The 57,671-nt window shown below is 38.9% G+C and carries 54 protein-coding genes (1 of these 54 only partly in view); 25 read left to right on the top strand and 29 right to left on the bottom strand.

Annotated features, from left to right (window positions below; genetic code table 11):
• The first annotated feature begins 37 nt into the window (after positions 1 to 37).
• On the top strand, positions 38 to 751 hold the full coding sequence (locus GM920_RS20860) for an SDR family NAD(P)-dependent oxidoreductase (RefSeq protein WP_182961123.1): 714 nt from the start codon (positions 38 to 40) through the stop codon (positions 749 to 751).
• On the opposite strand, the gene GM920_RS20855 is transcribed toward GM920_RS20860, so the two are convergent.
• The 4 genes from GM920_RS20855 to GM920_RS23885 all read right to left on the bottom strand — a co-directional run bounded on the left by GM920_RS20855 (position 748) and on the right by GM920_RS23885 (position 4,040).
• Complete coding sequence (locus GM920_RS20855) at positions 748 to 1,410, bottom strand: Pr6Pr family membrane protein (protein ID WP_182961121.1); 663 nt, start codon at positions 1,408 to 1,410, stop codon at positions 748 to 750. The genes GM920_RS20860 and GM920_RS20855 overlap by 4 nt on opposite strands.
• A gap of 92 nt (positions 1,411 to 1,502) precedes the next feature.
• Positions 1,503 to 2,168: a response regulator gene (locus tag GM920_RS20850; protein WP_182961120.1), complete on the bottom strand. Its 666-nt coding sequence runs from the start codon at positions 2,166 to 2,168 to the stop codon at positions 1,503 to 1,505.
• A gap of 10 nt (positions 2,169 to 2,178) precedes the next feature.
• Entirely contained in the window at positions 2,179 to 3,846 is a 1,668-nt protein-coding gene (locus GM920_RS20845) for a tetratricopeptide repeat-containing sensor histidine kinase (RefSeq protein ID WP_202986157.1), read from the bottom strand.
• A 65-nt stretch (positions 3,847 to 3,911) separates the two neighbouring features.
• Positions 3,912 to 4,040 (bottom strand): hypothetical protein, encoded by a 129-nt coding sequence (locus GM920_RS23885; protein ID WP_262891084.1) that lies wholly within the window; start codon positions 4,038 to 4,040, stop codon positions 3,912 to 3,914.
• Between the two features lie 389 nt (positions 4,041 to 4,429).
• On the opposite strand from GM920_RS23885, the gene GM920_RS20840 reads away from it, so the two are divergent.
• Positions 4,430 to 5,188 carry a hypothetical protein gene (locus GM920_RS20840; RefSeq protein ID WP_182961118.1) on the top strand — a complete coding sequence of 253 codons (759 nt, stop codon included), beginning with the start codon at positions 4,430 to 4,432 and terminating at the stop codon, positions 5,186 to 5,188.
• Between the two features lie 58 nt (positions 5,189 to 5,246).
• Here the strand turns inward: GM920_RS20840 and GM920_RS20835 are convergent, their stop codons facing one another.
• The 5 genes from GM920_RS20835 to GM920_RS20815 all read right to left on the bottom strand — a co-directional run bounded on the left by GM920_RS20835 (position 5,247) and on the right by GM920_RS20815 (position 9,324).
• Positions 5,247 to 5,654: a Dabb family protein gene (locus GM920_RS20835; protein WP_182961116.1), complete on the bottom strand. Its 408-nt coding sequence runs from the start codon at positions 5,652 to 5,654 to the stop codon at positions 5,247 to 5,249.
• 59 nt (positions 5,655 to 5,713) lie between these two features.
• The gene (locus GM920_RS20830; protein ID WP_182961114.1) at positions 5,714 to 6,589 is read right to left on the bottom strand and encodes an ATP-grasp domain-containing protein; all 876 of its coding nucleotides are present in this window, start codon (positions 6,587 to 6,589) and stop codon (positions 5,714 to 5,716) included.
• A gap of 104 nt (positions 6,590 to 6,693) precedes the next feature.
• Positions 6,694 to 7,407, bottom strand: a complete 714-nt coding sequence (locus tag GM920_RS20825; RefSeq protein WP_182961112.1) for a hypothetical protein — start codon at positions 7,405 to 7,407, stop codon at positions 6,694 to 6,696.
• A gap of 90 nt (positions 7,408 to 7,497) precedes the next feature.
• On the bottom strand, positions 7,498 to 8,205 hold the full coding sequence (locus GM920_RS20820; RefSeq protein ID WP_182961110.1) for a LytR/AlgR family response regulator transcription factor: 708 nt from the start codon (positions 8,203 to 8,205) through the stop codon (positions 7,498 to 7,500).
• 33 nt (positions 8,206 to 8,238) lie between these two features.
• Positions 8,239 to 9,324: a sensor histidine kinase gene (locus tag GM920_RS20815; RefSeq protein ID WP_182961108.1), complete on the bottom strand. Its 1,086-nt coding sequence runs from the start codon at positions 9,322 to 9,324 to the stop codon at positions 8,239 to 8,241.
• A gap of 234 nt (positions 9,325 to 9,558) precedes the next feature.
• On the opposite strand from GM920_RS20815, the gene GM920_RS20810 reads away from it, so the two are divergent.
• A complete protein-coding gene (locus tag GM920_RS20810; protein ID WP_182961106.1) occupies positions 9,559 to 11,973 on the top strand; it encodes an outer membrane beta-barrel protein in 2,415 nt (804 codons plus the stop codon).
• A gap of 72 nt (positions 11,974 to 12,045) precedes the next feature.
• Here the strand turns inward: GM920_RS20810 and GM920_RS20805 are convergent, their stop codons facing one another.
• From GM920_RS20805 to GM920_RS20775, 7 genes are all read right to left on the bottom strand, one after another.
• On the bottom strand, positions 12,046 to 12,306 hold the full coding sequence (locus tag GM920_RS20805) for a hypothetical protein (RefSeq protein ID WP_182961104.1): 261 nt from the start codon (positions 12,304 to 12,306) through the stop codon (positions 12,046 to 12,048).
• Positions 12,307 to 12,310: 4 nt separating this feature from the next.
• Positions 12,311 to 13,054, bottom strand: a complete 744-nt coding sequence (locus tag GM920_RS20800; protein ID WP_182961102.1) for a ParA family protein — start codon at positions 13,052 to 13,054, stop codon at positions 12,311 to 12,313.
• A 255-nt stretch (positions 13,055 to 13,309) separates the two neighbouring features.
• A complete protein-coding gene (locus tag GM920_RS20795) occupies positions 13,310 to 14,839 on the bottom strand; it encodes a hybrid sensor histidine kinase/response regulator (protein ID WP_182961100.1) in 1,530 nt (509 codons plus the stop codon).
• A 50-nt stretch (positions 14,840 to 14,889) separates the two neighbouring features.
• The gene (locus GM920_RS20790) at positions 14,890 to 15,330 is read right to left on the bottom strand and encodes a response regulator (RefSeq protein WP_182961098.1); all 441 of its coding nucleotides are present in this window, start codon (positions 15,328 to 15,330) and stop codon (positions 14,890 to 14,892) included.
• A gap of 10 nt (positions 15,331 to 15,340) precedes the next feature.
• On the bottom strand, positions 15,341 to 16,492 hold the full coding sequence (locus GM920_RS20785) for a sensor histidine kinase (protein WP_182961096.1): 1,152 nt from the start codon (positions 16,490 to 16,492) through the stop codon (positions 15,341 to 15,343).
• A gap of 235 nt (positions 16,493 to 16,727) precedes the next feature.
• On the bottom strand, positions 16,728 to 17,207 hold the full coding sequence (locus GM920_RS20780; RefSeq protein WP_182961094.1) for a tetratricopeptide repeat protein: 480 nt from the start codon (positions 17,205 to 17,207) through the stop codon (positions 16,728 to 16,730).
• Between the two features lie 22 nt (positions 17,208 to 17,229).
• Positions 17,230 to 17,577 (bottom strand): hypothetical protein, encoded by a 348-nt coding sequence (locus GM920_RS20775; protein ID WP_182961093.1) that lies wholly within the window; start codon positions 17,575 to 17,577, stop codon positions 17,230 to 17,232.
• Between the two features lie 187 nt (positions 17,578 to 17,764).
• Here GM920_RS20775 and GM920_RS20770 point away from each other — a divergent pair, with 187 nt between their 5' ends.
• The 7 genes from GM920_RS20770 to GM920_RS20740 all read left to right on the top strand — a co-directional run bounded on the left by GM920_RS20770 (position 17,765) and on the right by GM920_RS20740 (position 26,428).
• Entirely contained in the window at positions 17,765 to 18,874 is a 1,110-nt protein-coding gene (locus GM920_RS20770; protein ID WP_235964602.1) for a c-type cytochrome, read from the top strand.
• A gap of 42 nt (positions 18,875 to 18,916) precedes the next feature.
• Positions 18,917 to 19,837, top strand: coding sequence for a molybdate ABC transporter substrate-binding protein (locus GM920_RS20765; RefSeq protein ID WP_182961089.1), 921 nt, complete (start codon positions 18,917 to 18,919; stop codon positions 19,835 to 19,837).
• Between the two features lie 162 nt (positions 19,838 to 19,999).
• Entirely contained in the window at positions 20,000 to 21,127 is a 1,128-nt protein-coding gene (locus tag GM920_RS20760; protein ID WP_182961088.1) for a TlpA disulfide reductase family protein, read from the top strand.
• A 194-nt stretch (positions 21,128 to 21,321) separates the two neighbouring features.
• Positions 21,322 to 21,765 carry an META domain-containing protein gene (locus tag GM920_RS20755; RefSeq protein WP_182961086.1) on the top strand — a complete coding sequence of 148 codons (444 nt, stop codon included), beginning with the start codon at positions 21,322 to 21,324 and terminating at the stop codon, positions 21,763 to 21,765.
• A 154-nt stretch (positions 21,766 to 21,919) separates the two neighbouring features.
• Positions 21,920 to 23,365 carry an amino acid permease gene (locus GM920_RS20750; RefSeq protein WP_182961084.1) on the top strand — a complete coding sequence of 482 codons (1,446 nt, stop codon included), beginning with the start codon at positions 21,920 to 21,922 and terminating at the stop codon, positions 23,363 to 23,365.
• 51 nt (positions 23,366 to 23,416) lie between these two features.
• On the top strand, positions 23,417 to 24,421 hold the full coding sequence (locus tag GM920_RS20745; protein ID WP_182961082.1) for an alpha/beta hydrolase: 1,005 nt from the start codon (positions 23,417 to 23,419) through the stop codon (positions 24,419 to 24,421).
• A gap of 111 nt (positions 24,422 to 24,532) precedes the next feature.
• The gene (locus tag GM920_RS20740) at positions 24,533 to 26,428 is read left to right on the top strand and encodes an ATP-binding protein (protein ID WP_182961080.1); all 1,896 of its coding nucleotides are present in this window, start codon (positions 24,533 to 24,535) and stop codon (positions 26,426 to 26,428) included.
• Positions 26,429 to 26,439: 11 nt separating this feature from the next.
• On the opposite strand, the gene GM920_RS20735 is transcribed toward GM920_RS20740, so the two are convergent.
• Positions 26,440 to 27,684, bottom strand: coding sequence for a glycosyltransferase (locus GM920_RS20735; RefSeq protein ID WP_182961078.1), 1,245 nt, complete (start codon positions 27,682 to 27,684; stop codon positions 26,440 to 26,442).
• Between the two features lie 89 nt (positions 27,685 to 27,773).
• Between GM920_RS20735 and miaE the strand changes: the two genes are divergently transcribed.
• Positions 27,774 to 28,355 carry a tRNA-(ms[2]io[6]A)-hydroxylase gene (gene miaE / locus GM920_RS20730; protein ID WP_182961256.1) on the top strand — a complete coding sequence of 194 codons (582 nt, stop codon included), beginning with the start codon at positions 27,774 to 27,776 and terminating at the stop codon, positions 28,353 to 28,355.
• 104 nt (positions 28,356 to 28,459) lie between these two features.
• Here miaE and GM920_RS20725 read toward each other — a convergent pair whose 3' ends face one another.
• Positions 28,460 to 29,467: a hypothetical protein gene (locus GM920_RS20725; RefSeq protein WP_182961076.1), complete on the bottom strand. Its 1,008-nt coding sequence runs from the start codon at positions 29,465 to 29,467 to the stop codon at positions 28,460 to 28,462.
• 186 nt (positions 29,468 to 29,653) lie between these two features.
• On the opposite strand from GM920_RS20725, the gene GM920_RS20720 reads away from it, so the two are divergent.
• Positions 29,654 to 31,003, top strand: a complete 1,350-nt coding sequence (locus GM920_RS20720) for a MutS-related protein (protein WP_182961074.1) — start codon at positions 29,654 to 29,656, stop codon at positions 31,001 to 31,003.
• Here GM920_RS20720 and GM920_RS20715 read toward each other — a convergent pair.
• A complete protein-coding gene (locus GM920_RS20715; protein WP_182961072.1) occupies positions 30,987 to 32,885 on the bottom strand; it encodes a TonB-dependent receptor plug domain-containing protein in 1,899 nt (632 codons plus the stop codon). The genes GM920_RS20720 and GM920_RS20715 overlap by 17 nt on opposite strands.
• Positions 32,886 to 33,044: 159 nt before the next feature.
• Between GM920_RS20715 and GM920_RS20710 the strand changes: the two genes are divergently transcribed.
• Together GM920_RS20710 and GM920_RS20705 are read left to right on the top strand one after the other, a co-directional pair.
• Positions 33,045 to 35,384 (top strand): TonB-dependent receptor, encoded by a 2,340-nt coding sequence (locus tag GM920_RS20710; protein ID WP_182961070.1) that lies wholly within the window; start codon positions 33,045 to 33,047, stop codon positions 35,382 to 35,384.
• On the top strand, positions 35,381 to 36,226 hold the full coding sequence (locus GM920_RS20705; RefSeq protein WP_182961068.1) for a DUF4249 domain-containing protein: 846 nt from the start codon (positions 35,381 to 35,383) through the stop codon (positions 36,224 to 36,226). The genes GM920_RS20710 and GM920_RS20705 overlap by 4 nt, the downstream gene beginning before the upstream one ends.
• 84 nt (positions 36,227 to 36,310) lie before the next feature.
• Here GM920_RS20705 and GM920_RS20700 read toward each other — a convergent pair whose 3' ends face one another.
• Positions 36,311 to 37,564, bottom strand: a complete 1,254-nt coding sequence (locus GM920_RS20700) for a hypothetical protein (protein ID WP_182961066.1) — start codon at positions 37,562 to 37,564, stop codon at positions 36,311 to 36,313.
• Between the two features lie 319 nt (positions 37,565 to 37,883).
• On the opposite strand from GM920_RS20700, the gene fabV reads away from it, so the two are divergent.
• Positions 37,884 to 39,074 carry an enoyl-ACP reductase FabV gene (gene fabV / locus GM920_RS20695; protein WP_182961064.1) on the top strand — a complete coding sequence of 397 codons (1,191 nt, stop codon included), beginning with the start codon at positions 37,884 to 37,886 and terminating at the stop codon, positions 39,072 to 39,074.
• Positions 39,075 to 39,127: 53 nt separating this feature from the next.
• Here fabV and GM920_RS20690 read toward each other — a convergent pair whose 3' ends face one another.
• From GM920_RS20690 to GM920_RS20670, 5 genes are read right to left on the bottom strand one after another with little or no spacing between them, the layout of a single operon-like run.
• Positions 39,128 to 39,532 (bottom strand): response regulator, encoded by a 405-nt coding sequence (locus GM920_RS20690; RefSeq protein WP_182961062.1) that lies wholly within the window; start codon positions 39,530 to 39,532, stop codon positions 39,128 to 39,130.
• A complete protein-coding gene (locus GM920_RS20685; protein WP_182961061.1) occupies positions 39,522 to 40,601 on the bottom strand; it encodes a hybrid sensor histidine kinase/response regulator in 1,080 nt (359 codons plus the stop codon). The genes GM920_RS20690 and GM920_RS20685 overlap by 11 nt, the downstream gene beginning before the upstream one ends.
• Before the next feature lie 11 nt (positions 40,602 to 40,612).
• Positions 40,613 to 42,775 carry a sensor histidine kinase gene (locus tag GM920_RS20680; protein WP_182961059.1) on the bottom strand — a complete coding sequence of 721 codons (2,163 nt, stop codon included), beginning with the start codon at positions 42,773 to 42,775 and terminating at the stop codon, positions 40,613 to 40,615.
• A complete protein-coding gene (locus GM920_RS20675) occupies positions 42,775 to 43,464 on the bottom strand; it encodes a hypothetical protein (RefSeq protein WP_182961057.1) in 690 nt (229 codons plus the stop codon). Before GM920_RS20675 ends, GM920_RS20680 begins: the two co-directional genes overlap by 1 nt.
• Complete coding sequence (locus GM920_RS20670) at positions 43,465 to 45,801, bottom strand: Rv1355c family protein (RefSeq protein WP_182961055.1); 2,337 nt, start codon at positions 45,799 to 45,801, stop codon at positions 43,465 to 43,467. It lies immediately after the preceding gene.
• Positions 45,802 to 46,066: 265 nt separating this feature from the next.
• On the opposite strand from GM920_RS20670, the gene GM920_RS20665 reads away from it, so the two are divergent.
• Both GM920_RS20665 and GM920_RS20660 read left to right on the top strand, forming a co-directional pair.
• Entirely contained in the window at positions 46,067 to 46,534 is a 468-nt protein-coding gene (locus GM920_RS20665) for a response regulator (protein WP_182961053.1), read from the top strand.
• A gap of 228 nt (positions 46,535 to 46,762) precedes the next feature.
• Positions 46,763 to 47,230, top strand: coding sequence for a response regulator (locus GM920_RS20660; RefSeq protein WP_182961052.1), 468 nt, complete (start codon positions 46,763 to 46,765; stop codon positions 47,228 to 47,230).
• Positions 47,231 to 47,243: 13 nt separating this feature from the next.
• On the opposite strand, the gene rpoN is transcribed toward GM920_RS20660, so the two are convergent.
• Positions 47,244 to 48,713 carry an RNA polymerase factor sigma-54 gene (gene rpoN, locus GM920_RS20655; RefSeq protein WP_182961051.1) on the bottom strand — a complete coding sequence of 490 codons (1,470 nt, stop codon included), beginning with the start codon at positions 48,711 to 48,713 and terminating at the stop codon, positions 47,244 to 47,246.
• A gap of 315 nt (positions 48,714 to 49,028) precedes the next feature.
• On the opposite strand from rpoN, the gene mscL reads away from it, so the two are divergent.
• On the top strand, positions 49,029 to 49,463 hold the full coding sequence (gene mscL / locus GM920_RS20650; protein ID WP_182961050.1) for a large conductance mechanosensitive channel protein MscL: 435 nt from the start codon (positions 49,029 to 49,031) through the stop codon (positions 49,461 to 49,463).
• A 129-nt stretch (positions 49,464 to 49,592) separates the two neighbouring features.
• Here the strand turns inward: mscL and GM920_RS20645 are convergent, their stop codons facing one another.
• Complete coding sequence (locus GM920_RS20645) at positions 49,593 to 50,462, bottom strand: ChaN family lipoprotein (protein ID WP_182961049.1); 870 nt, start codon at positions 50,460 to 50,462, stop codon at positions 49,593 to 49,595.
• 179 nt (positions 50,463 to 50,641) lie between these two features.
• Between GM920_RS20645 and GM920_RS20640 the strand changes: the two genes are divergently transcribed.
• From GM920_RS20640 to tsaB, 7 genes are all read left to right on the top strand, one after another.
• Complete coding sequence (locus GM920_RS20640; protein ID WP_182961048.1) at positions 50,642 to 51,436, top strand: LiaF transmembrane domain-containing protein; 795 nt, start codon at positions 50,642 to 50,644, stop codon at positions 51,434 to 51,436.
• 80 nt (positions 51,437 to 51,516) lie between these two features.
• Positions 51,517 to 52,512 (top strand): sensor histidine kinase, encoded by a 996-nt coding sequence (locus GM920_RS20635; protein ID WP_235964601.1) that lies wholly within the window; start codon positions 51,517 to 51,519, stop codon positions 52,510 to 52,512.
• Positions 52,512 to 53,249, top strand: a complete 738-nt coding sequence (locus GM920_RS20630; RefSeq protein ID WP_182961047.1) for a LytR/AlgR family response regulator transcription factor — start codon at positions 52,512 to 52,514, stop codon at positions 53,247 to 53,249. Before GM920_RS20635 ends, GM920_RS20630 begins: the two co-directional genes overlap by 1 nt.
• A gap of 109 nt (positions 53,250 to 53,358) precedes the next feature.
• The gene (rpmH, locus tag GM920_RS20625; protein ID WP_073232865.1) at positions 53,359 to 53,517 is read left to right on the top strand and encodes a 50S ribosomal protein L34; all 159 of its coding nucleotides are present in this window, start codon (positions 53,359 to 53,361) and stop codon (positions 53,515 to 53,517) included.
• 63 nt (positions 53,518 to 53,580) lie between these two features.
• Entirely contained in the window at positions 53,581 to 53,976 is a 396-nt protein-coding gene (locus tag GM920_RS20620) for a ribonuclease P protein component (RefSeq protein ID WP_182961046.1), read from the top strand.
• Positions 53,960 to 54,193 (top strand): membrane protein insertion efficiency factor YidD, encoded by a 234-nt coding sequence (gene yidD, locus GM920_RS20615; RefSeq protein WP_182961045.1) that lies wholly within the window; start codon positions 53,960 to 53,962, stop codon positions 54,191 to 54,193. Before GM920_RS20620 ends, yidD begins: the two co-directional genes overlap by 17 nt.
• Before the next feature lie 23 nt (positions 54,194 to 54,216).
• Positions 54,217 to 54,900 (top strand): tRNA (adenosine(37)-N6)-threonylcarbamoyltransferase complex dimerization subunit type 1 TsaB, encoded by a 684-nt coding sequence (gene tsaB / locus GM920_RS20610; protein ID WP_182961043.1) that lies wholly within the window; start codon positions 54,217 to 54,219, stop codon positions 54,898 to 54,900.
• 1 nt (position 54,901) lies between these two features.
• Here the strand turns inward: tsaB and GM920_RS20605 are convergent, their stop codons facing one another.
• Together GM920_RS20605 and GM920_RS20600 are read right to left on the bottom strand one after the other, a co-directional pair.
• Complete coding sequence (locus GM920_RS20605; RefSeq protein ID WP_182961041.1) at positions 54,902 to 56,311, bottom strand: DUF5723 family protein; 1,410 nt, start codon at positions 56,309 to 56,311, stop codon at positions 54,902 to 54,904.
• Positions 56,312 to 56,366: 55 nt separating this feature from the next.
• Positions 56,367 to 57,671, bottom strand: the 3' portion of a protein-coding gene (locus GM920_RS20600) for a DUF3352 domain-containing protein (RefSeq protein WP_182961039.1). 258 nt of this gene lie beyond the right edge of the window; 1,305 of the gene's 1,563 nt are visible here — the last part of the coding sequence; the start codon falls outside the window, past its right edge; the stop codon is at positions 56,367 to 56,369.

Here is a 57,671-nt window from a genome sequence, read left to right as displayed (position 1 = left end):
TTGACGTTCTTTAGCGACATCATATTTTTATTAAAGCATGGATAATATATTTAAGGATAGTGTTGTGTTTATTACCGGCGCTGACGGAGGAATAGGTAAGGCATTTGTTGCAGAGCTTTTAAATCGCGAAGTAAAGAAAGTTTATGTTGCAGGTATAAATATTGAGGCGCTTGAAGATTTAAGTCTGATCCGTCCGGATCTGATTATTCCGATTAAATTGGATGTGACAAGTACTTTGGACGTTGCAAAATGTAGGGAACAATGCACAGATGTCACCATCCTGATTAATAATGCTGGAGTAGAGCTGAAAGCAAGTTTCCTGGAGGACAAATCGGCTGCTAAAGCACAATTCGAGATGAATGTGAACTATATCGGACCTGTGGATTTATGCAATCAATTCCTTTCGGTGCTCAAAGGAAATTCAAATCCGGCAATTATCAATATTCTTTCCATAGGAAGCTTGGTTCTAATTAAAAACATAAGTACCTATTGTGCTTCCAAAATGGCATTACATGTATTTACGCAGGCGATCAGACAGGAACTGGAAGCTGAAATCAAAGTGTTTGGCGTGTATGCAGGATATGTGGATACCTCCATGGTTTCAGATGTCGTAATTGAAAAAATTTCGCCAAGGGAATTGGTTAGAAATATTTGTAATGAGGTCGCTTTGAATACACTAGATATATTTCCTGATGAGATGTCCAAACAGTTTGTGAATAGTAGCAAATTGAAAATAGATTACCTGCTTTAGTTCCTTATGGGTTTATTCTTTTGCTGACGGTTTGTAATGAATCTACCAATCCAGACTAGTAACAGGGATAAGCCTAGAAAAACGATCAACAGATAAAAACTATTTAACAGAACCTTTTGGTATCCAAATGTAGCTACGTCTACAAATGGATAAGGATAGAATCCCGAAAGGGAACCCCTGGCAAGTATAAATAATAAATAAACAAAGGGATAGCTTAACCAAGCAAATGCATCAGCCCACTTTAAGGTGCTTTTAGGAGCGAAAATCAGCCAATAAACTGAAAATAAAACCGGTAAGAATGCATGAAGGAGTTCATCTACAATCAGCTGTAATCCTTGCGGCTGCCAGGTAAAGCGTAGTATTAAATTGTAAATAATTCCAACTACACAGATGTAAACTGCTACTGCTGCCAGAATTTTCGGCCTGGAAAAAAAATGCTCCTCCTTTTTATTGAACTTTAATAACAGCTGTGTAAAGCACAAGGCGACCATAATATTTGTTAAGATGGTGAAATAACTGAAATACCTGGTTACCGATTCTATGACTGGAATTTGATTATTTACGATGGTAAGATACAGTTGTGTGATTAATGCAAACCATCCGGTAAAAATACCGATCATTAAAAACAATTTATTGGCTTTATCGCGCTTTTCATCCATATGATATCCTCTTAATTAGCCATTGAATATAGCTATATGTAGGGGAAGTTAAAAGGATTTTTTGGGAATATGGAATCTCTCTTAGGAAGCACCTAAATGATGCCAAAATCCTTGCAATAAGCCACCAATTGTTCATTTTTAGAGAATTCCAGGGCCTCTTTCATGAGGTTCAATCGTTTTTCTACACTGCTCAAACCAGATGGTTTGATGTTGTTTTGTTGCAGGTAAGCTGGGATGTCTTTTTGAAGCGTTCCTTGTAAGAGCAAGGTGATGATGGTGATATCGAATTCTGTGAACTCGTAAGCATTTTTCTGTTTGACCGTTTGTTTAAGATCGGCAGAAAGGTAGGTTTTACCCTTATAGATCGCGTCTATTGCCATTTTGAGATCCTTGGCGTCGTGTCTGGCTTTTCTGACATAGGCGTTAATCCCTAATTCTTTGAAAAGCTCATCAATAATAGCAGCCTTTTTTTCTGCGGAGAAAACGAGCACTTTTAAACCTGGTTGCACTTCTTTTACCGCACGTATTAGTGCTAAGCCCCCGTCAATTTTTTGTGGACGATGGTCTTCTTCAAAAGATAAGTCAGTAATCAGTAAATCGTATGGCTCGTCATTCTGAATACTCTTCTTCAGGAGCATCAATGCATCATCGCAATAATAGGTATAAGTGGTCTCGGTAATCCCAAGATCAGCCAGTGTTTTTTGTACGGATATATTGGTGCTTTCGTGGTCTTCGGCAATTAGTACTCTGTTGAACATCTTGATCAAATTAATAAATGGGGAAAGAGAGTTGAATTTTAAGTCCCTTTTCTAGCTTACTATCAAAGGTAATTTCTCCCCGAATAGCATCTATACGGTTTCCCGTATTTGTAAGGCCATTTTTTAAGCTGGTTCCTTCTGATATGCCAATTCCATTGTCGGTATAATAGATATTGATTCGATCTTCCTTCTTTTCGAACTTAACAACCACACTGCTGGCTTGACTATGTTTTCCCATGTTGACCATCAATTCCTGAAGAATATGCTCCACCTCATACCTGACTGTTGTATTCACTTTGTCCCATAGTTCCGGGGTATTTCCAGCAATTAGAACTTTGGTGCTTTCCGTAGCAAAAGACATGAGCAGGGCAGAGATTTTCTGGTGAAAATTCTGGTCTGTAATTGCGGGTTTATCATAGGAGATGTCGCGTGATTTTTCATACAAATCTTCGATTTTATCCAGTATATGTTCTTTGTCTATGTCGTCCCGATTTTCGATTTCTGTCATCACCCGATACAGTCCATTCGCGACCACATCATGTACTTTCTTTGAAGTTTTAAGGCGACTCGCCTGAATGGCATTTTGAGCGGCTGATTCTATTTTTTGCTTTCTTTTTTTGTACCAAAGAAAAGCAATGAAAGAGCCGGAAATAACAACCAATACGGCACCTAGAAGTATGAACTCTCTCATCACGATCTGGTGTCTTTTTTCCGCATTTTCTTTCTGAAGCTTCAGATTATCTGTTTTGTTTTTTTCGCTTTCATAACGGATTAGTGCAAACTGATTTTTTGCAACATTGCGTGCGCTTTGTAAACTGTCGGAAATGGATTCATAAATATTGAAATATTTCCGGGTTTGTGACTCTGGACTTAATTTGATTAGTTTATGGAGTGCTTCCAGTCGGTCGTTAGGACTTTTTAATTTACTGGCGATCTGATACATTTTATGCGCATAATCCAGGGCAATATCTGGCTGTTTAGCGGTATAATAATCTGCAAGGTGGGAATAGCTGGAATTTTTACCCCAATCACGATTTTCTTTTTCGCGAATATGGAGTGCTTCCAAGAGTTCTGCTTCTGCATTATAAGCAGGATTTTGAAGCCATTTGGTATAGGCGTAATTGGTTAATTTACGAGCGTATTCTATTTTGTTCTTTGGGTTTTTATAGAGAATATCCTGGTAAATTTTTAAGGCTTTTGGGTAGTTTTTTTTGCTCCGGTATACCAATCCTTCGTTGTTTGAAATTACGAGTTTTAGGTTGCTATCTGTGGAGAATTTGATGGCTGCATCGTAATACCTAATGGCATCATCATAATTTTTTAAATGAAAACTGGTTAGGCCCAATTCATTGTAATTTGCGGATAGGCAGTCAAAATCTTTAGGATTTTTTTCATCCAAAAACTGAAGAGAAGTCAGTAAATTTTCCTGACTTCCGAAGTAATCTCCTTCTTTAAATTGGATTACAGACATGTAATTGTATGCCTGAGCTATTTGCAAACTATCTTTGGAATTTGTGACTACTTTATTGAAGTAATAGTATGCTGAATCGTTTTCTTTTTGAAAAAGTGAGTCCGCCTTATCAAAATCAAAATCTTTAATAGGTATAATGATTTGTTGTTTCTTTTTACAAGAAAAAATAACAAAAGAAAGAATTAGAAGGAGTAGCGTTTTTTTCAAAAGTTATTGTATTTGCTCAAATATAAAAAAATTAAGGCAGTAAAAACTGCCTTAATTTTTTTAGGCTATGGCTTTTTAGGTGGAATATGTCCTCCATCGCCACCAGTTTCTGGTCCAGGATCTGGAGTGGTTGCAGTTGTTACTGGTGTATTGTTGTCATTGTTGGTGTGTGATGGACTAGCAAATCCTAACATAAGAGCAATTATTAATTGTAACATGGTTTAAAAATTAAAGAATGAAATACGGGTGTAGTCCCCTGCGAAACCGATCGCAGGGACTGCTACAATTGCATTTCAGAAGCGCTTCTGAAATTTTTGGGAAGTGGATTGCATTAAACGCGGGAGCTAATAACTGCTTCCCAAACCGGAGACTAGCCCCCGCGTTTTCCGCTCATTATGAAATCAGTTTTGTACATTTACCTCGATAGCGAATCGATTGTTATCTGATTTCTGAAGCAAATGTATGGGTGTTCAAATCGTTAATTATCAAGCGATTCCGGTAATTCCGATGATTCCTACGGAATTCCGATAATGCGGAAGAGATTCCGGAAATTCCGGTTATTTGAAAATGTTAAGCTGTAAAAATGTTCGAAGACTATAAAAAGGAAGTGATTCTTGAATACCATAAAATGAGGGAGGCGGCTGCGCTTTCGAATCCTTTGATGCATCCAAGTCCTGCTCAGTTGAAAATGGAATGCCTTAAAGTTTATAATGAAAGATATTCAAGTCAGGACAACATTATCCTGAGCTCTTTTTTTGGCCTGGAAAGTACTGATACCAGTTTTCGTCAGCTCATGGAAAGAACCGATCCGGATAGATTCAGACCTCTGGTAAATTTACTTAGAGACAGGATAAGGGATCCAAGGCCAAGTATTATTGAGCTCCTCGCCTGGTTAATAGATTTTAACCCTAGACCTTATGCGTTATGGGATAAAAAAGATCGAGAGCCAGAGCATGTTCCTGTTCCTCCTCCGACTGATAAATTCGCGAAATTCAAAACTAAGAAAGCCATGGTTTACTATGGACTATTCTTGGTATTGGGTATCGGACTTTCGATGGTTAAGTCTAAGGAATGTATGTATTGGACAGGTGATCACTATGAACCTATTTATTGCACCGATAAAATAGAAGGTGCTGTGGTTATTGCTTTGAATGAGGGGAGAGTAGACAGCCTGAAGAAAATCATGCGTCCAGACACACTTACGGAATACTCGCTGGGTAAAGTGTGGTGTGATTCTAAAAGGAAGGGTGCCAATTTTTATACTGCTGGGGGAGAGGACCCCGAGGATGCTAATAAAAGACTACTGCTAATGACGAAGCAGGTGTTGGAAAATCAGAAATAGATTTACGATTAACATATAATCGATTTTACATGTTAATCGTAATGCAGGCGCTTAATTTTTAAGCTTCAGCTATATCATAAACAATCACTTTCTCCCACAAATGACTGTGGTTTTTAATGAACTCGAGGTGTATTGGGTGTGTCTGATAAGCTTCTTGTCCGGCAAGGTCAGAAAAAAACATCAACTCCGATACGCCCCAGCTATGGTCTACAACATCGCGCTTTTCTGTGTTGGCCACAATGCCTACATGTAGCTCACGTATGGTGGGTATTTTTGAAAGTGTTTTTACACCTGCAACCAATTGGTCACGGTCTTCTTTTGAACCTGGGTTTTTCAACCAGAAAAATACATGGTGGACTACCGGATAGTGTTTACTCATACTCGTTATGGGCATTGCGCTGGCAACTGTACCAACTGAAAGTACAGCTGCAGTTCCAAGGAATTTTCTTCTGTTAGACTTATTCATATTTCTTAAAGCTATGAAAAATAAACAATTGTTTTTGGATGGTGGACTGTCAACCAGATTTAACTGTTCAGCTGTACCGTAAGCGCTTGATAATAGTTCTCTAAAGAACCGGGGTGACTATTCAGAAAAAGATAAGGCTCAATCAGCTCCAGTTCCATGAGATTTAGCTGATCATTCACGAGAAGGCCATCTACTCTTGCATAAAGACATCCCTTTGCAAACTGGTCAACATATGCTTTCGCCTCTTGAATATATTTATCCGCTGTTTCTTGAACACTGACGCTACCTCCATAATAATGTTGAACTCTGAATTCGCCATCTTTTGGCACTTTTAACAGGCAGTGACTAAAGTTCCCATTAAAGAATAAGAATGACCATTCCCCTTCAAAAACCTCTTTCATAAAAGGTTGAACAATAAAGGCATTTTCTTTTAGCAAGTCATTGATTTGCTCCTGGTGATCGGCAAAATTATCTTCCCTAAGTACATAGGTATGTTTGGCTCCTGCACTAACACAGGGCTTGATGATCAGTTGATCAACATTAAAACCAGCCAACAAGCTGCTGAGGTTAAGAACACTTCCTTTTTCCAGGTATAAAGATTTGATAACAGGTAAACCGGCATCAGCGATTTCCTGGAGATAATGCTTATCCATGTTCCACCTTACCTTATCAAAGGGATTCAGGAGCTTGATACCTAAAGATTCCAGGTGATCCAGCCATTGTTTGAAATCAGTCAGGTGATCAGTATAATCCCAAGGTGATTTTAGAATGGCGAGGTTGTATTTTTCCCAATCCACTAAAGGATCATTCCAGATGACGCGTTCTATAGCAAGCCCTTTTTCTAAAAGAAAGTTAAGGAGTGTTGATTCTTCATCTTCGGTAATTGGGGTATATACTTCTTGAATATGATAGGAAACGTAGGCGATTTTAGTCATAAAATTTAGTTGGTCGGTGAATGTACATAAAAAATGTTTTTTGCTGCCTTTTAGGAAAAACTCCTCCGGCCAGATTTCTGGAGCGGAGGAGTAATGCTTGATGATTATCTGTTGTAACTGTCAATCGCATTTTCAATATTTCTGGTTCCGGATACCTGAACGGCAAATCCGCCCACAGCAAAGCCAACACCAACCCCCATTAAGATGGAGGTAACGGCCATATTTGGACTTTTCATCGAACTGGTTCCTCCACTGAGCAGGGTAGCAAAACTTCCAATGATCGAGGCTCCGGCAGCTGTATACATGATCTTACTCAAGTTGGCACTTTTCTTATAGGCATTTAAAAATTTCATGCTCTCCGGATGGTCTGCCATGTCTTCTGCTAAGTTTTTGTACTTCACTTTTTTGAGATCCCCAAAGCCTTTGTTGTAATACATGGAGAGGCTGGCCCTACTATACCTGTTTTCTCCATAGCCATGGCCACTATGGTACGCATAAGGATCATAAGATCTTTCCTGGAAAAGGTTGATTTTTCCTGCGACAATTCTTTCTGAAAATGCAGTTTCTCCCAGTAAGGAAAACTTTCGGGTATTCGCAAAGAAGCCATCCTGGTTATTAAAGAACTTCACCTGATCTACAGGTACCCGACGGGAATCTACTCTGAGCTGCCAATAACCAGCGAAATCAGGGCGCAGCTGGATCTTTTTTGCGTAGACGATAGAATCGGAATAGAGGTACAAAAAGTTTTGATTTTCTTGCACCTGAGCGCTTGCGGTTAGGGCATAACAAGCCATAACGCTTAAAAGTAATTTTTTCATAGCGGTTTATATTTGTGTGTGTGAGGACAACACAAATTATAACCCAAAAAATCATTTGTAAACAATAAAATACAATCCTTTAGCGGAGGATTATTTATCTATTCTGGTCATAAAATCTACTTTATAATTGCTACCTATTGGAATTTGAATCGCACCAATTTCAATGGTATTTCCGAAAACGGCCGTAATGGCCTCCATAGAAACGATATAGGATTTTTGTACCCGTGTAAATGAGGAAGAAGGGAGTAAGTCTTCTAAAGATTTCATGGTCTGTGTAATCAGGTAAGATTTTCCAGCAAGGTGTATATTGACGAAATTCTGCATCCCTTCTATATAGAGGATATCGGTGAAGTTGATTTTGATCAGTTTGTTTTCATGTTTCACAAACATATAACTCAGCTCGGGGCGTTGTTCTGTAAGATTTTGGACATTCCTGTTGTCTATTCTTTCGGCCACCTTTTCTGCGGCTTGTAACAGCCGGTGCATGGAGATTGGTTTTAGCAGATAATCTACCACGTTAAGCTCATAACCATCCATTGCATATTTATTGTAGGCCGTAGTAAAGATGACTAATGGCGGGTTTTTTAGTGATTTCAGGAAATCAATCCCGGTTAAAATGGGCATTTTTATATCCAGAAATATAACATCTACGCTAAAGGTCTGTAAAGCTTCAAATGCTTCAATGGCATTGCTACAGACGCGGAGAATCTTCCAACCACTGATTTGTGAAACAAAAGTTTCCATCATTTTACGGGCCTGTGGCTCATCATCAACAATAATACAGTTGATCAGTTTCATATCTTTCTTATTCGGGTTAATGGAAAATTCGACTTATTTTAATTGAAGGTTTAAACTCACATGGAAAGTGTTTCCATTGCTGGAAATTTCTAATTTCTGTTGATCAGCAAAATAATATTTCAATCTTTTTCTTACGTTTTGAAGCCCTATTCCTCCGTTTTTTTCCAGGGAGACAGCAGCAGGGGAAAAGTTGTTATCTACTGTCAGTTTTAAAAGGCCTTCTTTTAGGCTGATGTTGATTTTGATCCAGGAATTGTTAAGTTGATCGTCGGCGCCATGCTTAAAAGCATTTTCCACAAAGGGCATCAATAGTAGGGGAGGAACCTTATAATCGCCAAAGTTGCCAGAAGTCTCAAAACTGATCATGACCCGATCATCGCAGCGCACGCGTTCCAGCTCCACATAATCACCAAGCATATTGATTTCTTTATCTAAATCAATATATTCTTCCGTGCATTCATAAAGTGCGAAGCGCATAAATTCTGAAAGTCTCCCAATGAGCTCAATCGATTTCATCTTCTCATCCTGGACAATAAAAGACTGGATGTTATTCAGTGTATTAAACAAAAAATGAGGATTGACCTGAGATTTCAAGAAATCGAGCTCCAGACGAAGGTTCTGTTTTTCAAGATCAGTTTTCATACGGTCGGTAATGTACCAGTCGTCCATGAACTTCACAAAAAGACTGCAGAATACGACAATGAAAGCATTAACAAGGTTGTCATGGAAGAAATAGCTAAAAGTGATTTCGCGATAATAGGTCCTGATTCCCAATAACCAATAAGCCAGGTGCTGTTCTACTCCCCAACGAATGACAATATAAAGTAAGGCCACGATGATGGTGCCACCAATTTTGATCAGAATCCTGTTGCTCTTTTTTAGGTATGGGCGGTCGCGTAATACCACAAATACCATGAAGTAAGTACAGGCGGCAATGAAAGCATAATAGAATAATGTCAATGGTCCATATACTTCTGTCCATTTGAAATCAGGCTTCCTGGCATAAATCAGGTAATAAACCGGCCATGCACACATGATAAAAGTGATAAAAACCGCATGTAGCTGTAAGCGAGCAGACCTCAATTTTGAAGGCATACTTTTGATTTGAAGGTCTTCCATGAATCGAATATCTGTGTCTGGACTATAATAATAAGAATTTAATGACGAAAGTGTTGATTTTTCGGATAAACCTGTGTTTTTGGTTGACAAAAACAAAACTTCCAGGAAATTCAGTCTTTGTCGTGTTATTTCATCAGTTTAATGCTCATTTGATCCTGTTGGTCAATCTTATTTAGTAGACTTAATGATAAGGCGTTGTTTTGGGTATCAATAAAAACGAACCCAACACGAATTATGAAAATTTTATCTATCAGATTGTTTCCATTTCTTATCAGCTGTATTTTATGCTTGTTTACGCTTAATGCCCATGCCCAATACAAAATTTCAGGGAAAGTGCTGGATCAGGGGAAGATGCCGGTACCATTTGCTACCATCACCTTAAAAAAACTAGTGGCAGATAGCGCCGCTAAAAGGACCGTATTGACGGATGTAAATGGGCTGTTTGTGATCCAGGAAACTCAGTCAGGGAAATTTATGCTGAGTATTTCCAGTATTGGATTCCTGACTTTCGTCCAGGAGCTCAATCTTGAAAATAAAAAAGAGGTATGGAATGATATTGTGTTAAAAGATGATCAGCAGCAGTTGGCAGGGGTCACCATTAAAGGAGCTAAGCCCCTTATTCAGCAAAAAACAGATAGGACAGTAATGAATGTTGCTGGAAGTGTGTTGGCAAGCGGAAATAATTTATATGGAATTTTAGCGATCGCTCCATCAGTAGAGCTGATCAATAATAAGCTGACGATGAATGGTAAATCGAATGTGTTGATCCTGTTGAATGGTAAAAAGCTTCCAAATACTAATCTTGAAACGGTATTGGCTTCTATTCCGGGAACACAAATTGATTACATCGAGTTTATCCATAACCCTTCTGCCAAATATGATGCAGATGCTTCAGGTGGTGTCATTGAAATCCACACCAAGAAAAATACTGATTTGGGTTGGATGGCGGGTATTTCTGGGAATGTTTCTCAAGGGTACCGTACCGCTGGGGGCATAAATACTGATTTGAGATGGGGGAATCGTAAATTGGATTTGACGGTCTCAGGAGGATATAACAACCGCGGACAAATTCAACGTGGTTACGTGAAACGTGAGCTATTTCAAGGAAAGGAACATATTGGTGATTTTAATCAAACAGTAGACCTGTCAAGCGGAAAAGGAAAAGATAAAAATCTGTCTGGTAGCCTCAATTATCAGTTAGGGAAAAACGACCTATTGGGTGTAGACATTAGTCTGATCTCCGCAAATCTGAATGGTTTAGGAAATATCAATGCTACGATCAACGAGCGTAATGCCATCAGCCAAAGCAAAACCTTTAATGATGCCTTTATCCAAATTGATTTGTCTAATTATAACATTTTTTATAAAAAAACGCTGGATTCTTTAGGCTCGAATCTAATGTTGTCTGCAAACTACGCGCTATTTACCAGTACACAAAAGCAAGAGTTTCATCAAAATTTAACGGAGCCAAACGGGACAGAAAAAAAGTACATGCTTAGGAATGATGCAGCCGCTACCTATAATATTTATACCGGAACTGCGGATTATACCAAAAATTTCAACAAAGCTTCAAAATTGGAGACCGGCTTGAAGTACACTTTTACCGATAATCAAAGTAAGCAGTCCGCCGAAGTTTTTAAAGATGGAAACTGGACTCCAAGTGGGGATGCTTTAAATGAATTGGGTTATCAGGAAAGTATATTTGCAGGTTATGTTAATTTTAACCAACAGCTAGGTAGTTTCTCTTTGCAAATGGGACTACGTGCAGAAAATAGTACTTATAGTGTAGTTCGCGGAATTGATTCCAGCTATTTTAATTTATTTCCTAATGTTCGTTTAGACTATAAGCTGAATCAGGACTATACAAGTTCTATTTCATATGCAAAAAACATCAACAGACCTGCTTATGAAAGTTTAATTCCTTATGAGTTATTTATAGACAATTACACTTCCATACGTGGTAATGCTTTTTTAAGACCAGAATATGCGCACACTTTTTCCTGGAATCAACTGTATAAAAAATACAGTCTGAATTTAGCCTATACCCGTAGAGCAGATGCAATTTCAGACTTTATCAGCTATGATGAAAAACAATTGAGATTTATAGAGACGAAAGGAAACTTCCTGGCTCAGGAAATGTTCAGTGGTACCTTCGCTTTTCCTATTAAAATGACTTCCTGGTGGAGTATGAATAACCGCGCAGCCCTATACTATCAAATCGTTAAATCTCCTGCTGCATTTGACCCTCATGGCGTGCAAAGAAGAAGTAAAGCGAATGTAACGCTGAGTAGTATGAATAGTTTTAAAATGGGGGAGGGCTTAGCCGCTGAAATTTCAGCTTATTATAGCTCTGCATCTATATACAGCATCTATGATATGAGTGCTTTTTCGAATGTAAGCATGGGGATCAGTAAATCTATTTTTAAAGATCAGGCTTCCATTAAACTAGATGCATCCGATATTTTTTATAACAACTACCGCCTCGCCAGGACTAATACTGCTCCGCTCATCACAGAAGGGTTAACCAAAAATGATACCCGTAGGATCAGATTAAGTTTCAGGTATACTTTTGATAAAAATACAAAGGTGAAGAAAGCAAGAATTAAATCCGATGGGAATAGCACCGAGCTAAACAGGCTGTCACTTTAATATTTTAAGCAATAGGCTGGTTTAATTCCAGGTCATTGTATCAAGATATCTTGATACAATGACCTGGAATGATTATAAATCGTATTCTTTTTCTACTACTTTTAAAATCAAGTCCTTAACGGTGATTCCTTGTTGTGCACCAAGAATTTTCAAGGCTTTTAAAGCGCTTTTTTTAAGTCTCAATGGATAAGTAACGGTTTCGTCTTCTGGTGAAGGGGCTTGTTTTTCTCCTTTTGTTGCCGGAGTTTCTTTTGAAGGAGAATTGAACAAAGCGGATACACCGCCTAAGTTTTTATTGTTATCCTCTATACCACCCAGAGTTTTCTTTGCCATAATCTTATAATTTAACTAAAATTTCTTCCGTAAGGTTTTCATAATCCACAGCGCCATTAGATAATGGTGCATATTCAAATACATCAACACCTTTTAATTGTGCTTCGATTAGGGCTACGTTTACCCTGATGGAAGTTTCAAATAATTTATCACTGAAATATTTTTTGATACTGTCAGTGATTTGTTCCGTAATTACCCTTCTAGGATTGATTTTGGTAATAAATACACCACCAATGGTCAGGTCTTCATTGTAATGCGTTCTCACATCCGAAATGATAGAAACCAGACGGTCAATACCTCTATAGGCAAAATATTCTGCTTCTAATGGGATCAATACGGTATCTGCTGCAACCAATGCGTTTACAGTTAACATGCCTAAAGCAGGCGCACAGTCGATCAAAACATAATCATATTTTCCATCCACTGCTTTCAACAACCTCTTCACAATGGTCTCTCTGCCCAAACGGGATACCAGCTCAATCTCTGCACCTAATAAATCAAGTGAAGAAGGGACAATGTCTAAATATTCTGAAATGGTTTCAATGGGAAGGGGAGTGTCATTCTTGATACTATCATAAATCGACACCTTAACATCTCTGAATCCTAAGCCTTCTGTTAAGTTAGATTGTGGGTCAATATCAATTAGTAATGTTCTTTTTTTCGCACGAGCTAAACCGGCGCCAATATTTAAGGTAGAAGTTGTTTTTCCTGTACCACCTTTATGATTTATAACAGCTATAATCTTCATGTCAATATATCCTTTATACGATACGCAATGATACTAAGATATATTGATGTGGAGATATCTTTGTGAAGATTTTTAATCGTAAATCTTCGTTTATTTAGCTTTTATGTTGATTTTGAGGGAGATAATATTTTATATCTAGTGTAGTTTATTAGAGGTGTAAATATATCTAGATATCTAATGATGCGTCATTTAATGAAAAGACCATTTCAGGTCTGCAGGTAATCAGCATCTAGATCTGCGATCAAAGGAATTTGATCAATTGGCCATTGGCAAAGTGAACCAAAAACTACTGCCTTCATCTAAGGTACTTTCTACACCAATTTGTCCATTGTGTTGTTTAATAATTTCTGCACAAATATAAAGACCGAGGCCTAAGCCGGTGTATTGGCTTCCAGAATGATCTGCACGATAGTAGCGGTCAAAAATATAGCGCAATTTCTCTGGTTGTATTCCAGGTCCTTGGTCAATAACCGAAACTTTTGCCATATCCTCTAATTTTTCAATCCGGATTAGGATCTCTTTGGATTGAGCTGCATATTTTATCGCATTATTTAGAAAATTGACCACAATTTGCTCAATCCGAATAGCATCTGCATAAACAGCGATTTCCAGGTCACCTTCCGTTTCAATGGAATAAATGCCATCGGCTGTCAGGTCATGGTAACAATCCTTAATGATGCTGGACAAAACAAAATTCTGCTGACTGATGTGAAGCTGTCCCTGGTTCGCTTTGCTGGAATTTAACAAGTCTTCAATTAATGCGTTCAGCTTGCCTAAGCTTTTATTGGCTTGTATGACAAGTTTCGACAGTATACCGGTACTTGGTGGATTGTCTTTTATCCGATCTAAAAGTTGTAAAGATGCTTTTAGACTAGTGATAGGCGTTTTAAGCTCATGACTGGCAATGATGATGAAATCATCTTTCTGTTGTTGCAGTAATCTTAGTTCCTGGATATCTGTTGCGGTACCTACCCAAAGCTCCAATTGCCCCAATTGATTTTTAACGGGCATCAGACGAATTAAATGCCATCGGTATAGTTCATCCACCCGCTTGATACGGATTTGAAATTCACCACCCTCATTGTGTTTGATAATCTCTTGGAATTGCTCAAAACCGGCATCATGATCTTCCGCATGAATCACGGTTTTAGACCCGAACAAGCTGTTCTTTTCGCCTTCCAGGCCAGTATATTCATACCAACGTTGGTTGTAAAAAACAACCTCCCCAGTTACTGTATTAGTCCAGGCTAGTTGTGGAATGGTTTCCATCATGCTTCGGAAACGACTTTCACTCTCTGCCAAGGCCTTGGTCCGGTTGAGGACGCGGTTTTCCAGTTCTTGATTGAGTATAGAAAGCTCTTCATTGATGGTCTTTAGTTTTTCATCTGCCAGCAATTTTTCCTTCCTGATCAGGGTATCGTTTAAAGCCCTGTTGATTTTTGTGGATAAAGTGAAAAGCTTGTTTTTAGAGACATAATCAGTTACACCCGCCTTAATGAGCTTAACGGCATTCTCTTCCCCAATGATACCAGACACAATGATAAAGGGAATGTCTGGTTGAAGCTCTTGTTTGATATGGAAAGCACTTTCTGCATCAAAAGAAGGAAGTGAATAATCAGATAGGATCAGATCCGGATTGAAATTCTCGAGCGCTTTCTCAAATGTTGAGCGAGTTTGTACAACTTTTGCTATAAAACTCAATTCAGATTTCCTTAATTCCCTTTGAAGAAGATCTGCATCACTTTCATTGTCCTCAACAATGAGTATTCTAAGATTTGTGGCCATTATTTGTACGACGTAGTTATAAAGTGGAGCGCTTAATGAAGAACCTGATGTTAATGTGCCGGCTGATTCAAGGCCAACCAGTAGATGCCGATTTCTTTTACCGCTTTGAAAAAGTTATCACTGTCTACCGGTTTTACGATATAGCTATTCGCGCCCAATGCAAAACATTTTTCTATATCCGGACCTTCATTGGAGGAAGTCAGCATGACCACTGGAATAGATTTAAGATTAGGATCAGATTTAATCTTTTCCAATACCTGAACACCTGAAATCTTCGGCATTTTTAAATCTAAAAGGATCAGTTTTGGGAATTCCTGATCACTTCTGGAAGCGAAATCTCCTTTGCAATATAGAAAGTCAAGCGCTTGAGCACCGTTGATCACATGCTGTAGCTTATTGGTAACGCCACCCTTTTTAAGTGCACGGATGGTAAGTGCAGCATCATCGGCGCTGTCTTCCACAAATAAAATTTCAATGTTATGGTAGCTCATTTTTTTTATGTTAATGGTTTACGCTGAGTAAGCTAAAATAAAAGCAAGACCCTTCGTCTAATTTTGATTCGGCCCAAACTTTTCCCTGATGTCTTTGGACAATCCGGTGGACAATTGCCAGGCCGATTCCGGTACCTTCAAATTCTTCCTGTGAATGTAACCGCTGAAAAACTCCGAAAAGCTTATCATAATATTCCATGTCAAATCCGGCACCGCCGTCCTTAACATAATATACAATGTGTTGGTCTTCCTGGTAAGCACCAATCTCAATCTTTGTTTTCTCTTTGTAACGCGAGTATTTTATGCCATTGGAAATCAGATTGATCCAGACCTGTTTAATCAATGACTTGTCGCCTTTTGCTTTTGGAAGGTCTTCTATAATAAATTCAGGGATGTTTTCAGTTTCTTCGAATATGAATTCATTTTTAACGGTGTTTACCAGGTCGTTCATGTCGATTTCTGAGACCGTAACCTGTTTTCTTCCGAGTTTGGAGAAGGCCAGTAAGTCATCAATCAATTCGCCCATCTTTTTGGAATTGTTAATGATGGATTGCAGGATTTTTATTCCGTCGGCATCCAGTGATTCTCCGTAATCCTCTACAATAATTTTTGTGTAACCATTGATGGCACGGATTGGCGCGCGTAAATCGTGAGATACAGAATAGGAGAAAGACTCTAATTCTTTATTAACGGACTCTAATTGTGCGGTACGTTCAATTACTTTTTGCTCCAATTCATCATTCAGTTTACGAATGTCATCTTCTGCATTTTTAAGCTCTCTATTTGCAATGCTTAGTTCTTCGGCTCTTTTTTCTTTCTCTTTGTTTTGAAAAGCAAGTTCTTTATTGGCGATGATCAGTTCTGCTGCCCGGTTTTCTTTCTCTTCATTTTGAAAAGCAAGTTCCTTGTTGGCAATCGCGAGTTCTGCTGCTCTTTTTTCTTTTTCTTCATTTTGGAATATGAGCTCCTTGTTTGCAATCGCTAGTTCTGCTGCACGGTTTTCTTTTTCTTCGTTTTGAAAAGCAAGTTCCTTATTTGCAATCGCTAACTCTGCTGCACGTTGTTCTTTTTCTTCATTTTGGAAAGCCAGCTCTTCAATGGCATTGATCAGCTCAGTAGCATGACGTTCTCTGATCAATTCATCGGAATCGTTTTTTTTCATGTCCTTAGTAAAAGGGTATTAGTTGAAAATAAAAAGGGAATAAGAAAAGAATGGGGTATTGGGTAAGGAAAGAAATAGCTTTTCTGTGATATTTTCTAAAGCTAACATAATAAAGTGGTACCTGCTTATCTGTAAGGATAAATCGTACAAACAATCGTAAATGGAGATGGTTAGGGGAGGGAAAGGGGAGAGCCGGTAATGTTAGAAAAGTGGTTTGTTGGGACTTTCGCTGAGTTTAAAGCTTTTTCTGGATGGCTTCGCGCTCAATTTTCATTTGCTCATCGTTGGGAGCTAGTGCCAATGCTTCATTATATTGGCCGACAGCTTCTTTGAAAGCTCCCAATTGTGCCAGTACATATCCAAAGCCATGGTAGGCTTCCGGGTTTTTTTGATCAAGCAACCAGGCCTGATTTAATCGGTTCATCGCTGTTTTGAGGTCTCCTTTACGTGCATAATCCATACCCCATCTGGAGTGTACATAGGAGGCACGTTCCTTGGTGCCAAATTGTTTGGTTACCGCCTCGATAAACCGATTGTCTATTTCTATATACTGTTCCGATTTGACCACACCGCTATATTTAGGCAATAACCTCATGTCGGTTTTTGCACGTTCCGTCCATTTTTCATATGGGCTTTTTGAAGGACTGCAAGACAATACAAACAAAGTGATACCCGAAAATAAGAAGGTTCTGAATATAGATTGAAATGATTTCATTGGAAGTTTGCTTATCGTAATATTAAGATTTTAAGACCAATTCTTCAGCCGTCAGGCAGAAAAAAAGATTTTGTAGTTGGTGTACATACTTTAGTTTATAGTCTAACATAGCAATTTCTCCGTCCATCGGTTGGAATTCATCACTCAACACAAACTGATGTCCGTTTTTCTTTTCCAGCACATAAGTGATTTCAGGGCCTTCTTCATATTCAAAAACGAATTTCTCAAATCCAAATTTAATGAGCCAGTCTGCCGTTAACTTAATAGGCTCCATTAATCCAGCCGAATCAATATCAGATCCATATGGTATTTGTTCCGGGTGACCATGATCTAATGTGTAATTCCCTATTCTTAATTCGCTTGATTCCATAATCCGTTCTTTGGGCGCAAAATTAGGATAATAAAACCTTAATACATATTTTGATTTGCGCAGATAAGTGCTGGAAAATAAATCTCTGTGTAAGGCAATGTTTTAGAGTAATATACCTATGTGTATTACTTTTAGTTATGAGTTATAACTAGAGGTGTTTTTGTGATCATGGAAATTAATGCCACATTTGAGTACCAAATTAGCTATTGTGAACGAAGAACCTAAACCAAACGAGACCGAAAGAACCCTGATCTATACAGCGAAATCCATCGTTTTAGTGGCACTATTGTTTATTTTATGCAGTTTAATCGGAATGAGTGTCTACTTCTGGAAGGATAGCTCCGGACAGCTAAAGTCGGCAAATACAGCTGCTGTGGCGGCCGAAAACGCAAAGGCTGTTGAAAAAGTAAATCTTATTCCTACCGATGCCTGGAAAGCACCGGAAGAAAGCACAATTCCTGACAATGAGTATGGCAATATGATCCGCTATGGGCGGGAACTCATCAAGAACACCGCTAAATATTTGGGGCCAAATGGCTCAGTAGCCAGGATTAGCAATGGTATGAATTGTCAGAATTGTCATTTAGAAGCCGGAACGAAAACTTTTGGTAATAACTATTCCGTATTTTTTGCCAGTTACCCAAAAAAGAGTGCACGCTCTGGAAAAATGGCGGATGCCACCGAACGTATTGCCGATTGCTTTCAACGAAGCTTAAATGGAAAAGTTCCTGAGCTGTCAGGAAAAGAAGTGCAGGCCATGCTTGCTTATATGAAATGGTTAGGATCTGAACAAGAGAAAGGAAAAGCCGCATTCGGTTCTGGAACTGAAAAGCTAAAATATATGGACAGAGCCGCAGACCCACAAAAAGGACTGTTGGTTTACCAGAATAAATGTCAAAGTTGCCATGGACAGCATGGCGAAGGCATTAAAGCAGAAGATCAGCAAGCTTATGTTTATCCGCCATTATGGGGAGCGCATAGTTACAATGATGGCGCAGGGATGTATAGGCTGAACAATTTCGCTGGTTTTGTGAAGAATAACATGCCCTTTGGCGTGCGTTACCCAGATGCACAATTGACAGATGAGGAGTGTTGGGATGTAGCCGCATTTGTCAACACTCAACCTAGACCTCATAAAGAACAAGCACAAGATTATCCGGATCGAAGTGTAAAACCAATCGATGCTCCTTATGGTCCTTATTTGGATAAATTCTCAGAACAGCAGCATAAATACGGGCCTTTTACGCCAATCGTTTTGGCACTTAAAGAAATGGAAAGTAAAAGCGATTTGAAGTAGCTAATGTTTGTCAACTATTTAAGATCAATCATCTCATAAAATATGAAAATTATAAATCAGCTAACTTGTACGGCAATTGCCCTTTTTTCCCTTTCTTTCGGAGCTTATGCCCAGGAACATCGGTTTGATCCACCCTGGAATACGCCACCAGAAAGTAAAGTTCAGTTTACAGTTCCTGGAATTGACAATGTACCAGATCTTTTTGGCGACATCAATGATCCTCAGTTGGTCGTGTTCTTCGCAGGAAATCAGTTTATGGTGATTGATGAACTTCTTGCTGCATTTAAGAAGAAACACCCGCAATACCAGCGGGTATTTGCGGAAACACTTCCTCCAGGTATCTTGGCCAAACAAATTGCCGAAGGTAGTATTGTGATTGGCAATATGCGGATCACCCTGAAACCGGATGTTTATACCGCTGGAAAAAGCAGAATCGAACAAACACCCGAATGGTTTAGTAAAACACAGGTTTACGCTAAGAATAGATTGGCGATCATGGTGCAAAAAGGAAATCCTAAAAAGCTGAAAGGTTTAAAAGACCTGGGTCGGAAAGATTTAAGAGTTGCGATGCCTAATCCTGACTTTGAAGGAATCGGAAAGAGAATTGAAGAAGCTTATGTCAAAGCAGGGGGAACGGAATTAAAAGAAACGATCATGAAAAGTAAAGTAAAAGACAAAAGTACTTACCTGACTCAAATCCACCACCGACAATCGCCAATGCGTATTCTTTATAATCAGAGCGATGCTGCTCCGGTTTGGTACACCGAAGTTTACTATCAAAAGATGCTGGGGCACCCAGTAGAGATGATTGAAGTTCCGGACACAGAAAATATCCGCTCTCAATATATTGCCGGTCAGCTTAAAAATGCACCGCATCCGGAAGCCGCAAAAGATTTCATGGACTTCCTGGTAGGCGCAGAAGCAAATGCCATTTATAAAAAGTTTGGCTTTGATTTACCTTAACGAAACTGAATTTGCTGTTCAGGCTCCCTGATTTGAAAATTGAGCGGGTGTTTGTTGATTTGATTTAAATGTTAAATTTTTAGTATTTGGTGTTAAATTTTATTGTACATCAGATTAATGTAATACCTTGAGTGTATTATATTAATCTGATGTATTTAAGGTATGCGTAAGTTATCAATGATTGCCGCTGTGTGTTTTTTTAACTTAAGTGTTTATGCTCAGCAGCCTAAAATGATTCCATTTGAATTGAATGGGAAAATTAATCTGGATACAGGTGCCATAAATTTGGTTTTCAGTACCCCTGCTGAATATTATCCTGGCAAAAACAGGGAACAAACAGCTAAAATAATCAATGGCAAGTTCTGGATCAAAGGGGAGCTGCCTTACCCCGAATCATTTTATCTTCAATGGGAAAATAAGTACAGATCAGAACCTTTTTTACTAGAACCCGGTAATCAGTGGGTTAATATTAATATTGATTCCAATAGGAAGATGCCTGAGATAGATAATCAGGCTATGAAAGAGTATGCGAATATCAAAAACTTCCGCAAAGAATTCAGTCAGGAGTTGGCTTTAGTTGACGAGAAATATAATAAGTTATTGGCCATTCATAAGGACGGATTACCAGCCGCGATTAAATTAGAGATGGAAAAGGAAATGCATGAGCAGTATCGGAAGAATGACGAGCTTTTATTAGCCTATGTAATACAAAATCCAAATTCCTATATCTCATTCTGGAGTTTAATAAATTTGATGAGCTTTGGTTACCAGGATATTTTTGAATCTATCTACCCTAAGTTTTCTGATCGCCTTAGGGATACTTATGCGGGAAAAGTTCTTGGCGAAAAAATACATTCAGCAAAAGTCCTGGGAACTGGTAAGTCGTTTCCAATACTAAATGTGAAGAATAATAAGGGGATAAATTTCAGTGCTGCCCATATTTCAAAAAACCAATATACTTTAATTGATTTCTGGTACAGTGGTTGTAGCCCTTGCATCGAAACTTTTCCGGGCTTAATTGAGGTACGTAAAAAATACCAGCATAAAGGATTTGAAATCATCGGTATTTCTGTAGATAAAGAAAAAGATAAGGCCGATTGGTTAGCCGCCATTAGGAAGTATGAAATCGCCTGGCCACATTTCTGGGATAAAGACGGACTGGAGAGCGCGAAGTTATCGATCACGGCTTTCCCAAAAAATTACCTGCTGAACCAAAAGGGAGAAATTATTGGACAGGATTTGGGAGCTGCTGAAATAGCAGATTACCTGCAACATAACCTGAGCAAGTAATTGTTTTTTCTTAGCAGGAGGGGACAGCGGATCGCAAAATCTACGATCTCAACCCTTAAATGGCCGGATCTTTGCTTATTTTTGCAGGTAAAGTATAACACGTTTTATCGCCTGGTCTGGAAAATCCTGAACAAGGCTGTGTAAAGCGTTGGTACTTAATGGAAATTAGGTTCTCTACTTAAAAAACACAAATTATGAAAAAAGCAATCTTCGCTATTTTGATCTCTTTATCTGCTTTAACATCTTGTAAAATGATGAATAAAGGTCAACAAAACACACAAGAAAATGCTGCAGCAGCAAAATTGAGCGGCAATTGGGAGTTAAATTACATTACGGGGGTAAGAATTGCCTTCAATGGTTTATATCCAGAAACAAAACCGAGCATTAACATCAATGCGACAGCGACTGAATTAGGCGGAAATACAAGTTGTAATGTTTTTGGTGCTAAATTGGCTGTAAAAGGCAGCAAATTTAAAGTTGATTTATCAGCATCTCCAATGACGATGAGACATTGCGAAGGTGAAGGTGAAATGAGATTCCTGGAAATGCTTAAAAAAGTAGATGCATACACCGTAGAGGGGAACACCTTAACCTTAATGATGGGTGATGTTCCAGCAATGAAATTCACAAAAAAATAGTATTTCCTTTCTTGCCGTTCCGGCAATAACAGCTGATCAAAAGCTATTTACCCAGTAAAGGTAAATTTTTTGGGCTTTTAATCGTTCAAATGAATATAAGTTCACACTTTTGTGCAACTTATATTCATTTATCATTAGCGCAATACCATAAAGATTGAAGAAAGTAGAAGAAAAACCTGAGGAGCAGAAGCTTCAAAGGGGTTTACAAAACAGACATATCCAACTCATCGCTCTTGGCGGTGCTATCGGAACCGGTTTATTTCTAGGTATCGGTTCTGCTGCGGTTTTAGCAGGCCCTTCCGTAATTTTAGGTTATGCCCTGGCAGGGATTATCGCCTTCTTTATCATGCGTCAACTGGGCGAGATGGTTGTAGAGGAGCCTGTTTCAGGAAGTTTCAGCCACTTTGCTTTTAAGTATTGGGGTTCCTTCGCAGGCTTTGCTTCCGGTTGGAATTATTGGGCATTGTACATTCTGGTTAGCATGTCTGAATTGACAGCGATAGGGATATACGTGCATTTCTGGTGGCCAGAGATTCCCCTTTGGACTTCCAGTCTTTTCTTTTTCATCGTGATTAATGCCCTAAACCTCACTTCTGTAAAAGTTTACGGAGAGGTGGAATTTTGGTTTTCTATCATAAAAGTGGTTGCGATCATTGCCATGATCGCTTTTGGCGCTTATTTACTAATCAGTGGTACGGGGGGCGAACAGGCCAGTGTACAAAATCTATGGAATGATGGTGGTTTCTTTGCCAAAGGCTGGTTTAGTGCAGATGGTAAAGGTGGCTTTCAAGGATTGTTTGCTGCGATAGCTTTAATCATGTTCTCTTTCGGTGGATTGGAATTGATTGGAATTACTGCTGCAGAAGCAGAAAATCCAGAGAAAACCATTCCTAAAGCAACCAATCAGGTGATTTACCGCATTTTGATTTTCTATGTGGGTGCCTTGGTTATTCTGTTTTCTTTGTCGCCATGGAAAAATATTACTACAGACAGTAGCCCTTTTGTTATGGTATTTGAAAGCTTGAAAGGCTTTGAGATTCATGCTTTTGGGAAAACGATATACTTTACCAGCATCATTGCCAATGTGTTGAACCTCATTGTGCTCACTGCGGCATTATCCGTATACAATAGTTGCGTATACAGCAATAGCAGAATGCTTTTCGGCCTGGCCGAACAAGGAAATGCACCGGCTTTCTTGTCTAAACTTAACAAAAACCATGTGCCGATTAAGGCAATCCTGGTATCTAGTCTTTTCGCCGCTATTTGTATCATCATCAATAAACTGATCCCGGAGAAGGCCTTAGAAATCCTCATGTCTCTGGTGGTATCTTCGTTGATTATCAATTGGCTGATGATCAGTATCACCCATTTGAAATTCAGGAAAGCGAAGGATGCTGCACAAGTGAAAACTAAATTCCCGTCATTTATTTATCCATTATCCAATTATATCTGTCTGATCTTTTTGTTGGGTATTTTAGTAATCATGTGGATTACAGGAATGAAGTTGTCGGTGGAGTTGATTCCAGCATGGATTCTTTTGCTATATATCTGTTATTTATTGGTCAATAGAAGGAAACAAAAACAAGGTAAAGGGCAGTAATATATTATTCTGTATATTTAAATATCATCTTAGATGGTATAACCCGGCCCAATGAGATTCAAAAAAACACTTATTCAAATCGGAAGTATTCTTGTTTTTTTGATCTTAGCGATTTTTATTGCTTTCAAAGTTAGTCCCTGGCCATATGCCATGCTCATTAGGTATGCTTTCAATAAGGAAGGTATAAAAGTGAATGAGCATCTGGAAAAACAGGTTCCAAATGGGCTTTCAGAAATTTTGGATCAACAATATATCCCTCAGGATAAGTCGGCTAAGCTAGATGTTTATTACCCTTCTTCATTGAGTGGAACCTCGCAGGTTCTTCCTGTAATTGTTTGGATTCATGGTGGGGGATGGGTGGCAGGCAGTAAAGACCAGATGGCTGGCTACTGCAAAATTCTAGCCGCGCAGGGATATAGTGTGGTAGCCATAGATTATACCTTAGCTCCTGAGGGAAATTACCCATTACCACTTCAACAAACACAAAGAGCGCTTCAATACCTGATGGAGCATGCCAAACGTTTTCACATCGATACCAACCGTTTTATTCTCGCCGGAGATTCAGGAGGAGCACACATTGCTGCTCAATCGGCAAATATCATTTACAATAGTCAGTATGCTGCATTGATGAAAATTGAACCGGCAATCCCTCGGGAAACATTGTCTGGAGTTATGCTGTATTGTGGGCCTTATGATACGGCCTTAGTAGATATGTCAGGGGATTTTAGTGCTTTTTTAAAAACGATACTATGGGCTTATAGTGGGCAAAAAGACCTGAATACACCTGCTTTTAAAACAGCATCAGTTATCAACTATGTTACCAAAGACTTTCCCCCAACTTTTATATCCGTTGGAAATGCAGACCCTTTATTGACGCAGTCTTTGGCTATGGCGAGGAAATTAAATGGACTGGGCGTTCTGGTAGATTCTCTTTTTTTTAGCGCTGATCATCAGCCTCCATTGCCCCATGAGTACCAGTTTAATCTGGATACTGAAGCAGGGAAATTAGCACTCCATCGTTCTGTGGCATTTCTTGAAAAGGTCTCCAAACGCTAGAATTGACGTTTTTTGGTTGCACATTCTAATCTGAAACAAACCTTTTCCCGGCGATACCGTAGGTTTTAATACTTTTGAGGACATTTACATCTACTCTTACCTCAAGTTCCATTGAAACCGAATATTAACCTCGATGCTTTTTATAAAGCGGGACCTCCAATTTTAGTATTGAAGCCGGATCCGCCGTACTTTACCATAATAGAAGCCAATGATGCTTATCTGAAAGTAACCTCCACCACGCTCAAAGATTTACTGGGACGTCCCATATTGACTGCCTTCCCACAAAACCCAAATGATGCTGCCTCTAAAAATACAGCGGTGTTTTACAATAGCCTGCTCACTGTGATGGAAACAAAGCAGCAACATGTATTGAATATCCTGAAATATGATATTCCAATTCGTGGAACAGATCAGTTTGAGGTGAAATACTGGATGGTGACAAATTTCCCAGTGTTGGATGATCAGGGGAATGTGGCCTATATTGTACATACCAATGTGGATGTTACTTCTACCTACGAGCTGGTCAAGAAAGAAAGAATTGAAATCGAGGTGGAAGACTGGACAAACAAACACCTTCGTGAGTTTTTTGCCCATGCTCCAGTGGCAATTGCCATGCTTAAAGGAAGGGATTTAAAAGTAGAACTGGCCAATACCCTGATGTTGGAAATCTGGGGGAAATCCATGGAAATTATTGGGAAACGGATGTCGGATGTATTGCCGCCCTCGATCAAACTAGAGGTACTTAGCCTGATTAGTCAGACTTATTGCAGCGGCCGTTCCCATTATAATGAGGACATCAAAATGTTACTGGCACGTGATGGTTCCTTACAGGAAGCCTATTTTAATATGATGTATCATCCGCTTAGAGACAGCTCAGACTGTATTTGTGGGGTTATTATTATGGCCGCTGAAGTCACAGAACAGGTAAAAGGTAAAGCGGATTTGTTGCAGGAACAGCAGAGAAGCCGATTGGCTATTGAAGCTGCTGATCTGGGCGTTTTTGATATGGATGTAGAGCATGGGGTGTTGAAATGCGACCTCCGATGCAAGGAAATCTTTGGAATAGGAGGAGGAGATGTCTACGATCAAGCGCAGGAATTTATGGATGCCCTCCATGAAGAAGATAAGAACAGGTTGGTTAAACTGATGAGGAATGCGTTTAAAAGGCCTTTGAAAAATGGAGACTATGACGTGGAATTTCGTACCGTGAGCACCATTAATCAGCAAATGAGATGGGTAAGGGCAAAGGGTAAGTTGTTTTTCAATGAACAAGGAATGCCAGGTAGATTTATTGGCACTGTACTGGATAATACGCGACAAAAAAGAGAGGAACAGTTGAAAAATGATTTCATTGCCATGGTTAGTCATGAGTTAAAAACGCCCTTGACCTCACTGAAAGCTTATGTTCAGTTGATGAAAAGACAGGGAAGAAATCAGATAGATCACCTGACCGCTGAAACTTTGGAAAAAGCAGAAACTCAGGTAAATAAAATGGTCAGTATGATCAATAGTTTTTTGAATATTTCGAGGTTGGAAGCTGGCGGCATTATGATCGAAAAATCAGCATTTGAGTTTAATACATTAATTCTGGAGGTAATTGAGGAGGTTAAAGCCATTGTAGATCCGCATGTGATCACCTTTAGTGGAACTGAAGAATTATGGCTGACTGGCGATCGGGATAAAATTGGCCAGGTATTGACAAATTTGTTGAGTAATGCAGCCAAATATTCATTGCATAACAGAGATATTAGACTGGATTGTCGTAGAAAAGATGCCAGGGCGCAAATTTCTGTGACAGATCGGGGCATGGGGATCAGAGAAACTGATCTTCCTTATCTTTTTACCCGGTTTCAACGCTTTGAAAGTGCGGATACTAAAAACATCTCTGGCTTTGGAATCGGATTGTACTTATGTTCCGAAATTGTGAAAAGCCACCATGGAGTAATCTGGGCAGAAAGCGAATATGGTAAGGGAACTACGATGTTTTTTGAGCTTCCTATTAAATAAACTTATAATTTTTAAGGGCGATGACGTTTTTTCTCTGTGATCCATAAGGACATGTATTTTGTGCTGTTGGCATTGTGGTACTGTAGGATTTGACCAAAGAAATTACGTTGTCGATGACTTTTCAAGTCTTGGCTTAAGTTTTTCAATGCAATTCCAAAATCAGCTAGAAAAGATTGTTTGTTGTATCTGGCATGAAGGAGAAGGAGGCCGTTTTGCTGTGCTTGCAGCCACTGATCCTTCATTTGATATAAAGATACCGCTGATGCGATGAAAAGCTCAGGATCATCAGCGATGATGCCATTCCAATTAAGGCCTCCGCTCATACCCTCTGCACCGATACTACTGGTCACATTCGGTGTGCCGGTTAGCATGGCATCAATGAATTTACCTTTTAATCCTGCTCCAAACTGGATTGGTGCGAGGAGTACTTTGTGCTTAGATATGGCTGCTTTGGCATCTGTTGCACGGCCATGGACCATAAATTTTTCTTTTTCATTATGGAGTTGCATTACCTTCTGACTGCTATAGGCTCCATAAATATGCAAGTACACACCGGGTAATTTTTTTCGGAGTACTGGCCATATGGTAGTTTTTAAAGTTTGAAGGGTATGCCAATTGGGCTCATGTAAGTAATTGCCTATAAATACGAAACCTGCTCTTTCTTCAAAAGAGGACCATTGTTTAAGGTCTGCCTCCTCCGGAATTTCTTCTAAAAATGGCAGATAGTAGAGTAAGGAGGTGTCCAAACGAAAGGTTTCCTTTAAGATTTTCATTTCCACTTCAGAAATGATCAATGAGAGGTCGCAGCGAAGGATGGAAGCGATTTCTCTTTTCGCCATATCAGTAAACAAATCACTGGTTTGAAAGGGTTGCCCGGTTTTAATTGACATTTGCCTTGCATGGCGCAAACAATGCAGGTCTTCCGTGTCTAGGACTCTTAGTGCATCCGGGCATTCCTGTTGCACCCTCCAACCGTATTGCTCTTCCATCACAAATCGGTCGAAAAGAACCGTATCCGGAGAGATCTCCTGAAGAAAAACATTGAAACCGTCGTCATTTAATTCAATTTCCTGCTCAATTACGCCTTTTTGTACTAAGTCAAAGCTATATTCTGTTTTGGAAGCCGCGCAAGCGAAAATCACCTGATCACCTTCAGAAATAAAGAAATCAATCAATTGAAGCATTCTTGTACCCGCTGCGGAAGAGCCAGGCTCTGGCCATACTAAACCGATGATCAATATTTTCTTTTCAGTCATTTCTTTAAAATTATCGCAAAATAGATGTTTTTAATGCAAAGCCTATGATTATTCCTAATTTTGAGGCGGAGAATTTTATTTATACCCTCATGCTTGGATTAAAATTATTGACAGACCCACGTTGGGCTAATATTGCAGAATCAAATTTAGAAGAGATATTAACGGATCATGCCTGGTGCGAACAAAAAGCCGCAACAAATGCAATTACCTTGATCACAAATAATTCGGAGCATATGGATTTAGTGGAAGAACTAACGGCCATTGCTATTGAGGAGATGCAACATTTTCAAATGGTGATCGAAATCATCAATAAACGTGGTTATACTTTGGGTAGAGAACGGAAAGATGATTATGTTGGTCGATTGGTGAAATTTAGCCGTAGAGATGGCAGTAGAAATAATGCTTTTATTGACCGTCTTTTATTCGCCGCAATGATTGAAGCCAGAAGCTGTGAGCGATTCCGCGTATTGTCGCAGAATATCAAAGATCCCGAACTTGCGAAGTTTTACCATGACCTGATGGTATCTGAAGCTGGACATTACACCACCTTTTTAAATTTTGCCCGTAAATACACGATTGATGTAGATGTGGATGCCAGATGGAAAGAGTGGTTAGAATTTGAAGGAGAACTGATTCAGAGTTATGGCAATAAGGAAGCCATTCACGGCTAATATTTGTACCGCGTGGAGCCTATTATAGGGGAAAGGTTTAAGGGCTTTGCCTTAGCAAAGCCCTGGAAATTGTTCTTAATTGGAACCTCTTTTTAGCACTGAACTTAAATGGATAACAGAAATCCAATGGTAAAATTAGAATCCCAGTCGAACACAAAAGTATGGCAATCGGTAGCGTCTTTAATACCCTGATAGATGTTTACACCACTTTTTATCTTGATTTTATCCGTTTTATATTTAGTAGGATCTTTTAAAACGGTATACCTTTCTTGACCTTTACGTCCTTGGTTGGCTAATTCGAAAGGTACTCCGCCGATGATAAAGCATATTTTTCGTCTGGCAGCAGGTATTTTTTCAGCAGCATGCTTTACCAGGTCATAGACATCCTGGTCTTTCATGTCTTTCTCATAATATTTTGAGCCTGGCGCTTCTTCAAATTTAACGGATTTATCAACCCAACAGATTTTAGTATTTCCAGAGCCAATGTCCACTACAAATGAGCTGTCGGCATAAGTTTCGGGTAACACACATTTTAAGGCTAATTTCCCTTCTTCTTCCGGGGTTACCAGATTCACCACAAAGCCCATCTTTTTAAGTTCGGAAGTGATGAGCGCTGTTTTTGGTTCTTTTTGGGCTCCTGAGCTGATCACAAAGTGAATGTTTTTAGATTTTAGGCCCTTGTCTAGCATCCCTCCGATATAGTCTTTTAATCCCATTCTGATGTCTGCCGCACTGGCCATACCTTCATAAACGAATGATTTTCCGAAGTCTTTGGAAATAATCTCCCAGCGTTTTTTTTGGTCTACATTAACAATGAAGGAATTGAATCCAGAAGCACCAACTTCTATGACACCTTTATATTCGCCGTTAACAGGTTTTTCTGGCTTATAATTAAAAGTACGGTGGTCTTTAACGGCAGGCGTAATGGGCGTGGTAGATCCGATATTGTTTTTACCCTCGGTGCTTGCTATGGTTTTGGTATTGAGTATGTTGGCCTCCGCGTCGAGTCGGCCACTTTTGTAACTCCAATAACCTACTCCTATTATAAAAATAATAACAAGGATTGCTTTTATTGGCCAGGATAACTTGGCCCAGGCAGACTTTTTTTCCATCTTTTGATTGCGTTGTTTTTTGAAAAATTGTTCTTAGTCAGAATCTAATAACGAAGATAAGATATCAATACTAAACATTGTTGTTATATTGAAAGAGAATCCATGAAAAGTTCAAGCTTTGGATTAAGGATAGGTTTTATGAAAGGTAAATAGGGTAATCACTGATTATTAAATGATGCTGATGCGATGAGAACTAATTTTAAGATGGATCGTCAAACTTATAAGGATCTGAATGTATTTGCGGATGCAACAGGTGCTGAGGCTATTTTCAGCTTGTTTAAGGCTACAAGAACATTAGGTGGGAAGGAGAAAATTCAAGAAATGATGGAGCAGCCTTCTTCAGACATTGAACTATTGAATGGGCGTAAGCATGCCATTAAATACTTTCATGACCATAAGTTATCCTTAGCAATCAAAAGTGAACAATTGGACCTGATTGGCTATTATCTGAAATTTAGAAAAGTGCTCTCGAGAAATAATATGTTGGACTCCTTGGTGGATTTCATAGGAAAAAAAACGACCAACGATTATTACATTGTCACTAAAGGATTAGAGTTTTTGATTGGCCTCTTGAAATATCTTTCGCGTTTTATTGCCGAACAAGATTCGATGCAGCTTCCTGAATATTTGAAAAATAAGCTGGAAGAAATAGCGCGCATCTTAAATCTGGACAGCTTAAAAACAGCCATGAGTTACCAGGAGAAAAAAATGAAATTCTATCAGGTCAGTAAACTGGACCATAGTTTTCGTGGCAAGGATAAGGAGGAGCTCCTGAGTTTGGTACAATTGGTTTATGAGTTGGATGCCTTTGAAACGATTGCTACTGTAGCTAGAACCAGGCAATTTTGTTTTCCGGAGTATTCAGAAAAGGAGGAGCTGGAGGTAGAATTGCTAGGCTTCTTTCACCCTTCAATTGATCAGCCAGTTAAAAATGATATTTTTTTGAATCAAGAGGGAAATATGGTTTTTCTAACCGGATCAAATATGGCTGGTAAATCATCCTTGTTAAAGTCGCTGGGATTGGCCATTTATTTATCCCATTTAGGCTTTCCTGTGCCCGCAATCGAGATGAAAACTGTGATTTTTAATGGATTATTGACCACGATTAACCTTCCTGATCACATCGGAGCAGGTCTCAGTCATTATTACAGCGAAGTTAGGCGGGTAAAGGAAGCGGCAACTGCGCTTTTGGAAAACGATAGGATGTTCGTCATCTTTGATGAACTATTTAGAGGAACAAATGTGAAAGATGCATACGATGCTTCATTGCTCATCATTTCTGAACTTGCAAACATTCGTAATTCTGTGTTTTTTATCTCTACCCATCTTGTTGAACTCGCTATTCCATTAAAAAAACTAGATTACATCTCGTTTAAACATTTAGATACCTTTTTTGAAGGAGAAAAGCCGGTATTTACATACCGGCTAAAAGAGGGTGTCTCCGAAGAACGTTTGGGGATGTACATCATTCATAAAGAAGGAATCGTGGACATCATCCGTGCCGTGCCTCAGCAAAAGGTTAATAATTCAGCTTAAAGCCTAAAGTATACCAGGTCCCAGGCATTGGGATGGCTTCTGCTTCAATAAATTGCGCATTAAATATATTGGCAGCATTTACATAAATGCTATAATGAGGCTGTTTGTAGGCTAGTTTTGCATCAATTACGGTGTAATCTTTATAGCTGATGCGGTCCTGATAACGGGCAGCCAGGGTTAAATCCATCACCTTGCAGAAAGTGGTGTTTAGAGTTCCACTTAATTGATTTTTTAAGCTTCTCAATGCATATCTGGAGAAGTTTGCATTGGCAAGTGTGGTTTTAAGTTTTGGATCCAGATAGGTATAAGCGGCACCAATTCTCAAACCATTGATGATACCTGTGTTGGAAGGATTAGTCCAGCGATAATCTCCACTTAAAGTTAAGCCATTGGTATTCACTTGACTGTAGTTTTGAGGTTGCCAAGGATCAGTGATTTCCGCTTTTACCCAATCAATAAACTGATCAATTCTGCGCGTAAAATAGCTTGCATTTCCGGAGAAATGTGCATTGTTGAATTTGATTCCGGCTTCTGCATATTTTGATTTTTCGGGACGTAACTGATCATTGCCAACATTGCCAGCTCCTTGATAATACAAGTCCGTATAAGTGGGTAGTCGTTGTCCGGTTCCTAGATTTCCATATATGCGCCAATTGTTGTAAATGTCGTAGCCAAGGTCCAGGCCAGGGAAGGCCTGCCAACCATAATCGGTATTGTAATTGGTATAAGCACCAATATTGACGGATAATTTTTTGATAGGTTCAAATTTATACTCTCCGAAAAAACCGGTATTGCTGCGGTTTCTTTTCCCAAGACTGCTGCTTTTAATGTATTCGGTTCTGCCTTCCAGTCCCAGGCCAAATGTTCCTATTGAAGTTTGAATGGTGTTATTTAGTTCAGCATCAATTACATTGGTGGCATGGTGATTTGGCTTTGAACCAACCTTTTGTTTGTTATACAGGTAATCATCCACATTGTTTCTGTAACTGATTCTTGGAATCATCGTCCAGTTTTCCGTGATTTTTGTCGTATAAGCAACAGAAGCCAAGGCTGTTTTCACGGTTTCTTCCGAATTTATATCGCCGGGTGCGGCATAAAAACCATTCGCACCAAATTTATTATAGATATAACCGGTCATGATGTCCAGTTGATCTGATTTTCCGATGTTGATTTTCCCCTGGTAATACAGTTTTTGGTTGTTGAAAGCGGTATTGTAACGGTAACCATTTCCACTTTCCTGCCCAACGGAAAGCAAATGACTGGATGTTTTTAAAGCGAGTGTTCCACTTGCATATTGGCCGGAATTCACATAAATACCTCCGTCTCCTTCTTTCTGTTTGAAACTGCTTCCTGCAAATACATTGGCAGAAACTCCGGTTTTCTGGACTTTACGAGTTACAATATTGATTGCACCAGTCAGGGCATTGATGCCATAAACTCTGGATGCGGAACCGCGAAGCACCTCAATATGATCGATATCATCCATGGAAATGGGTAGATTCATCATGTTGTGGCCAGTTTGTGGATCAGAAACTTTAACCCCGTTAAGTAGGACCAGCGTTTCATCAAAAGTACCACCATCAATACTAATGTCGGCTTGACTACCACCTGGGCCTCGCTGACGAACATCTACGCCAGAAACATAGCTCAGTAGTTCAGAAATTGATCTTGCGGGTAAACTCTTGATCTTTTCGCGGTCAATGATCCAGATATTTCTATTTTGTTTCGAGAATGGAAGTTGAAGTCGGTTTTCCTGCACCATGACTTCGTTTAATTTTCTCGTTGTATCAGCTAAAGCTTTAGAGGAACTGATGGTTTGCGCATTCATAGTCAGGGTACACCCCATTAGGACTATAAAACTGGCAGAATTTTTAAAAAGCATTATCGTTTATTTTGAAGGCCAAAGATATATTGTTTTCCTGCTTTGAACCACTATAAAATTTCTACTGTATCTTGATTTATTTTCCTTAAATGAGGCTGAAATTGTTTAATAATGCCGTTATTTACAATTGAATAACGCGCAATCCCATTTTTAATATTTATGCTCAAATCGCTTCTCGCAAGTCTGTTCCTATTACTGAGTTGCTCTGCTGTGGCCCAAAAAGTATTTTTATCAGGTTTGGTAAAGGCTGAGGCCAGTAAAATGCCGGTTTCTGGGGCGATTGTCTATTTTAAAGCGGTTGATAAAAAGGTAACGAGTGATGAAAATGGATATTTTACAATTGCAGTCGAAAAAGGGGAGCATCAGGTACTAATCAGCCATTCGGGCTTTCAGGAAAAGAGCTTCTCTGTTCTGCTTCAGCAGGATGAAACCCAGACTTTTTATGTAGCAGCAATCTCAGAATTAAAAGAGGTGACCATCAGTAGAAATAAAGCCTCTGTGATGCAAAGTAACCTAAATAATTTCTCCTTGTTGAAGCAGGTAGATTTGGAGAAAGCACCAGGTTTTTTGGGGGTAAATGATGTGATTAAAACCATTCAGACCTTGCCTGGAAGCGCAAATGGTGGGGAAGGAAATGCAGGATTATTTGTTCGTGGCGGTGGTTCCGGACAAAACCTCGTGCTTTTTAACCATGCTGTGATTTATAACCCTTCACATTTATTGGGCTTTTTCTCCGTGTTTAACAGCGATGCTGTAGGACAGGTTAAGTTTTATAAATCGGGTATCCCTGCGGAATACGGTGGTCGTTTATCCTCAGTAGTCGATATACAAAGCGACCAGCAGATTGCAGATTCCTTGTTGATGGATGGGGAATTGAGCGTATTGGCAGCTAAAGTAAACCTCAAAATCCCGATTACCAGTAAGTGGTCTATCGCTACTACGATGCGGAAAACTTTTATGAATTATTCGGTTTGGCCGATTGTCAACAAATTCAGCACTGACGAGGATTCCGGAAATAAGCTGAGTTATGATTTCTACGACCTGAATTTTTCCACGGCTGTGGCCTTAACAGAAAAAGACAAGCTATTTGCTGCGTTTTATATTGGCGGTGATGATTTTGGCCTGGATATGATCCGGTTTAATATCGCTAACGGAATGAAATGGCAAAATATTGCCGCTTCTTTAAAATGGAATCGGATGATTTCTAATAAACTGAACCTGGAGACGGTGGCTAGTTATAGCGGTTATCGTTTTAGTTTCGGCTTGAAGCAAGAGGGACTGGAGGTTGGTGTTCATTCGGCAATTACCGACTTTAACTATAGCTCCACTTTAAAGGCATATTTTGGAGCTCATCAGCTGAAAGCAGGGTTAAGTATGATTCAACATAAATTTGTGCCCAATACACCTTCCTCTAGAAATAACTTCATGGAGTTTGATTATGGAAAGCCGAATACTTATTTAGCTGATGAAACAGCTGCTTTCCTGAGTGATGATTTCAAATTTTCTGATCGGTTAAGTGTTTATGCGGGTTTAAGAATGACTTATTATCGCCATAAGGGACCTTATAGTACCACCGCTTCTAATGGAATGGTTGGCTCGGTTGCGCGTGGAAAAACGGTAAGTGATACCTTTTTTATGGAGCCTGGCTTAACGGTAAAGTATCATTTGAATCGCAGCACCGCATTAAAGTTTGCGTATTCGCGGAACGTACAAACGATACACCTGATTCCAATTTCGGCATCCAACTTCCCCAGCGACTTCTGGATTCCTTCAATTTCGGAGATTCCACCGGAAAAAGGTCATCAATATAGCTTAGGGATTTTTAAGGAATGGGCAGATGCAGGGTTTGAAGGATATGTGGATCTATACCTCAGAGACATGAAAAATATAGTGGAGTTTTCTGGCGGATTGATGAATTTATCAAATAGTGTGAAAATTGAAGACCATGTTTTTCTTGGAAAAGGGAGTAGTTATGGCTCGGAGTTTTATTTAAAAAAAACGAAAGGGAAGTTTACGGGACATGTCAGTTATACGATTTCTAAATCCGACCGGACTTTTGAAGGGCTTAATGAAGGGTATGCTTTTCCGTTTAAATACGACAGGACGCATGATTTGACTGTGGTGTCCAATTATCGTTTGCGAGCCAACTGGTCTTTATCGGCCTTGTTCACGTTGGCAACAGGTAATGCCTATACGAAACCAATCAGCAGATATCTCATTGCAGGCAATGTAATCAATGAATATGGAGCATATAATGCTGCGCGGATGCCTACTTATCACCGTATGGATTTATCGGCTACCCATCAATTTCCGGTCAAAGGAATGTACCAAAGCTTCTTGTCTGTATCGGTGTATAATGTGTACAGCCGTAAAAATCCCATATTCAATTTTTACGTTGCCAGAGGTAGTTTAAACACGGGGAAAGTGTCTATACGGGAGAAGTCTATCGCTTTGCTACCGATTCTTCCTTCCATAAATTATAAAATAGTTTTCAAATGATGAGTTTTCGAAATACGCTGTTATGGATCGGATTGATTTCCTTGTTTTATGCTTGTAAAAAGGAGGTAAATCCAGGGCTTTATAAGCCAAAGTTTGTGGTAGAAGGCTGGATTGAAGAAGGTGATTTTCCCTATGTAATTCTGACCCATAACCTTCCTTTTTTTACGGCCGTAGATTCTGCACAATTGGCAGAAGTGATTATTCGTTACGCGAAAGTCACGGTTAGCAATGGTACTGAAACGGAAGTGCTGACCGCCACAACAGATAAACGATACTTTCCTTATTTTCTGTACAGAGGGACAAGTTTAAGAGGTAAAGTTGGGGGTAAATACAGTCTGAAAGTCGAATATGCAGGAAACACACTGACCGCGGAAACTGAAATCCCAAATCCGGTAAGTATCGACAGTCTCTGGTTTGTAGAGAAACCGAAAAATAAAAGGCAGTTGAATGTGCAGATTATGGATGCCCCAAATGAGGTGAATTATTACAGGCTTTATTCTAAACTGGAAAAGGAGACCGTGTTTACACCAACTTTGATGGCCAATCATGACGATTTGTTTTTCAATGGCAAAATGTTAGAAATGCAGGTAAACAGGGGGGCTGCAAATAACCTAACCTCCAAGCACGATCCTTATTATGAGGCAGGAGATACGGTCTTGGTTAAATTGTCGGCGGTTCCTGCCAGCGGGTATGTTTTTTGGAAGAGTTTACAGGATGAATTGATGAACGGTTCGAATCCTTTGGCCGGCAGTGCTAAAGCATTGGCAACGAATATTAATGGCCCCGGAGTAGGGGTATGGTGTGGATATTCCTCAAAAATCTATAGGATGATTGCCAGGTAGCTATAGAAACAACAAGGCCGGTTCTTTAGAAAACCGGCCTTGTTGTTTTGTTCATGATCTATAGAATCATGGTCCTTGTTTCTTTTAGAATTTCTTGGTAAAAATTTCAAATTCATCAATGAACTTGGTAAATCCTTTACCAAAGAAAGTTTTTAGGCTCATTTTTGACTCGTCATTAAATACCAGACGTGGTTCTAAATCATAATAGGTACGCGTAACAGGCTCCCATTTACCTGTTGCAGGATTGTAATCAGTATAAGTATAGGTATCTGATACCATCACAAATTCGTTCTTTGCAAAAATCTCGTTTTTATCTTTGTAGACCGCAAATAAAGAAGAGTTTTTGTTCATGGTTGCCACTTGTTTCTCTCTGGATTCTTTTTCAGGAAGCATATCATTTGCATCATAGTCATCTTGAATAATTTTGATGTTTGCCTGACCGGTTAGTCGGATGTTCATGACATCGAAAGTCATATTCGCATCTTTAATTACTTCTGCTGGGGTCTCTAAATCCTCAAGGTTAGGATAACTTCCATTAAGATTTGCGGTACTCACTAAGTTTAATAGTTCTTTGCTGTCTTTAGCTAAGGTGACTCTACTGGTCAATACTTTAGTGTCATTTTCGGCAGTTACGACCAATTGGAAGCTCCCTAAATTTAGTCTTATATCTGCTTTTGTTGGTGTTGCATCTGCTGTGCCATTTATTTTGTACTCATAAAGACCTGTCAGTTTCAATTCTTCTTTTCCGCTAACAGATAAGGAAACATTTGTTGCAGCTGGCAGTTCATAAGCTTCGCCATCCGCGGAGATTGTTGCTTTAGAAGCGGTGTAACTTACGGTTAGCAAGGCGTCATTGGTATTGCTGGTTGCTGTACTTGGGTAATGCACTTCAAATTTACTGGTAGAAGGTGTTTTAGTCCATTCCTTTTTTTGAAGATCCCAGTTGTAGATTCCGTAATATTCACTTAAATTATGGGTTTTAGCAACGTTATTGGTGGTCACCGCAGAGAATAATTTCTCTACCTGTTTGTTTTTACCAGCGAAAGCAATAGTTTCTAATTCACGACCAATAATGGTATTACTTAAGGCTTCCAGGTCTAAATCACCCAGACGCTCAATTAAAGTGATGAATTTTTCATCCGGTAAAGTGTTGATCTTTTTTATGAAATCAAGCCCATTTTGCTCTAGTGCTTGTTTGTTTTGTTCGGTTGTCAATTTAGAATAACCCAATTCAGTTGGAGGAAGGGTAGGGGGGATTGGTTCTTCTGTGAAGCTTTTCTTTTTGCAAGAAAGGAGTACGCCACATAATAATGCAGCGAATAGGATGTTTTTCTTCATTGTCAAGTGTTAATTAAAATTAAACGAAGATAAATTTAAATTTCTTTCTTTTTACACAAACTGTGTAAAAACGCAATTCACAACCATGGTGATTAGATTGTGTTGCTGGATTTGCGTTTAAAGGGTTTTGTTTGTTATTTTAAGGGAGTTGGTTTGAAAGATAGGTTTTGGCCTGGGCTTGTTGGCGTAGGTTTTTTGTTTTTCTAACCAATTTTCGCCAGAACTGGCATACTTATTTTGTTTTAATTATGTTTGCTGAATAATTTAACAAGAACCGCTTGGCGGAATTTTACAGAAAAAAAGTATAAAGAGAATAAATATGATTATTGCACCTAAAATTCGTGGGTTTATCTGCCTGACTGCTCATCCTGAAGGATGCGCACAAAACGTGTTAAACCAGATCAATTACGTGAAATCTAAAGGACCTATTGATGGCCCTAAAAAAGTCCTGGTAATTGGCGCATCAACCGGTTTTGGTTTATCGTCAAGAATTACTAGTGCTTTTGGATCTAATGCATCTACCATTGGTGTATATTTTGAGAAACCACCAGCACCAGGAAAAACTGCTTCTGCGGGTTGGTACAATACTGCTGCATTTGAAGCACAAGCTCATGAGGCTGGTTTATATGCTAAAAGTATCAATGGTGATGCTTTCTCAAAAGAGATCAAAGAAAAAACTTTGGAACTGATCAAAGCTGACCTTGGACAAATTGATCTTGTGATTTACAGTTTAGCTTCTCCAAAAAGAGTTCATCCGGTAACTGGTGTAGTACACAATTCTGTATTGAAACCAATCGGTGAAGTTTATACCAATAAAACAGTAGATTTTCATACTGGTATCGTTTCTGATATCTCTATTCAGCCAGCTGGCGGTGATGATATTGAAAATACAATTGCCGTAATGGGTGGTGAAGACTGGGCGATGTGGATCGATGAATTGAAAGCTGCAAATTTACTTGCACCTGGTGCAACTACAGTTGCTTATTCTTATATCGGCCCAACACTAACAGAAGCGGTTTACCGTAAAGGTACAATCGGTCGTGCTAAAGATCATTTAGAGGCTACAGCATTCGAAATTGCGGAGAAACTAAAAGACATCAACGGAAAAGCTTATGTATCGGTAAACAAGGCCTTAGTTACTCAGGCGAGCTCTGCAATTCCAGTGATTCCATTGTATATTTCTTTATTGTACAAAATTATGAAAGCAGAAGGCATTCATGAAGGTTGTATTGAGCAAATCCAACGTTTATTCAAGGATCGTTTATATACAGGTGCTGAAGTATTAACTGATGATAAAGGAAGAATCCGTGTAGACGATTTAGAGATGCGTGATGACGTTCAGGCGCAAATTGCTACTTTATGGTCAGAAGCAACTACAGAATCACTTCCTGCAATTGGCGATCTTGCTGGTTATAAAAAGGATTTCTTAAACCTATTTGGTTTTGACGTAGCAGGTGTTGATTATGACGCTGACGTAAATGAAATGGTAGAAATTTCAGGATTGGTTTAAACCATGTTTAACCTATAAAAAGAAAGGGCTTCCAAATTGGAAGCCCTTTCTTTTTATAGGTGTTTTTTTAATTCTTCTTCCAGTTCTTTTGGAAATAATGGTTTCCGGAATAACCGGACTACATGTGGATTTGCTTCTGCTTTTTTGATATCTCCAAAGTCAAGTGTCGATGATAGGATAGCCACTATACATTTTTCTGTGATAGATTTAGGTAATCCTTTATAGATTTCCAGGAATTCAAAGCCATCCATTTCCGGCATCTGAATGTCCAATAAAATGAAATCCGGGATTTTATCATCATCGTTCTTATTCCTGCTGAGGTAATTCAGCGCCTCTTCTCCGGATTGGCAAAGGATGATTTCATCAAATAACTTAGTAATGGTGATGATCTTGGAGTTGATTTTTAAATCAACCTCATTGTCATCAATTAGCATAACTTTTCTTAGTTTATTTAACATTTGGAATCGTGATTTTAAAGGTGGTACCTTCTATAGCATTTGAACTTACTGTAATCTTCCCGTTGATTTTATTTAATGCTTCTTTTACGATGAAAAGACCCAAGCCACTTCCATGGTTAATCTTACTTTTAAAGAATTGCAAGAATATTTTTTCCAAATGTTCATTCAGAATGCCCATTCCATTGTCATTAATTGAAATATGAACTTGCGTAGGCTGAACTTCTACCGAAATGTTTACATTCTTATTCAGTTCTGTTTCTTTTTGATACTTGATCGCATTGGAAATCAGGTTGCCTAAGATCACTTCAATTCGGAAGGCATCTCCAAAGAATTGCTCATCCTGAACGATATTGACATTAAACTGCATGTCTTTGTCGGTATAGGCGTAAAGTTCAATCAGATCAGCAACCAGTTTTTTGAAATCTATTTCTGTATGTTCAGAGACTGTTTTGTTATTCTTATAGTATTGCAGCGTTTTCTGGATGTAATAATCCAGCCTGTTGGAGCAGGTTTCTATCAGTCCCCAATATTCTCCGCTCGAATTAAAAAGGCCTTCCATTTTTACGAGATTCACAATGCCCATGGTAGAAACCAAGGGCGCCCTTAACTCATGTGAGATACTGTATATAAAGCGGTTTAGTTCATCATTGGTTTTTTCCAATTCAGCAACCTTATTCCGTAAATCTATCTTTGCTTTATAAGCATCATAGGCGTTTTTAATGGAGTTGTGCAGCTCCAGATCATTCCATGGTTTGGTGATATACCGGTAAATATCCCCATGGTTGATTGCGTCTGCCAGGGCTTCAATATCAGTGTATCCTGTTAATAAAATTCTGGTAGGGTCTGGAAACGTATTTTTGATGCTCTTGAAAAACTCTACACCCGTAATATTCGGCATCTTCTGATCCGCAATAATCACTTGTACTGCAACGTTTTCAAGGATTTTTAATCCTTCGTCAGCAGATATGGCGGTGTAAATTTCATACTGCCGTCTAAAACTTGCTTTGAAAGCGTTTAAGTTATTTTCTTCATCATCAATATACAGAACACGTATAGTTGTGGCATTCATAATAAAGTCTATTATCGTGAGATTAGGGGTAAGGTAATAATAAATTCTGTACCTTGATTTACTTTTGTCACAACATCTATGTGGCCTTGGTGATTTTCAATGATCCTAAATACGATTGATAGCCCTAAACCGGTACCTTCACCAACGTCTTTAGTTGTGAAAAAGGGTTCGAAGATCTTCTGTTTTACTTCTTCAGACATACCTGATCCTGAATCTTTAATACTTATTTTCACTTCTTCTCCTTCTTGCCAGGTATTGATGCTGAGTAGTTCTTCGGCAGCGGGTGATTCTTTTCCTTTGATGGCTTGAATCGCATTGCTGATGAGGTTCATAAATACCTGATTAATTTTACCAGGCATACATTCTACCTTTGGTAAGGTACCATAATTCTTTACAATCTGCAGATTGCCAGGGAAAGTACTTCTCAATAAAACCAGGGTAGAATCCAATCCTTCATTTAAGTCTACAGGCTTGGTGTCATTCTCATCCAGCCTGCTGAAATTCTTCAGACTTCTGATGATTTCCGCAGTTCGTTTTGCACCTTCTCCGATTCCTGAAAGTAAAGATTTAATCTCTTCTCTAACGAAATCAAGATCGATAGATCTTTTGAAGTTTTCAATGGTGCTAAGCTGCGAATTGAGGTCCTGTGCAGGGTCAATTTTCTCATACATATCGATCAACTCATTCAAGTCGTCGATGTCCATTTGAAGGGGCTTAATATTAGAGGTCACAAAGTTGATCGGGTTGTTGATCTCATGTGCAATACCTGCTGTGAGCTGACCTAAAGAAGCCATTTTTTCAGAATCTACCAATTGAGATTGGGTCTCTTTTAGGTTAGATAAGGCATCGTTTAAACTGGTGTTGATGTTTTCCAACGCTTCTGTTCTTTCCTTAACCTTGATTTCCAACAGGACGTTTTGCTCGCGTACCAGTTTTTCATTTTCAGTCAGGATTCTCAGTGCTTCTGATTGTGATTCTTCCTTCTCTTTCTTGAAGATGTTGATCTTATCGGCCAAAGCAAAGGAAAGCAATACCGCTTCTAATCCAGAACCAATTAATATGGCATTGTTGGTTAAAAACGTATAAGAAAGAATACCAACATCCTTTAAGATAAATATGATTACTCCGATTAGAAAGCAAGACCATGAAATGGTAAAATATAAAGCCGGACGGTATTTTTTTCTGTAGATAATAATACCTGTAACGATTACTGAAATGGAAGCCACTATGGTGAGCAATTGCAAGGCCATCTGCGCAGCCACGGGATAACCAGAAAGGCTGATTCCAAAACAGATCAGATACAGCACAATCAGCACATTCATGTAAGTATTTACATTCTTATAGAAGTTTTTTACATGGAGAAATTCTTTGGTAAAGAGAATAGAGGTAATCCCGACGAAAACAATGGAGAATACCAGCCCTTGGTTGTTTAAATAAGGGTTATCTCCCCATAGTAAGGAGAAAGCATAGCCCTGTAAACACAATTGGGTAAAGCCAACGCTGAAAATATAGACTACATAAAACAAATAGCTTCTATCTCTTACTGTGGAATATATAAAGATATTATATAAAAACATGGTAATGATTAGCCCCATGTACAAGCTAAAAACATTGCTTTCCATGGCAAGTCCTTGCATAATTACGGAATACGAACCTATAAAAAGCGGGAGTGTAATCGGACTGGAAGCCGCAACTTTGAGGTAGTAAGTGGTGGTATCTGAAGTTGTTCTCAGTCTGAAAATAGGATCCTGATGTACAATATCCCGAAGGAGAATGGATACTTCATTTCCTGATTTAACCGTTTTGTATTGTCCTTTTTCAGGATAATAAAAGACAACTTTATCCAGATTTGGGCTTTTCAATTGGAGGTAATAATCACTTGCCATTTTAGGGTCGGCAATTTTAATCCTAATCCAAATTTGAGATTTTGTAAGTCCGAAATTGGCAATCTTATTGTAATTAGGTCTGAATTCAGCCTTCTTAATCACCTCTTCCAATGAAAGTTTAGCGGAAGGGTCTTCAAAGGTTGAAACCTGGTCACTGATATTAATCTGGGTATTTTCCGTGCTATTCAATTGAATTACTTGTGCTTCTGTCTCACTGCTCATCAGTAGGAAAAGCATGATCAAACAAAAGAACTGGTGCATCTTTTTTAAGCTATTCAGGTATTGCATTATTTGTCGTATTTTAAATCGTACATGATGTCAACATCTCCCTTAGGGCCAGTTTCCGATCGTACTTGTACGGGATTTTCAATGAGGTCAAAAACAAGCTCTCTAATGGTTGGCTCTGCTTTTTCTAAAGTTCTAACGTTGTCAATAATTACGGCAGTGGCAATTAAATCAAGCTTTGGGTAGTAGAATTGGCCATTGTTTCCAACGGCAATATTCACATCAAAACCAGTTCTTTTTCCCCCTCTAACCGTGGCTGGAGCACAAAGTGCAAATAAACTATGGAGTCCAAGCGTATAAGCCAAGGCCACTGAGGCCCGGATTAAAAAGATACTACCAATCCCGAATCCTGCAATTTCTCTGGAGTTCCAAAGTCCGCAAAGCTCGCCCGTTTTCAGTAACTTTCTTTCTTTAAGCTGATCAAATATTTTAGGATCTAGTTTACCAATTGCGTCTTCAATTGGTAAGGGTAAATCTTCATCAGCAATCTGAATGCGTGCGCCACCTAATGCCCTTCCATCTTCGGTAGATTCTACCAGGATGACGTAAGTGTTTTCATGTTGCATCCAGGCATGTTTTGCCGATGTAATCATGGTGATGCCATAGATTTCTAATACCTTTCTGTGGCCATCTATAAACTTATGGCATAAAGCTTCGTTGTCTGTCGCTTTAAATGCGGTGAACTTTACCATTTATTGGGTTAAATTAGACATGAATATTTTATCTATTGGCAATCGTTTTGAAGGTGTTGCATCAGCTTCAGCGTAGAACAATCTACATAGAAAAACGCTTACCTCCTGCTGATTGACCTCCGAAAAGCAATTGTAGAAAATCTCATTTAATTCAGAAAACTTGTCTTTAAGGTAAAGGTCCTGATTTAGTCCGTCCCCATATTTTAAGATGTTAAAGTGTAGTATGCTTGCGGTCATTGGATGAAGGGAGATTCCTGCACGGTTAGCGGTTAACCACATGCGTTCCACAGCTTTTCCTCCTTTGATGAAGTCATTTGAAGTATAAGTAGGCATGGTGATCAGGGCAATAGCCGAGGAAGCCAAACCTGATTTTTTAGAAAGACGTTCCAGTCCGGTTCCCATTTTCCAGGTTTTCAATAACTCAAGCACTTTTGGGTCTTTTGCAATGCGCATACCAATGGCTTCTCCTGCTGTTAAGCCGAAGGATTCCAGGTCTAATCCATCACCAGTTCTTTCACTTTCTTCTTTAGTAAACCTCAGTTCCAGGTTGAAAAGTTCATGATGGCCGGTAGGGGTGTATAAACGGAGTTTATCCGCTTCTCCCATGATGTTTGCGACTTGTTGAATGGCATTTTTATCTTCAATGAAATATATTTTAGCCCCATCAATCTGCTCTGTTTCTGCTTTGATCTCCGCTAAATTTTCCGCGGGGATCGGCTTGATTACCTTAGGTTGATTTCTATTGGTATTTCTAATGTCAGTGAAGTTGGCCAAGCCATCTTTCTGATGTTGTGGGCTTGTATTCGAAAACTGCAATGCCGCAATCAGTTCAGGCAGCTCAGGATCCGGAAACAGTTGCTCATGCACCTGAAGGTTCAGCGCATCGGCTTTCAAGCGGATGCTTTCCAGCGTTAGTCCGAAGCCAACATAAGCCACAATGTTCTTGTGGTTGGCAAAAGAAAAAGAACGTTCTTTATCATGGAAAAGGAGTAAAGCGCCATCTTTATACAGCCATTTCCAAGGTTGATTGTTTCCCGCGGAGCTTCCTCTTTGTGCGGTTAAGATCAGTTCGTCTAGTTGTTCTCCGTCTAAGGCAATGGCATTTTCTGGCTTAGTCAGTTTCAAGTCAGCAGTTTTTGCTTCCATCTCCGGAAAGGAGATTCCTTTTTCAGGCTGTGGAGTTGCTGTGGTATCAGCTGCTTCCACTGGATTTGCAATGATCTCTTCAATGTCAACAAAAAATCTGCCCGAAACAGAAAGTTCCTGTAGCAAGATTCTTCTGGATAGGTCAGCTGTGATTCCACCACCATAAGTTACAGCGCTGGCCAGTTGGGGCCATGAGGTGATGGTTTGTTGAATTTCAATCATAGAGGCCTTCATCCTGGTGGATAGGGTTTCTACGCCTGCAATAGGTAATATATAAGGTATTTTCTCTTCGTTGGTTTTAAGGTGTTTTACTTTTGAAATGTCAAGGTGCTCAATATATCCATGTAAAATTGGACGGTTAGGCTCCAGGTCAAATCGCTCAATGTCGATCGTGCCTCTGTCGCTGGCCTCCATTAAGACTGGGATTTGGTGCGCTTTGGCTTTAACTCTGCAAAGAATCTTGATGTCAATCCCGTCACATTCGTCGATTAAAAGATCCAGATTTCCGTTTTCGGTTAAGAAACTTTCGATATTTTCCTCTGTAATGCCTTCATGAAAACAGGTTACTTTTAAAAAAGGATCTATTTCTGCAATTTCTCGGGCAACAATAACGGTTTTTCGTAAATCTACATTTTGAACGCCGCTTCGGATGCGGTTCAGGTTGGTCAGGTCCAAATGGTCAAAATCCGCAATTCGTAACTCACCACAGCCACGTTCAATAGCTAGGGTCAGGGATACGGATTGTCCTACTGATAAACCGATTACACCGATTTTTTTCTTCATCAACAGGTCTTGTTCCTGCTGTGTGATTTTATGTTTATTCCGATTGGTACGAACCTGGATAAATTCTTCTTTATCCAGGATATGTACTAATTTCTCTAACCACGGATAATATACCCATACGCCATATGTATCGGCCTCTAGACCGTTTAAACGTTTTACTATAAGTTCATCGATTTGTTCCTTGCTTAGAACTAATGTTGGGTTTAACCCTTTAACCAGATCCGTAAGCTGATTTGTAATGCTATCAAATACCTGGATATGTGGTTTTTCTTTTAGCAAATTCAATAACGAAGATTGGTCTTCCGGATTTAGAATTCTAAAGAATGTTGGCGTATAGATTTCACTATACTTTTTTGTTTGTGAAGCTAGCTCTTTTTTAAGTTGACGTAATTCTTTATCTAATTGCATTTGTTCTATGAGATATACCCTTTAATCATTACAAAAATTCTATTAAAATTATACTTTTCACCGTTATTATGAAAGTATAATTTTTATTATTGTGAAGAGGTTAATTTTAATTAAGGCGTTACCCGCTAATAATGAGCATCATTCAATGGATTACAGTTACAAAAAACAGGACCGAAATATTTTATTATTATAAATTTTCAACCAAATTAGTTCATTGAACCTTATAAAAGCAATATATTTAAAAAAAATATATTAAATTCATAAGATGAATTCTAACGCATCCATAAATGTCCTGTACATAGACGATGAAGCGCACAATCTAAATTCTTTTAAAGCAGGATTTAGAAGAATGTTTAATGTCTTTACTGCGGAGTCGGCAGAAGAGGGTAGAAAGATTCTGGAAAAGCAATTAATCCACGTGATCATTACCGATCAAAGGATGCCTGTGATGACAGGTATTGAATTCCTGGAGTCGATTATTCCTGATTTTCCTGAGCCCATCAGAATCCTACTCACCGGGTATGCAGATATTAACGCTGTGATTGACGCGATCAACAAGGGACAAGTTTATAAGTACATTCAGAAGCCCTGGATGGCTGAAGATCTGCGGATCAATATTGAAAAAGCTTTTGAGATCTATTCGCTGAGAAAAGAAAACAGAGAGCTCACGGAAAAATTATTGATTGTGAATCAGCAGTTGGAATTTTTATTCCGCCAAAGCCTCTTATCTTAAAGATCAGAACGAGAATTTCGGGTCAATATCGGTTGGAGATTGATATTGACCCGAAAAAGAATGGGACTAATAATTTGATGATTTCTGTAATGCATAGCCCTCTACTGATATTTTAATGCCTATTTGTGTAATTATTTAAGAATAAAACCGCAAATAATTTTAATCTTTAAATAGTTTTTTTGTTCATAATAATTGAAATATATTTAACAAAAAAAAGGCAAAAATTTTATGAATTCTGATACTTCCGTAAACGTTCTCTATGTTGATGATGAAGTCCATAATCTCAACGCTTTTAAAGCAAGTTTCCGACGTAAATTCAATGTTTTTATTGCAAACTCGGCAGTAGAGGGGAGGAAGGTTTTAGAAGCGGAAGACATTCATGTGATTGTAACAGATCAAAGGATGCCTGTGACTACGGGGATTGAATTTCTGGAATCTATTATTCCTGATTTTCCGGATCCGATTAGAATCCTGTTAACGGGTTATGCAGATATTAACGCGGTAATTGACGCGATTAATAAAGGGCAGGTATATCGTTACATTCAAAAGCCATGGATGGAAGATGATCTGCGCATTAACATTGAGAAAGCTTTTGAGCTTTATACTTTGAGAAAAGATAACAGGGATTTGACCGCCAGCTTAATTGTGGCCAATGAGAAACTGGAAAACTTATTAAGAATGGGGACTGATTTTTAGTCCCCATCTAATTTTACAGTTCTTTTCTTAAACGGGCCACCGGGATATTCATTTGTTCCCTGTATTTCGCAACCGTTCTTCTTGCAATATTATAACCTTGTTCTTTTAGTATTTCCGTTAGCTTTTCATCTGCTAAAGGCTTACGTTTGTCCTCATTTCCAATACAATCTTCAAGAATTTTCTTCACTTCTTTATTAGACACTTCTTCACCGCTTTCCGTTTGGATCGCCTCAGAGAAGAATGATTTCAATAGAAAAGTTCCGAATTCTGTTTGTACGTATTTTGAGTTGGCTACCCTGGAAACGGTAGAGATGTCCATGTCAATTTTATCAGCAATGTCTTTTAAGATCATTGGACGCATTTTACGTTCATCACCAGTCAACAGGTACTCATATTGGTATTGCATGATGGCGTTCATCGTTTTTAGCAAAGTCTGTTGTCTCTGCTTAATGGCATCAATAAACCATTTTGCGGAATCCAGCTTTTGTTTTACAAATTGAACGGCTTCTTTTAATTTTTTATCTTTTTGCGCTGCTTTATCATAATGGTCAAACATGTCGATATAAGAGCGGCTTACCCTTAGTTCTGGTGCATTTTTTGAATTTAGCGTCAGAATTAAAGTGCCGTCATTATTGCTGACATGGAAATCCGGAATAACTTGCAGTTGCTTGGTGGTGACTTGATTTGAATCTCCTGGTTTAGGGTTTAAGCGTAGGATTTCTGCGATGATTTCTTTCAGGTCCTCACTATTCAGTCCCAAAGCCTTTTCAAGCTTATCATAGTGTTTTCTGGTAAATTCATCCAGGTAGTTTTCTACGATGATAATGGCTTTCTGAATGATGGGATTAGCAGGGTCTTTACGCTTTAACTGTAAAGTCAGACATTCCTGTAAGTCTCTCGCTGCGATTCCCGGAGGGTCAAAGCTTTGGATCACCTTTAGCATTTCTAATACATCTTCTTCTTCAACCATGGCATTTTGTGAAAATGCAAGGTCATCAATCATGGAAGTAATAGGCCTGCGTAAATAACCATCGTCGTCTAAACTTCCAATAATTTGCTTTCCAATGATGAAATCCTGATCAGACAAAGGAACCAGATCCAGTTGTTCTTGCAGACTTTCAAAGAAAGTACTCTCAATTGCTATCGGAGTTTCTTTCTTTTCTTCATCATCGTCATTGTTATAAGAGGTGCTATAATCGTTTACATTGTCGTCTTGTAAATAATCATCTACATTAAATTCATCCGTATTTTCTTCCTTTGCACTTGCATCAAAATCATCCGGAGTATCATTAAGGTCATCATATTCGCTTTTTGGCTCCTCAGCGATCATTAAGCTGGGATCTTCAAGCGCTGGATTTTCCTCCAATTCTTCTTTTATTCGGGTATCTAATGCAACAGTAGGTACTTGCAGCAATTTAATAAATTGGATTTGCTGAGGGGAGAGCTTTTGAAGTAATTTTTGTTGTAGATGTTGTTTAAGCATGTTTTATCAAAGCGGTATTTAAGTACCCGTTCCAAAAATACGAATTTGGTTTACATATAAACTATCAAGACAAAGTATTATTGTGTATTTAGTAGGAATAAGGGTTTTGGAAATCAGGTTTTCTTAAAACATTTTTCATTCTTCTCCTTTCGATCTCTTTAATCCAGCTCAAAAAGAGGTTTCTTTTGCCCTGAGTTTATGGTGTTTATTCTGTTAAGATATAAATAGAGTAAGGAATAGCAGCAATAGGTGCAGTTTTTGAAAATAATTAACTACTTTTATTAGGACGTTTAACATCTAAAACTAATACTACTTATGAGCTTTGTAAAAGAATTTAAGGAATTTGCAGTCAAAGGCAATGTGATTGACCTGGCTGTCGGTGTAATTATTGGAGGCGCTTTCGGCAAAATTGTGACTTCTATGGTCAATGACTTGATTATGCCTCCGATCAGTTTGCTGATTGGCGATAAGGGATTTGCCAATTTCTATATCCCACTGAGTGATAAGGTTAGAGAGTTTGTAGCCACAAACCCTGCGGCTTCTTTGGAGGATGCCAGGAAAATGGGGCCAGTTTTTGCATGGGGAAACTTCGTGACAGAAGTGATCAATTTCCTTATTTTGGCTATGATCATTTTCTTAATGGTAAAGGCCATCAATAAAATGAAGAGAAAACAAGAAGTGGTTGCTCCAGCTCCGGTACCAACAGAGGTATTACTTACTGAAATCCGTGACTTACTGAAAAATAAGTAAGCGCAATCTATAAATATTTAAACCACCTGAGCAGGATAGAATCATAACCTACGATTCCGCTATCCTGCTCAGGTGGGTTTTTATGCGCTATGGACTTCCAGGTTTACTGGGATTAAGGGCTTTACAAGCTTAAAAGGTTCTCTTAATTGTTGGGTCAGTCAGGATGATATAGTCGCCAAGGTTGTTGTATTTTGTCCAGTCAGGTTCCGTAAAGTCTGCTCCTGAAAAACAAGAAATGTTGGCTATTTTCAATTTTGGCAATAGGGCTTTTAATTTGGCCAGGGTACCTAGTTGCTCATCACTATGAAAACGGCCGTTCAATTGGAATACTTTTGTTCCTTTATGGCTTTTCAAATACTTGGCGATAGACCAGGACATCGTTGCATCCCAAAGGTTCTGTGTCTGGTAGATCTTCATCCCACCCATTCCATGACCGCCAAGCATGTCTATAAATTTATCATAATATTTTCCGGTTGCCGTATCTATTGGTAGGGGAGGAAGAAAAGTACGGGAGCTTTCCGGAAATTGATTTAGGATCGATAAACCTGATTTACTTACCGTATTGCTATATCTGGTGGCCGCATTGGCTGCGATCACCGACAAATGCTGTGTTTTTGCATATTCAATCAGCGGTTTATAGTCTTCATAGTTCTTCCATACTCTGGCTTCTTTAACGAAGTTTTTTTCAGAAATTAATCCTGATAAGTACTCTTCCATTACGGGCTGAATATCGGTATGGAACATTTCTAAACTCAAAGCAGTTTTCGGATAGCTACTGCTGAGCTTTTTATAAATTTCAAATTCCAATAAGTGACCAATGGAATCATTGTGTTCTTCGCCAAAAAATAGCACATCTATGTCCTTCATGTCATTAAGCAAGTTGTCTAGCGGAATGAGCTTTTGTTTTTTGACATCATATACTTTATAATGTGCTGTTGGGGCTTGTGCAATTGACAAAAGCGGTAACACGCATAGCATTGCAGTGATCAGTTTTTTCATAAATCAGTACTTTTCCTAGGTAATTAGAACTATTCCAAATTAACGAATAATTTTTACCGATAAAAAATGGGACTTTACCGATGATTTTTGTCAACCGGTGTAATTGGGGTTTGTAAATGAGTGTTCATACGCTACATTTGAGTAGACAACACATAGATTAAACGAATAAATTGATAACCATGGAAAAGTGGAACGAGGGTAAAAAAAACAATAGCACATGGGCTGGCTTGATTCTTTTAGGGATTGGAATGGTGTTTTTGTTGAGAAATATGGGATTTTATCTCCCGCATTGGGTGCTGAGCTGGCATACGCTTCTAATCATCATTGGCTTATTGGTCGGATTTAAAAAGAATTTTGAAGGTCGCGGCTGGTTAGCGATGGTACTGGTGGGGGGGTACTTTACTTTGGGGGATATTGTAGATGCCGATGTGTCAAAATATTATTTTGCGGTAGCCTTTATCATCATGGGATTGTACTTGATCCTTAAACCAAAATCAAATCGTCTCAACGGAGAGAAATGGAAAAAGAAACAGGCGAATTTTACGGATGCTTCTTTTTCAGAAAGCACATCTACGGAGCAAGAGCAACCTACGGACACTACGGAAGCGCCTAAAGCGGGCACTTGGGTGGATGAAAATGACGTGATCGATGCAGTCTGTGTATTTGGAGGTACTGATCAGTATGTATATTCTAAGAATTTCAAGGGAGGAGATATGGTTGCTGTTTTTGGAGGCTGTAATGTAAACCTGACCCAGGCAGATTTTGAAGGTGCAATTGTGTTGGAGGTGGTAGCTGTTTTTGGGGGGGTTAAGATTATTATTCCTTCCAGTTGGATTGTAAAGTCGGAAGTGACCGCGATTTTTGGTGGGATAGAGGATAAAAGAGGGCCAGTAATGATTTCCGATGGCGGAACTAAAATCATTAAAATTACAGGATTGGCCTTGTTTGGAGGAGTAGAGATTCGCAATTTTTAAATAGAAATACAATTTTCACCAAATAATTCCTTGTTGTGACCAACAGACCCTTAGCTAATAAGAACATTAAACGATATGCATTGGCAATATTTTTAGCCTGGACCTCGGTATTTGTCTTGCTTTTCTATTATACATTAAACTTTAATTGGTATATATCCATTGCTGATAGCCTCGTTACAAATGGGCTATTGGCCTTGGCTTGCATGATTTTAAGTAATATGCTGGGGTATTACCAACCCAAGAATGAAACTATTTTGTTTGTGCTGGTGATCACGTTGATGCTGGCCGGTGTCATTACTTTCATTAGTAATTTTGCACTTTCTTATTTGTTTACCAATGAGCTGACCTACCGGAGTTTTTTGCAGCTGTCGCTGATTTTAAGATTCATCATCGTGTTTGTATTCCTTGCCTGGTGTGCGCTTGCTAATATTTTATGGTACCGTTTGGAAGAGCAGTCTGCTACGCAAGAACGTTTACTAACTGCTCAAAACCTCAGTAAAGAAGCAGAATTGAATAAGTTAAGACATCAGCTGCAACCTCATTTTCTTTTCAATAGTCTAAATTCAGTTTATGCGCTCACGATCATGAATCCTACAGAAGCGGGGACAATGATCATGAAGTTGGCTTCTTTTTTAAGGGGGAATTTGAAAAGAGACGATGAAATCTGGGTGAAGGTAGAAGAGGAGATGGAATATATACAACTCTACCTCGATATTGAAAAGGTACGTTTTAGTCATCGGTTAAATATTGAAGTGAAAGTTGCCGAAGAAACCTTAGATTTATGCCTGCCAGGCACACTCTTACAGCCAATTGTAGAGAATGCGATTAAATTTGGTTTGTACAACACAGCTGCAGCGATTACGATTTCTATTTTTGTGAAAGTAGAAAATAACAGGTTGGTGATCACCGTGCAAAATCCTTTTGATCCGGAAATGAGGGCGACAGGTGGGACAGGTTTCGGATTATCGGCTATTAAGCGCAGGTTGTACCTGTTATTTGGTGATGAACAATTGCTACAAACCAAGGCTACCGAAGATAATATATATATAACAACGCTAAAAATACCTCAGAACTAATGATGAGAACGATTTTAATAGATGATGAATCCCTGGCCAGGGATGTCGTAAAACATTATCTGAGCAGCTTTCCCGATATTGAGGTTGTTGCGGAGTGTAGCGATGGCTTTGAAGGAATTAAAGCGATTACACAGCATCAGCCGGACTTTATATTTCTGGACATTCAAATGCCTAAGATCAATGGGTTTGAGATGTTGGAACTGGTAGAGCAACATCCTGCAGTGATCTTTACTACGGCTTTCGACGAGTTTGCCATTAAAGCTTTTGAAGTAAATGCAGTAGATTACCTGTTAAAACCAATAGAGAAAAGTAGATTCGATCAGGCCATACAAAAATTACCAGCGCGCTTAAATCAGACTGAACAGTACAGTCGGGAGCTGCTGGATTCTGCTGCACTTAACCCCGCTCAGCAAAATAGAGTAGTCGTTAAGAAGAATGGTGTCATAAAAATCATCCCTATAGCAGATATTCATTACCTTGAAGCAGACGACGATTATGTGAAGTTAAGTACCACTGAAGGCGCTTTTCATAAGAATAAGACAATGAGCTTTTTTGAACAAACGTTAGAATCTTCACAATTTATTCGTATTCATCGATCATATATCATAAATTTGGCCCAGGTGACAAAAATAGAACTGAAAGAAAAGGACAGTTATATTGTTCTTTTAAAATCTGACATATGGCTTCCGGTAAGTAAAACGGGCTATATTAAGCTTAAAGCAGCGCTTGGCTTGTAAGATTTTAAGGAAAAATGAAAACTACCTTGAATTCTATTTGCAATTAAAATAAAATCAAGCTATATTTGCACCTCTTATTTAAAAAAATAGTCTAAGATATAATACAGTTATGAAAAGAACATTCCAACCTTCGCAAAGAAAGAGAAGAAACAAACACGGCTTCCGCGAAAGAATGGCTACAGCAAACGGTAGAAGAGTATTAGCTTCTCGTCGTGCAAAAGGAAGAAGTAAGCTATCAGTTTCTGACGAACGTCGTCACAAAGCATAATTTTTGATTGCAGCACAATAAGTGTTAGCAGATCACAATATCTGCAAATTTGCGATCAAAAACATGAACACATTTAATAAAGAAGAACGGTTATGTAGTAGAAAATTATTAGATCTGCTATTTAAAGACGGTTCTTCTTTTTTATTATACCCATTCCGCATTTCCTATCGTTTTGTAGATGTCCCGCACAGTTTCCCTGCTCAGGTAGTGATCAATGCACCTAAGAAACGCTTCAAAAGAGCGGTAGACAGGAACTTGATCAAGAGAAGGATTCGTGAGGTGTATCGTTTGCAAAAACAAACAGAACTCTATCCATCATTGGAAGGTTCAGATCAGTTACTGATCTTTTCTATCCAATACGTGGGGAAGAAGATCTATGAGTTCTCCTTTTTGGAGAAGAAAATGGAAAGTGCTTTGAAAAGGTTAATCGGCAGCATCAAAAATGATCAGGGCAGTTAAACTGGTAATCGGTTGGTTCTTTTTAGGACTAATTAAGCTATATCAATGGTTTATATCGCCGTTATTGGGTGCCAATTGCCGTTTTACGCCAACTTGTTCTCAATATGGAATAGAAGCGATAAAAAAGCATGGCCCTTTTAAAGGAGGATGGTTAACTTTGAAGCGGATTGGACGTTGTCACCCTTGGGGGGCACACGGTCATGATCCTGTTCCTTAATCCAGATTTATTACCTTTACCCGATGATCACCATACTTCAAATCGAAACCGCTACACAAGTTTGTTCTGCCGCAATCTCTCAGGATGGGGTAACCATTGCCCTGAAAGAAGAAATGGCCAGTAATATTCATGCTGGAAGTCTTACCTTATTCATTCAATCTGCTATGGATAGCGCCGGATTAAAGTTCTCTGATTTGGATGCAATCGCGGTAAGTAAAGGCCCAGGCTCTTATACCGGATTGAGAATTGGTGTGTCAACCGCTAAAGGTCTTTGCTTTGCCTTAGATAAACCTTTAATCGGAATCGATACCTTGCAAATGATGGCTGAAGGTTTTTGGAAAGCCGAAGCCCTTCCTGAAGGACTGGTTTGCTCGATGATTGATGCCAGAAGAATGGAGGTGTTCACTGCAGTTTTTGATCCGCAACTGGATTACGTATCCCCTGTAGAAGCGAAAATTATTGATGAACATAGCTTTGAAAGCTTGTTATCGGCACAAAAAGTCACATTTATTGGTGACGGTGCCGCAAAATGCACAGAGACATTACAACATGAAAATGCGCATTTTTCTACTGCCAACTTTAACTCTGCAGGCAATATGAGCCGCTTGGCTATGGCTGCTTACACGCAAGGTAAATTTGAAGATGTAGCCTATTTTGAGCCTTTCTATTTGAAAGATTTCGTCTTTACAACCCCAAAGAAAAAGTAACCTATTTCTTTTTCGAGAAGATGCTGAAAATGCGCTGGAATACACTTTGTGGTTGTTCTCCAATCCCCGGCATCGTACTGCTGTTTTGTGGATGCTCTACATAATTTCCGAATTTGATTCCAATTCCAAAGTATACGGATGCCCCGTTATAACTTTTGCCTAAAGTGGCGTCCTTATTCAGGATCCCCTTAACCTGACTGGTCGTTTTTAATACATCATCAGAGCCTAGAAATACTTCGAAATTCGGGGTTTGATACATGGTCTGAAGCCCCAAGTAAAATAACTTCTGGAAATTATAAGTAGGTGTAGCAGATACAGAGAAACCATCGTACTTGAATTTATTGACCATGGCGGCATCTCCACCTGCGTAGAATAGGTTTTTAGATACAATGATCGATGGGGTCCATAAACCAAAGCTTTTCGACAGCATGGCATCTAATTTTGCATTGGTAGCGGAGTAAAAACCACGTCTTTCTGCATTTTTCAGCAATGCATCCGAGAGGCGGTTTTGAAACTGATCTCTATTGTCGGTACTTCCTTCAATTTCAATAACTTCATTGACATTTTTATAGTAAGATTGGCTGTTCCACCTGATGAAACCCAAGTCTTTTAAATTTGCCATTAGGAAATAGCCACTTTTACTCTGATAGGAAGTACCCAAACTGATGGAGGCTCCCGGATTTTTGAACGTAGGCATAAAGGTATTGGTACTCAGTTCATCAATATCTTTAAAGGTGCTGCGGTAATTGCCGACAAACTTCGCGCTTAAACGGCCGTTGGTTTGATCAAGCGAGAGGTCGGAGTCGCTAATGTTTAATTGGTTATAGCTGGTTCCGCTCAATAGACTCAGTTTGGCACCAAAAGCCAGCCTCTTGGTGTAATTTTCTCTATAGGTAACACTGAACTGATGATAAGTCTGCGCATAGCCCTTGTCATTAAATGCACCTCTTTTAGGCATCTCATTTTTTAATCTTTGATAGTTGTCTACCAGCACCAATGTTTCATTGGTATATTTTGCCAGACCATCTGTTCTCAGTTGCCAGGAAAATCCCAGCTCTTTCTGATACTTGTAAGAATTAAATACTTTAAAGGTTAATAGGTAGGCATTGGTGTTTTGATAAAGGGTATTGAAGCCTTTCTGCCCCAATGGGATGTTTTTTGAATCATAAACTTGTTCGTTGATGACTTTACGTATAAAATCATCATTGCCTTTACTAGCCACATTTGCCCCGAGATAAGGCAAAAAGAAGTTGGAAGCATACTTCCTGGATGAATCCAGGGTAAATGTTTTTTGTGCCGGGTTTTCAAAACCATCAAATAATGTTTTGGTATTGAAAAGACCATACTGTTGCGCCTTTAACTGATGGGCGAAAAGAAACAGGATAACAATGCAGAGCGCCTTTTTTAACATATTTTGTTATTTGCTAAACAAACTTGATGATTATAAATTACTTCTGGTTAGAATATTAAAAATCTTTTTCCGTACCAACAAACTTGCCGATTAGCAAATTGGTTTGAAATTTCCCATGATCTCCACTCAATTGATAGACAAAAGATTCATAGTTTTTTAGGCCATTTTCTGCGGTAAGCCGATTGAAAAAGGGAAGATATACGTTCTTAGCCCAGATGTTTTTGGAATTCTGATGGTCTATGTAGAAATTAAGGTTGGAATTATTTGGGAGTTGATTGGTCACATTTATAAATCGGGCAGTGTTGATGAGCAATTGATTTTCCCTATAGTCCTTTAAAAAAGATTGAAGCGTTGCCGCTGTATTGGCGAAAACCAGGTAATTGTCTAATATCGTATAATATGGTCTTTTGAAACCTTGAAAGGGCATGCCAAAATAGGTGTACAAAAGATCAGGTTCTTTAAATAATTTAAGGTCTTCGGAGTAATCCTCACTGATGTCAATCAGGAGCTGATCTAGCTTATCACCATTGCTTAGGTTAATGGCTCCTAGTTTTTCACCAGTACTCAGCTGAAATGTCATCATTTGATTTTGAAAGTACTTAGGAAACAGTAATTCCAAGTTTAAATGGTATTTCTGATTGATGGCCTCTGCGAACTTTACGCGTTTCTGATCTTCTTTATGACTTGTAAACCATTGGTCCAGCTTTTTGCTCCAGGGCTCATATTTATCTATGGCATAGATACTGAAATTTGCGGTTTTTTCTGGAAGAATGTTCTGAATACTCATTTTTTGAGGAACTTCTTCCGCAAATAACTGATAATAACTATTTGGATTTTGGATAAGGGTAGTTCCGGTAAAAAGTACCCTTTCCTTGCTGAAATTATATGTTAAAAGGGCAAATGCATGCTGTTGGTTAAAAATAGCTAGCTCTCCGTTTAACTTTCCAGGGATTATAGGCTTCAGCAAGGCTGGGATTTTGTTGAAGTTTAGGTAGAGTTGTGCCAAGCTGTTTTTTGATAATTTACTGCCAGATTTAATGTATTCTACAAATTGGTCATCAGTCTTATCAATAGGCTTTGACAATATGGTTTTGATAGGCTCCGGACGATTGGACAATAAGATTAAATGATCTTTGAGGCCCAGGTAAAATACACTGCTATCTGCTAAGGTCAATTTGGTCTGGCCTCCAGCGCTGTCTACTCGCATTGCCGCAGTTTTTAAAGCATGAAAAAGTTGTGTTTTGCTCATCTCCTGATCGCTCTGCGTGCTGATGATGAAATCAAGTTCCTTTCCCTTTCCAGGGAGGATACCGAGGTACACCATTTGCTTTTGCGTGAGTCCGCTTAAAGCAGTTGAAGA

It is taken from the genome of Pedobacter gandavensis (assembly GCF_014172405.1).
Classification (GTDB): Bacteria; Bacteroidota; Bacteroidia; order Sphingobacteriales; family Sphingobacteriaceae; genus Pedobacter; species Pedobacter gandavensis.
Note: the sequence above shows the minus strand (reverse complement) of the source record. Positions and strands in the feature narration are given on the sequence as shown.

Excerpts from the sequence above, each read along its gene's own strand:
- GM920_RS20835 (WP_182961116.1), bottom strand. The coding sequence starts at position 5,654 with ATGAATAAGTCTAACAGAAGAAAATTCCTTGGAACTGCAGCTGTACTT.
- GM920_RS20735 (WP_182961078.1), bottom strand. The coding sequence starts at position 27,684 with ATGACTGAAAAGAAAATATTGATCATCGGTTTAGTATGGCCAGAGCCT.
- GM920_RS20780 (WP_182961094.1), bottom strand. The coding sequence starts at position 17,207 with ATGAAATCATTTCAATCTATATTCAGAACCTTCTTATTTTCGGGTATC.
- yidD (WP_182961045.1), top strand. The coding sequence starts at position 53,960 with ATGATCAGGGCAGTTAAACTGGTAATCGGTTGGTTCTTTTTAGGACTA.
- GM920_RS20645 (WP_182961049.1), bottom strand. The coding sequence starts at position 50,462 with ATGAAAAAACTGATCACTGCAATGCTATGCGTGTTACCGCTTTTGTCA.
- GM920_RS20605 (WP_182961041.1), bottom strand. The coding sequence starts at position 56,311 with ATGTTAAAAAAGGCGCTCTGCATTGTTATCCTGTTTCTTTTCGCCCAT.
- GM920_RS20620 (WP_182961046.1), top strand. The coding sequence starts at position 53,581 with ATGAACACATTTAATAAAGAAGAACGGTTATGTAGTAGAAAATTATTA.
- GM920_RS20840 (WP_182961118.1), top strand. The coding sequence starts at position 4,430 with ATGTTCGAAGACTATAAAAAGGAAGTGATTCTTGAATACCATAAAATG.
- GM920_RS20775 (WP_182961093.1), bottom strand. The coding sequence starts at position 17,577 with ATGGAATCAAGCGAATTAAGAATAGGGAATTACACATTAGATCATGGT.
- fabV (WP_182961064.1), top strand. The coding sequence starts at position 37,884 with ATGATTATTGCACCTAAAATTCGTGGGTTTATCTGCCTGACTGCTCAT.
- GM920_RS20680 (WP_182961059.1), bottom strand. The coding sequence starts at position 42,775 with ATGCAATACCTGAATAGCTTAAAAAAGATGCACCAGTTCTTTTGTTTG.
- GM920_RS23885 (WP_262891084.1), bottom strand. The coding sequence starts at position 4,040 with ATGTTAGGATTTGCTAGTCCATCACACACCAACAATGACAACAATACA.
- GM920_RS20760 (WP_182961088.1), top strand. The coding sequence starts at position 20,000 with ATGCGTAAGTTATCAATGATTGCCGCTGTGTGTTTTTTTAACTTAAGT.
- GM920_RS20665 (WP_182961053.1), top strand. The coding sequence starts at position 46,067 with ATGAATTCTAACGCATCCATAAATGTCCTGTACATAGACGATGAAGCG.
- GM920_RS20815 (WP_182961108.1), bottom strand. The coding sequence starts at position 9,324 with ATGGAAGACCTTCAAATCAAAAGTATGCCTTCAAAATTGAGGTCTGCT.
- GM920_RS20700 (WP_182961066.1), bottom strand. The coding sequence starts at position 37,564 with ATGAAGAAAAACATCCTATTCGCTGCATTATTATGTGGCGTACTCCTT.
- GM920_RS20710 (WP_182961070.1), top strand. The coding sequence starts at position 33,045 with ATGCTCAAATCGCTTCTCGCAAGTCTGTTCCTATTACTGAGTTGCTCT.
- GM920_RS20630 (WP_182961047.1), top strand. The coding sequence starts at position 52,512 with ATGATGAGAACGATTTTAATAGATGATGAATCCCTGGCCAGGGATGTC.
- rpoN (WP_182961051.1), bottom strand. The coding sequence starts at position 48,713 with ATGCTTAAACAACATCTACAACAAAAATTACTTCAAAAGCTCTCCCCT.
- GM920_RS20705 (WP_182961068.1), top strand. The coding sequence starts at position 35,381 with ATGATGAGTTTTCGAAATACGCTGTTATGGATCGGATTGATTTCCTTG.
- GM920_RS20785 (WP_182961096.1), bottom strand. The coding sequence starts at position 16,492 with ATGAAAAAAAACGATTCCGATGAATTGATCAGAGAACGTCATGCTACT.
- GM920_RS20675 (WP_182961057.1), bottom strand. The coding sequence starts at position 43,464 with ATGGTAAAGTTCACCGCATTTAAAGCGACAGACAACGAAGCTTTATGC.
- GM920_RS20640 (WP_182961048.1), top strand. The coding sequence starts at position 50,642 with ATGGAAAAGTGGAACGAGGGTAAAAAAAACAATAGCACATGGGCTGGC.
- GM920_RS20745 (WP_182961082.1), top strand. The coding sequence starts at position 23,417 with ATGAGATTCAAAAAAACACTTATTCAAATCGGAAGTATTCTTGTTTTT.
- GM920_RS20725 (WP_182961076.1), bottom strand. The coding sequence starts at position 29,467 with ATGGAAAAAAAGTCTGCCTGGGCCAAGTTATCCTGGCCAATAAAAGCA.
- GM920_RS20670 (WP_182961055.1), bottom strand. The coding sequence starts at position 45,801 with ATGCAATTAGATAAAGAATTACGTCAACTTAAAAAAGAGCTAGCTTCA.
- GM920_RS20720 (WP_182961074.1), top strand. The coding sequence starts at position 29,654 with ATGAGAACTAATTTTAAGATGGATCGTCAAACTTATAAGGATCTGAAT.
- GM920_RS20690 (WP_182961062.1), bottom strand. The coding sequence starts at position 39,532 with ATGTTAAATAAACTAAGAAAAGTTATGCTAATTGATGACAATGAGGTT.
- GM920_RS20850 (WP_182961120.1), bottom strand. The coding sequence starts at position 2,168 with ATGTTCAACAGAGTACTAATTGCCGAAGACCACGAAAGCACCAATATA.
- GM920_RS20810 (WP_182961106.1), top strand. The coding sequence starts at position 9,559 with ATGAAAATTTTATCTATCAGATTGTTTCCATTTCTTATCAGCTGTATT.
- GM920_RS20660 (WP_182961052.1), top strand. The coding sequence starts at position 46,763 with ATGAATTCTGATACTTCCGTAAACGTTCTCTATGTTGATGATGAAGTC.
- miaE (WP_182961256.1), top strand. The coding sequence starts at position 27,774 with ATGCTTGGATTAAAATTATTGACAGACCCACGTTGGGCTAATATTGCA.
- GM920_RS20795 (WP_182961100.1), bottom strand. The coding sequence starts at position 14,839 with ATGGCCACAAATCTTAGAATACTCATTGTTGAGGACAATGAAAGTGAT.
- tsaB (WP_182961043.1), top strand. The coding sequence starts at position 54,217 with ATGATCACCATACTTCAAATCGAAACCGCTACACAAGTTTGTTCTGCC.
- GM920_RS20830 (WP_182961114.1), bottom strand. The coding sequence starts at position 6,589 with ATGACTAAAATCGCCTACGTTTCCTATCATATTCAAGAAGTATATACC.
- rpmH (WP_073232865.1), top strand. The coding sequence starts at position 53,359 with ATGAAAAGAACATTCCAACCTTCGCAAAGAAAGAGAAGAAACAAACAC.
- GM920_RS20765 (WP_182961089.1), top strand. The coding sequence starts at position 18,917 with ATGAAAATTATAAATCAGCTAACTTGTACGGCAATTGCCCTTTTTTCC.
- GM920_RS20820 (WP_182961110.1), bottom strand. The coding sequence starts at position 8,205 with ATGAAACTGATCAACTGTATTATTGTTGATGATGAGCCACAGGCCCGT.
- GM920_RS20825 (WP_182961112.1), bottom strand. The coding sequence starts at position 7,407 with ATGAAAAAATTACTTTTAAGCGTTATGGCTTGTTATGCCCTAACCGCA.
- GM920_RS20800 (WP_182961102.1), bottom strand. The coding sequence starts at position 13,054 with ATGAAGATTATAGCTGTTATAAATCATAAAGGTGGTACAGGAAAAACA.
- GM920_RS20805 (WP_182961104.1), bottom strand. The coding sequence starts at position 12,306 with ATGGCAAAGAAAACTCTGGGTGGTATAGAGGATAACAATAAAAACTTA.
- GM920_RS20755 (WP_182961086.1), top strand. The coding sequence starts at position 21,322 with ATGAAAAAAGCAATCTTCGCTATTTTGATCTCTTTATCTGCTTTAACA.
- GM920_RS20860 (WP_182961123.1), top strand. The coding sequence starts at position 38 with ATGGATAATATATTTAAGGATAGTGTTGTGTTTATTACCGGCGCTGAC.
- GM920_RS20855 (WP_182961121.1), bottom strand. The coding sequence starts at position 1,410 with ATGGATGAAAAGCGCGATAAAGCCAATAAATTGTTTTTAATGATCGGT.
- GM920_RS20790 (WP_182961098.1), bottom strand. The coding sequence starts at position 15,330 with ATGAGCTACCATAACATTGAAATTTTATTTGTGGAAGACAGCGCCGAT.
- GM920_RS20685 (WP_182961061.1), bottom strand. The coding sequence starts at position 40,601 with ATGAATGCCACAACTATACGTGTTCTGTATATTGATGATGAAGAAAAT.
- mscL (WP_182961050.1), top strand. The coding sequence starts at position 49,029 with ATGAGCTTTGTAAAAGAATTTAAGGAATTTGCAGTCAAAGGCAATGTG.
- GM920_RS20715 (WP_182961072.1), bottom strand. The coding sequence starts at position 32,885 with ATGCTTTTTAAAAATTCTGCCAGTTTTATAGTCCTAATGGGGTGTACC.